Annotated in this window: 47 protein-coding genes, 2 pseudogenes and 2 riboswitches (1 of these 51 running past the window's edge); of the genes and pseudogenes, 27 read left to right on the forward strand and 22 right to left on the reverse strand. The window is 58.5% G+C overall.

What is annotated here, in order from left to right; genetic code table 11:
• Window positions 1-72: the beginning of an MMPL family transporter gene (locus tag GJT30_15650; protein ID MSM41051.1), read on the reverse strand. The gene continues 2625 nt to the left of window position 1, outside the view; only the first 72 of its 2697 coding nucleotides appear in the window; its start codon is at window positions 70-72; its stop codon lies off the left edge, out of view.
• A gap of 278 nt (window positions 73-350) precedes the next feature.
• On the opposite strand from GJT30_15650, the gene shc reads away from it, so the two are divergent.
• From shc to GJT30_15680, 6 genes are all read left to right on the forward strand, one after another.
• On the forward strand, window positions 351-2393 hold the full coding sequence (gene shc, locus GJT30_15655) for a squalene--hopene cyclase (protein ID MSM41052.1): 2043 nt from the start codon (window positions 351-353) through the stop codon (window positions 2391-2393).
• Window positions 2394-2488: 95 nt separating this feature from the next.
• Window positions 2489-3475, forward strand: coding sequence for an NAD-dependent epimerase/dehydratase family protein (locus GJT30_15660; protein MSM41053.1), 987 nt, complete (start codon window positions 2489-2491; stop codon window positions 3473-3475).
• A 38-nt stretch (window positions 3476-3513) separates the two neighbouring features.
• Entirely contained in the window at window positions 3514-5424 is a 1911-nt protein-coding gene (gene dxs / locus GJT30_15665) for a 1-deoxy-D-xylulose-5-phosphate synthase (protein ID MSM41054.1), read from the forward strand.
• Window positions 5425-5534: 110 nt separating this feature from the next.
• Complete coding sequence (hpnH, locus tag GJT30_15670; protein MSM41055.1) at window positions 5535-6533, forward strand: adenosyl-hopene transferase HpnH; 999 nt, start codon at window positions 5535-5537, stop codon at window positions 6531-6533.
• Between the two features lie 150 nt (window positions 6534-6683).
• Entirely contained in the window at window positions 6684-10253 is a 3570-nt protein-coding gene (locus tag GJT30_15675) for a DUF748 domain-containing protein (protein ID MSM41056.1), read from the forward strand.
• A gap of 73 nt (window positions 10254-10326) precedes the next feature.
• Window positions 10327-10992: a DUF1318 domain-containing protein gene (locus tag GJT30_15680; GenBank protein ID MSM41057.1), complete on the forward strand. Its 666-nt coding sequence runs from the start codon at window positions 10327-10329 to the stop codon at window positions 10990-10992.
• Window positions 10993-11103: 111 nt separating this feature from the next.
• Here the strand turns inward: GJT30_15680 and GJT30_15685 are convergent, their stop codons facing one another.
• From GJT30_15685 to GJT30_15715, 7 genes are all read right to left on the reverse strand, one after another.
• The gene (locus tag GJT30_15685; protein ID MSM41058.1) at window positions 11104-13698 is read right to left on the reverse strand and encodes an EAL domain-containing protein; all 2595 of its coding nucleotides are present in this window, start codon (window positions 13696-13698) and stop codon (window positions 11104-11106) included.
• Window positions 13699-13808: 110 nt separating this feature from the next.
• Window positions 13809-14381: a methyltransferase domain-containing protein gene (locus GJT30_15690; protein MSM41059.1), complete on the reverse strand. Its 573-nt coding sequence runs from the start codon at window positions 14379-14381 to the stop codon at window positions 13809-13811.
• A complete protein-coding gene (locus GJT30_15695; protein ID MSM41060.1) occupies window positions 14381-15046 on the reverse strand; it encodes a hypothetical protein in 666 nt (221 codons plus the stop codon). Before GJT30_15695 ends, GJT30_15690 begins: the two co-directional genes overlap by 1 nt.
• Entirely contained in the window at window positions 15036-16454 is a 1419-nt protein-coding gene (locus GJT30_15700; GenBank protein MSM41061.1) for an MATE family efflux transporter, read from the reverse strand. Before GJT30_15700 ends, GJT30_15695 begins: the two co-directional genes overlap by 11 nt.
• Window positions 16455-16532: 78 nt before the next feature.
• The gene (locus tag GJT30_15705) at window positions 16533-17264 is read right to left on the reverse strand and encodes an ATP-binding cassette domain-containing protein (GenBank protein MSM41062.1); all 732 of its coding nucleotides are present in this window, start codon (window positions 17262-17264) and stop codon (window positions 16533-16535) included.
• On the reverse strand, window positions 17254-18039 hold the full coding sequence (locus GJT30_15710; protein ID MSM41063.1) for an ABC transporter permease subunit: 786 nt from the start codon (window positions 18037-18039) through the stop codon (window positions 17254-17256). Before GJT30_15710 ends, GJT30_15705 begins: the two co-directional genes overlap by 11 nt.
• A gap of 20 nt (window positions 18040-18059) precedes the next feature.
• A complete protein-coding gene (locus GJT30_15715; GenBank protein MSM41064.1) occupies window positions 18060-18851 on the reverse strand; it encodes a transporter substrate-binding domain-containing protein in 792 nt (263 codons plus the stop codon).
• Between the two features lie 263 nt (window positions 18852-19114).
• Here GJT30_15715 and hcp point away from each other — a divergent pair, with 263 nt between their 5' ends.
• Complete coding sequence (gene hcp, locus GJT30_15720) at window positions 19115-20761, forward strand: hydroxylamine reductase (protein MSM41065.1); 1647 nt, start codon at window positions 19115-19117, stop codon at window positions 20759-20761.
• Between the two features lie 164 nt (window positions 20762-20925).
• Window positions 20926-22170 carry an MFS transporter gene (locus GJT30_15725; protein ID MSM41066.1) on the forward strand — a complete coding sequence of 415 codons (1245 nt, stop codon included), beginning with the start codon at window positions 20926-20928 and terminating at the stop codon, window positions 22168-22170.
• 150 nt (window positions 22171-22320) lie between these two features.
• Here GJT30_15725 and GJT30_15730 read toward each other — a convergent pair whose 3' ends face one another.
• Window positions 22321-22638, reverse strand: coding sequence for a tetratricopeptide repeat protein (locus GJT30_15730; GenBank protein MSM41067.1), 318 nt, complete (start codon window positions 22636-22638; stop codon window positions 22321-22323).
• 129 nt (window positions 22639-22767) lie between these two features.
• Here GJT30_15730 and GJT30_15735 point away from each other — a divergent pair, with 129 nt between their 5' ends.
• Window positions 22768-24051 carry a bifunctional O-acetylhomoserine aminocarboxypropyltransferase/cysteine synthase gene (locus GJT30_15735; GenBank protein MSM41068.1) on the forward strand — a complete coding sequence of 428 codons (1284 nt, stop codon included), beginning with the start codon at window positions 22768-22770 and terminating at the stop codon, window positions 24049-24051.
• Between the two features lie 69 nt (window positions 24052-24120).
• On the opposite strand, the gene GJT30_15740 is transcribed toward GJT30_15735, so the two are convergent.
• Entirely contained in the window at window positions 24121-24603 is a 483-nt protein-coding gene (locus tag GJT30_15740) for a hypothetical protein (GenBank protein ID MSM41069.1), read from the reverse strand.
• A 227-nt stretch (window positions 24604-24830) separates the two neighbouring features.
• On the opposite strand from GJT30_15740, the gene GJT30_15745 reads away from it, so the two are divergent.
• From GJT30_15745 to GJT30_15755, 3 genes are all read left to right on the forward strand, one after another.
• On the forward strand, window positions 24831-26456 hold the full coding sequence (locus tag GJT30_15745) for a fumarate hydratase (protein MSM41070.1): 1626 nt from the start codon (window positions 24831-24833) through the stop codon (window positions 26454-26456).
• Between the two features lie 103 nt (window positions 26457-26559).
• Window positions 26560-27306 carry an RNA pseudouridine synthase gene (locus GJT30_15750; GenBank protein ID MSM41071.1) on the forward strand — a complete coding sequence of 249 codons (747 nt, stop codon included), beginning with the start codon at window positions 26560-26562 and terminating at the stop codon, window positions 27304-27306.
• Window positions 27307-27380: 74 nt separating this feature from the next.
• Complete coding sequence (locus GJT30_15755; GenBank protein MSM41072.1) at window positions 27381-28196, forward strand: methyltransferase domain-containing protein; 816 nt, start codon at window positions 27381-27383, stop codon at window positions 28194-28196.
• Between the two features lie 112 nt (window positions 28197-28308).
• Here the strand turns inward: GJT30_15755 and GJT30_15760 are convergent, their stop codons facing one another.
• A complete protein-coding gene (locus GJT30_15760) occupies window positions 28309-29310 on the reverse strand; it encodes a hypothetical protein (protein MSM41073.1) in 1002 nt (333 codons plus the stop codon).
• A 595-nt stretch (window positions 29311-29905) separates the two neighbouring features.
• Between GJT30_15760 and GJT30_15765 the strand changes: the two genes are divergently transcribed.
• Window positions 29906-32563 carry a hypothetical protein gene (locus GJT30_15765; GenBank protein MSM41074.1) on the forward strand — a complete coding sequence of 886 codons (2658 nt, stop codon included), beginning with the start codon at window positions 29906-29908 and terminating at the stop codon, window positions 32561-32563.
• Window positions 32564-32636: 73 nt separating this feature from the next.
• Window positions 32637-34403: pseudogene (locus GJT30_15770) on the forward strand (AAA family ATPase).
• A 192-nt stretch (window positions 34404-34595) separates the two neighbouring features.
• Here GJT30_15770 and GJT30_15775 read toward each other — a convergent pair.
• The gene (locus GJT30_15775; GenBank protein MSM41075.1) at window positions 34596-35525 is read right to left on the reverse strand and encodes a DUF4382 domain-containing protein; all 930 of its coding nucleotides are present in this window, start codon (window positions 35523-35525) and stop codon (window positions 34596-34598) included.
• Window positions 35526-35582: 57 nt separating this feature from the next.
• Window positions 35583-35658, reverse strand: a riboswitch (cyclic di-GMP riboswitch).
• A gap of 741 nt (window positions 35659-36399) precedes the next feature.
• Here GJT30_15775 and GJT30_15780 point away from each other — a divergent pair.
• From GJT30_15780 to GJT30_15790, 3 genes are all read left to right on the forward strand, one after another.
• Window positions 36400-37461: a hypothetical protein gene (locus GJT30_15780; GenBank protein MSM41076.1), complete on the forward strand. Its 1062-nt coding sequence runs from the start codon at window positions 36400-36402 to the stop codon at window positions 37459-37461.
• A 341-nt stretch (window positions 37462-37802) separates the two neighbouring features.
• Window positions 37803-38573 (forward strand): hypothetical protein, encoded by a 771-nt coding sequence (locus tag GJT30_15785; protein MSM41077.1) that lies wholly within the window; start codon window positions 37803-37805, stop codon window positions 38571-38573.
• A gap of 261 nt (window positions 38574-38834) precedes the next feature.
• The gene (locus GJT30_15790) at window positions 38835-39296 is read left to right on the forward strand and encodes a bacteriohemerythrin (GenBank protein ID MSM41078.1); all 462 of its coding nucleotides are present in this window, start codon (window positions 38835-38837) and stop codon (window positions 39294-39296) included.
• Here GJT30_15790 and GJT30_15795 read toward each other — a convergent pair.
• Window positions 39230-39571 (reverse strand): hypothetical protein, encoded by a 342-nt coding sequence (locus GJT30_15795; protein MSM41079.1) that lies wholly within the window; start codon window positions 39569-39571, stop codon window positions 39230-39232. The genes GJT30_15790 and GJT30_15795 overlap by 67 nt on opposite strands.
• A gap of 249 nt (window positions 39572-39820) precedes the next feature.
• Here GJT30_15795 and nhaA point away from each other — a divergent pair.
• The 4 genes and pseudogenes from nhaA to GJT30_15815 all read left to right on the forward strand — a co-directional run bounded on the left by nhaA (window position 39821) and on the right by GJT30_15815 (window position 45222).
• A pseudogene (gene nhaA / locus GJT30_15800) lies at window positions 39821-40063 on the forward strand (Na(+)/H(+) antiporter NhaA).
• 173 nt (window positions 40064-40236) lie between these two features.
• Window positions 40237-43020 (forward strand): phosphoenolpyruvate carboxylase, encoded by a 2784-nt coding sequence (locus GJT30_15805; protein MSM41080.1) that lies wholly within the window; start codon window positions 40237-40239, stop codon window positions 43018-43020.
• A gap of 162 nt (window positions 43021-43182) precedes the next feature.
• The gene (locus tag GJT30_15810; protein ID MSM41081.1) at window positions 43183-44049 is read left to right on the forward strand and encodes an EamA family transporter; all 867 of its coding nucleotides are present in this window, start codon (window positions 43183-43185) and stop codon (window positions 44047-44049) included.
• Window positions 44050-44289: 240 nt separating this feature from the next.
• Complete coding sequence (locus tag GJT30_15815; protein ID MSM41082.1) at window positions 44290-45222, forward strand: EamA family transporter; 933 nt, start codon at window positions 44290-44292, stop codon at window positions 45220-45222.
• Between the two features lie 81 nt (window positions 45223-45303).
• Here GJT30_15815 and GJT30_15820 read toward each other — a convergent pair whose 3' ends face one another.
• The gene (locus GJT30_15820; protein MSM41083.1) at window positions 45304-45726 is read right to left on the reverse strand and encodes a DUF4124 domain-containing protein; all 423 of its coding nucleotides are present in this window, start codon (window positions 45724-45726) and stop codon (window positions 45304-45306) included.
• A 106-nt stretch (window positions 45727-45832) separates the two neighbouring features.
• Between GJT30_15820 and GJT30_15825 the strand changes: the two genes are divergently transcribed.
• The 3 genes from GJT30_15825 (at window position 45833) to GJT30_15835 (ending at window position 47337) form a co-directional block, all read left to right on the forward strand.
• On the forward strand, window positions 45833-46213 hold the full coding sequence (locus GJT30_15825) for a hypothetical protein (GenBank protein MSM41084.1): 381 nt from the start codon (window positions 45833-45835) through the stop codon (window positions 46211-46213).
• A 174-nt stretch (window positions 46214-46387) separates the two neighbouring features.
• Window positions 46388-46801 (forward strand): hypothetical protein, encoded by a 414-nt coding sequence (locus GJT30_15830; protein MSM41085.1) that lies wholly within the window; start codon window positions 46388-46390, stop codon window positions 46799-46801.
• Between the two features lie 251 nt (window positions 46802-47052).
• The gene (locus GJT30_15835) at window positions 47053-47337 is read left to right on the forward strand and encodes a hypothetical protein (GenBank protein ID MSM41086.1); all 285 of its coding nucleotides are present in this window, start codon (window positions 47053-47055) and stop codon (window positions 47335-47337) included.
• Window positions 47338-47445: 108 nt separating this feature from the next.
• Here GJT30_15835 and GJT30_15840 read toward each other — a convergent pair whose 3' ends face one another.
• The 3 genes from GJT30_15840 to GJT30_15850 all read right to left on the reverse strand — a co-directional run bounded on the left by GJT30_15840 (window position 47446) and on the right by GJT30_15850 (window position 48904).
• On the reverse strand, window positions 47446-47628 hold the full coding sequence (locus tag GJT30_15840) for a MerR family transcriptional regulator (protein ID MSM41087.1): 183 nt from the start codon (window positions 47626-47628) through the stop codon (window positions 47446-47448).
• Between the two features lie 186 nt (window positions 47629-47814).
• On the reverse strand, window positions 47815-48162 hold the full coding sequence (locus GJT30_15845; GenBank protein ID MSM41088.1) for a hypothetical protein: 348 nt from the start codon (window positions 48160-48162) through the stop codon (window positions 47815-47817).
• A gap of 88 nt (window positions 48163-48250) precedes the next feature.
• Window positions 48251-48326, reverse strand: a riboswitch (cyclic di-GMP riboswitch).
• 377 nt (window positions 48327-48703) lie between these two features.
• Window positions 48704-48904 carry a hypothetical protein gene (locus GJT30_15850; GenBank protein MSM41089.1) on the reverse strand — a complete coding sequence of 67 codons (201 nt, stop codon included), beginning with the start codon at window positions 48902-48904 and terminating at the stop codon, window positions 48704-48706.
• 227 nt (window positions 48905-49131) lie between these two features.
• Here GJT30_15850 and GJT30_15855 point away from each other — a divergent pair, with 227 nt between their 5' ends.
• From GJT30_15855 to GJT30_15865, 3 genes are all read left to right on the forward strand, one after another.
• Window positions 49132-49875 (forward strand): hypothetical protein, encoded by a 744-nt coding sequence (locus GJT30_15855; protein ID MSM41090.1) that lies wholly within the window; start codon window positions 49132-49134, stop codon window positions 49873-49875.
• Between the two features lie 43 nt (window positions 49876-49918).
• Complete coding sequence (locus GJT30_15860) at window positions 49919-50377, forward strand: DUF454 family protein (GenBank protein MSM41091.1); 459 nt, start codon at window positions 49919-49921, stop codon at window positions 50375-50377.
• 161 nt (window positions 50378-50538) lie between these two features.
• A complete protein-coding gene (locus GJT30_15865) occupies window positions 50539-51042 on the forward strand; it encodes a ferritin (protein MSM41092.1) in 504 nt (167 codons plus the stop codon).
• Between the two features lie 125 nt (window positions 51043-51167).
• Here GJT30_15865 and GJT30_15870 read toward each other — a convergent pair whose 3' ends face one another.
• The 5 genes from GJT30_15870 to wrbA form a co-directional block, all read right to left on the reverse strand.
• Window positions 51168-52514, reverse strand: coding sequence for a DEAD/DEAH box helicase (locus GJT30_15870; GenBank protein ID MSM41093.1), 1347 nt, complete (start codon window positions 52512-52514; stop codon window positions 51168-51170).
• Between the two features lie 371 nt (window positions 52515-52885).
• A complete protein-coding gene (locus GJT30_15875; protein ID MSM41094.1) occupies window positions 52886-53731 on the reverse strand; it encodes a rhomboid family intramembrane serine protease in 846 nt (281 codons plus the stop codon).
• Between the two features lie 137 nt (window positions 53732-53868).
• Window positions 53869-54960 carry a hypothetical protein gene (locus GJT30_15880; protein MSM41095.1) on the reverse strand — a complete coding sequence of 364 codons (1092 nt, stop codon included), beginning with the start codon at window positions 54958-54960 and terminating at the stop codon, window positions 53869-53871.
• A gap of 63 nt (window positions 54961-55023) precedes the next feature.
• Window positions 55024-56670, reverse strand: a complete 1647-nt coding sequence (locus GJT30_15885; GenBank protein MSM41096.1) for a putative manganese-dependent inorganic diphosphatase — start codon at window positions 56668-56670, stop codon at window positions 55024-55026.
• Window positions 56671-56822: 152 nt separating this feature from the next.
• The gene (wrbA, locus tag GJT30_15890; GenBank protein ID MSM41097.1) at window positions 56823-57434 is read right to left on the reverse strand and encodes an NAD(P)H:quinone oxidoreductase; all 612 of its coding nucleotides are present in this window, start codon (window positions 57432-57434) and stop codon (window positions 56823-56825) included.
• Between the last annotated feature and the right edge of the window lie 237 nt (window positions 57435-57671).

Here is a 57671-nt window from a genome sequence, read left to right on the forward strand (position 1 = left end):
AACCAGGATCAGCCGCGGCCGGCGAACGATGAAACCGAACAGGCCGCGGTACGGGGTGGTATCGTTCTTCATGGTTCCTTCTTTCGCGCCTGCGGGCTCGCAAGCGTCAATGCAGTATCGGTTGCTCGCGCCGGAGCATGAGCCGTCTGTTAGTAGCACAGCTCTTTCGGCAAATCAACCAAAGCGCTGCCTATCTCCTGTATCTACAGGGCATTACAGCCGGTTAAGCGGAAAAAGGGTGTATCTTTTCACCAAAATATGATAAGACTAGCTGATTTCCGGGACCGATCTTATCCCACACACCTATTAATCATGATATTACGCATTGTTATCAAGGAGTACCCATGGCGATGACCCCCTGCAAGCACCCCATATCCCATGCACTCACCTCATTCAACGGCGTGACTGCCGAACCTGAGATCAAACCGACAGCCAAGCCGGGAGCCAAGATCCACCACCTCCCCGCCTCGATCTGGAAGAAAAAGGAGAACGAGACGACCAGCCCGCTGGATCTGGCCATCGAGCGGACCTGCGAGTTCTTCTTCCGCGAGCAGCTCCCCCAGGGGTACTGGTGGGCGGAGCTGGAATCAAACGTCACCATCACCGCCGAATACGTCATGCTCTTCCATTTCATGGGGATCGTCGACAAGGCGAAAGAGCGGAAGATGGCCAACTACCTGCTCCGCCAGCAGACTGAAGAAGGGCACTGGTCCCTCTGGTACGGCGGCCCCGGCGACCTCTCCACCACTATCGAGGCCTATTTCGCCCTCAAGCTGGCCGGCTACCCGGCAGACCATCCCTCTATGGTCAAGGCGCGGGATTTCATCCTCTCCCAGGGGGGCATCCTCAAAGCGCGGGTCTTCACCAAGATCTTCCTCGCCCTGTTCGGCGAGTTCTCCTGGCTCGGCGTGCCGTCCATGCCGATCGAGCTGATGCTGCTCCCCAACTGGGCCTACTTCAACATGTACGAACTCTCCAGCTGGTCGCGGGCAACGATCATCCCGCTCTCCATCACCATGACCATGCGCCCGGTCCGCAAGCTCCCCCCCTGGGCCAGGGTCCAGGAGCTCTATGTCCGGCCGCCACGCCCCATGGATTACACCTTTACCAAGGAAAACGGCATCTTCACCTGGAAGAACTTCTTCATCGGCCTGGATCACCTGCTGAAGGTCTACGAGGGGAACCCGATCCGGCCCCTGAAGAACAAGGGGATGGCGGCTGCGGAAAAATGGGTGCTGGAGCACCAGGAACCGACCGGCGACTGGGGCGGCATCCAGCCGGCCATGCTCAACTCGGTCCTCTCCCTGCACTGCCTCGGCTATGCCAACGACCACCCTGCCGTTGCCAAGGGGCTGCAGGCCCTGGCCAACTTCTGTATCGAGGACGATGAGTCGCTGGTGCTCCAGTCGTGCGTCTCGCCGCTCTGGGACACCGCCCTGGCCCTGAAGGCGCTGGTAGAAGCAGGAGTTCCCACCGACCATCCCGCGCTGGTCAAGGCCGCGCAATGGCTGCTCGACCGCGAGGTCCGCAAGGACGGGGACTGGAAAATCAAGAGCCCCAACCTGAAGCCGGGCGGCTGGGCCTTCGAGTTCCTCAACGACTGGTACCCCGATGTGGACGATTCGGGCTTTGTCATGATGGCCATCAAGGACGTGCAGGTCAAGAACGAAAAGACCAAGCAGGAGGCGATCCAGCGGGGCATCGACTGGTGCCTCGGCATGCAGAGCAAGAACGGGGGCTGGGGCGCCTTTGACAAGGACAACACCAAGCACCTCCTGAACAAGATCCCCTTTGCCGACCTGGAGGCGCTCATCGACCCGCCGACCGCAGATCTGACCGGCAGGATGATGGAGCTGATGGGGACCTTCGGCTACTCCAAGGAGGACCCGGTTGCGGTCCGAGCCCTGGACTTTCTCCGCCGCGAGCAGGAACCGGACGGCTCCTGGTGGGGACGTTGGGGGGTCAACTATATCTACGGCACCTGGTCGGTCCTGTCGGGCCTGAGCGCCATGGGGGAAAACCCCAACCAGGCCTACATCCGCAGGGCCATCGACTGGATGAAATCGAAGCAGAACGCCGACGGCGGCTGGGGAGAAACCTGCGAGTCCTACCTGGACCCCTCCCTGGCGGGGATCGGCCCCAGCACCGCCTCCCAGACCGGCTGGGCGCTTCTGGCCCTCATGACGGTCGGCGAAGTCGATGCACCGGAGGTGAGTCGGGGGATTCAGTACCTCCTGGACACCCAGAAGGCCGACGGCACCTGGGACGAAGACCAGTACACCGGTACCGGTTTCCCCAAGTTCTTCATGATCAAGTACCATATCTACCGCAACTGCTTCCCTCTGACCGCGCTGGGGACCTACCGTTCCCTCAGCAGAAAGAGAAAGGGATAAGGCGGCCACCGGGCGAAATCCGGCGGATGAGCACAAAGTGAAGGGTGGGGGGTGAGAAGCGGAATCTGTCACCTTCCACCTTTTATTCGTTTTTTATGAAAGCATTCGTCACCGGCGCAACCGGTTTCATAGGCGCAAGCCTCGTCAGGGAACTCCTGAAGGATGGCTGTTCGGTCAGGGTGCTGGTGCGGCCCGGTTCGGACCGCCGCAACCTTGAAGGGCTCACGATCGAGCTCTGGGAAGGGGACCTGCGGGACGGAGCGAATCTCCGTGCCGGTCTGGAGGGGTGCGACGTCCTCTTCCATGCCGCGGCCGATTATCGCCTCTGGACGCGGAACCCGGTAGAGATGTACGAGAGCAACGTCGCCGGCACCCGCAACATCCTGGAAGCCGCCCTGGTGAACCGGCTGGTCCGCGTCGTCTACACCAGCAGCGTCGGCACCCTGGGGAATCCGGGCGACGGCACCCCCGGCACCGAGACGACCCCGGTCGCCTTTGCCGACATGGTGGGGGACTACAAGAAGAGCAAGTTCCTGGCCGAGCGGGAGGCCCAGTCCTTCCTGGCGCAAGGGCTGCCACTGGTCATCGTCAATCCCTCCACTCCGGTGGGAGGAGGCGACGTAAAACCGACCCCGACCGGCAAGATCATCGTCGACTTCCTCAACCGGAAGATGCCGGCCTACCTGGATACGGGGCTGAACATCATCGACGTGACCGACTGTGCGCGCGGCCACATCCTGGCAGCCCGCAAAGGGCGGATCGGCGAGAAATACATCCTCGGCAACGAGAACCTGACCCTGCAGCGGATTTTCGACCTCCTGGCCCAGATCACGGGAATCCCCGCGCCAAAGGTGCGGCTTCCCTACGCTCCCATCCTCGCCGCAGCATATTGCAACGAGGCCATTTCCCGGCTTACCGGCCGCGAGCCGCTGATACCGCTGGCAGGTGTCCAGATGGCCCGCAAGTTCATGTACTTTGACTCGTCCAAGGCGGTCCGTGAACTGGGTCTGCCACAACGACCGGCCCAAGAGGCCCTGGGCACGGCAGTGGAGTGGTTTCGCAGCAACGGCTACGTCCGGTAGCTCACGATTCACGTTACACGGCCCATACTGGAGGACTTATGTACCCATTACTCAATACCATAGACAGCCCGGCCGACCTGAAGCGTCTCCCTGCCGAAGAGCTGGTCAAACTCGCCGACGAGGTGCGCCGGTTCCTGCTGGACAACGTCTCCAAAACCGGCGGCCACCTCGCATCCAATCTCGGCTGCGTGGAATTGACCCTGGCGCTGCACCACTGCTTCGATTCCCCCAACGACCAGTTTGTCTGGGACGTGGGGCACCAGGCCTATACCCACAAGATCATTACCGGCAGACGTGACCAGTTCCATACCCAGCGCCAGTACAAGGGGATATCGGGCTTCCCCAAGAGGTCCGAGTCGCCCCATGACGCCTTCGGCGCCGGTCACTCCTCCACCTCCATCTCCGCCGGACTGGGAATGACCGTGGCCAACGACCTGCGCGGCTCCCGGAACAAGGTCGTAGCCGTCATCGGCGACGGCTCCCTCACCGGCGGCATGGCCTTCGAGGCGCTCAACCAGGCCGGCCACCTGCGGAAAAACCTGATCGTGGTCCTGAACGACAACGAGATGTCCATCTCCAAGAACGTGGGGGCATTTTCCACCTTTGTCTCCCGCAAGCTGAGCGGCAACGATTTCCGCGACCTGAAAAAGGTGATGCAGGGGCTCTTGGAGAATATCCCGGCCGTGGGGCACAACATCCTCAAGTTCGCCCGCCGGGCCGAGCACTCCCTGAAAGGGTTCCTGACGCCGGGGATGCTGTTCGAGGCGCTCGGCTTCGAATATATCGGCCCGATCAACGGCCACGACCTGCCGCAGCTGCTGGAGATCTTCCAGAATGTCCGCACCCTGGAGGGACCGGTACTGGTCCACCTGATGACCACCAAGGGGAAGGGGTACGAGCCTGCCGAACGGACCCCGGACCAGTTCCACGGTGTCGGTCCCTTTGACCTGGCCACCGGCAAGGTCAAGGCCGCCAAGGCCGGTGCCCCTTCCTATACGGGCGTCTTCGGGCAAGCGATGCAGAAGCTGGCCCGCGAGGACGACAAGGTCGTCGCCATCACCGCGGCCATGCCCGACGGCACCGGGCTGACCCCCTTTGCCAGGGAGTTCCCTGCCCGATTCTTCGATGTGGGGATCGCCGAGCAGCACGCCCTGACCTTTGCCGCAGGTCTTGCCGCCGAAGGGTTCAGGCCGGTGGCGGCGATCTACTCCACCTTCCTGCAGCGGGCCTATGACCAGGTCTTCCACGACATCTGCCTGCAGAAGCTGCCGGTCACCATGTGCCTCGACCGTGGCGGGCTGGTTGGCGACGACGGCCCGACGCACCACGGGACCTTCGACCTCTCCTATCTGCGCCATCTCCCCGAGATGACGGTCATGGCCCCCAAGGACGAGAACGAGCTGCAGCACATGCTCAAGACGGCTCTCTACTCCGGCCGTCCCATCTCGCTCCGCTACCCCCGCGGCAACGGCTACGGCGTCCCGCTCGACCAGGAACTGCGCGAGCTTCCCATCGGCAAGGGCGAGCAGCTCGCCGACGGCAACGACCTGGCCATCGTGGCCATCGGCTCCACGGTCTACCCGGCGCTGGAGGCTGCAGGCCTCCTGGGGCAGCGAGGAATCCGCGCCTCGGTCATCAATGCCCGCTTCGTCAAGCCGCTGGACCGTGAACTGATCCTCAACGCGGCATCCCGTACCGGCCTGCTGGTAACGGTAGAGGAAAACGCGCTCCAGGGCGGATTCGGCACCGCGGTCCTGGAGCTTCTGGCCGACGAAGGGCGCACCGACATCCGCGTCAAGCGGATCGGCATCCCGGACCGCTTCATCGAACAGGGGAGCCAGTCCCAGCTCCGGGAGGATCTGGGGCTCGATGCCACAGGCATCGCCGCCACCTGCGAGGCGTTTCTCGCATCCACCGTTGTCACCCAGCACCTGGCTCGGGTCAAGTAAATCAGGACGAATCAACCGCAGATATACGCGGATGACATCTGATTGCTTCTGTCCGTAGGCATCTGCGGATCTGTTTTTCTTCTTACTTTTGAAAGGAACATGAAAAAATTATGCGTTTCCCCTGGCGACTCAACTATGACCTGACCAGATACATCATCTCCAACAATATGAAGAAAATCGACAAGTACCCGTTGGTCCTGATGCTGGAACCGACCCACCTCTGCAACCTGGCCTGCTCCGGCTGCGGCAGGATCCGGGAATACGCGGACACCATCCAGGACATGATGTCTCTGGAGGAATGCCTCCGCTCGGTGGACGAATGCCCGGCCCCGGTGGTGACCATCACCGGCGGCGAACCGTTCCTCTACCCCCACATCATCCCGCTGGTCGAAGGGGTCCTGCAGCGGGGAAAGCATATCTATTTCTGCACCAACGGCCTGCTGCTGGAAAATGCCCTCGATGCCATGAAGCCCCACCCCAATTTCACCCTCAACGTGCACATGGACGGGCTGGAAGAGACCCACGACCGGATCCTGGAGCGGAAAGGGACCTTCAAGATCGCCGTGGAGGGGATCAAGAAGGCGAAGAAACTCGGTTTCAGGGTCTGCACCAACACCACCATCTTCAAGGACACCGACCTGGTGGAGATCGAGATGCTCTTCTCACAGCTGACCGATCTCGGCGTCGACGGCCTGCTGGTGGCCCCCGGCTTCGACTACGAGGCAGTGGGGGAAGACATGTTCCTGGTGCGCCGGGAGATCGAACGGAAATTCGCCCAGGTCTTCGAGATGAGCAAGCGGTTCCGCTTCTGGTCCACCCCCATGTACCTCCGCTTCCTCAAGGGGGAAAAGCAGCTCCAGTGCACCCCCTGGGGCAACCCGACCCGCAACCCCCAGGGATGGAAGGCCCCCTGTTACCTGATCACCGACACCCACTATCCCACCTTCCGGGAGATGATGGAAAAGACCGACTGGAACCGCTACGGTGTCGGCAAGGACGATCGCTGCGCCCAGTGCATGATGCACTGCGGCTTCGAACCGACCGTGGTCACCGAGATCGCTAAGAGCTGGAAAGATATCTGGGAAATGATCGTCTGGAACCTTACGTAACGACCCGAACACCCCGGTGACCTGTCAGGCCCCGCCCTTCTTGCGCCACAAGGAGAGCGGGGCCTGACCTTTTCCGACAGGTACATTCTCCCGCTGCGGCTTGCCAACAAGGCGATTCCCGGCTACAGTCACTTTACGGAGAAGAGGCCGATGGCAAACAGTACGGGAACGGATAACGGCGGCAAGGTTGCCCGCAGGATTCCATGGCGCATTCCGCTTGCGCTGGCGGTGCTTCTCGCCCTCGTTGCCATCTCCCTCAAGGTCTACCTCTCCACCCCCCTGGCAGCATCCCATCTCTCGCGGCTTATCACCTCGGTCCTGCACCAGCCGGCACGGGTGACCGGCCTGCACCTCTCCGGCACCACCCTCACCTTCACAGGGGTCACCCTGGCCAACCCGCCCGGCTTCGCCGCCGGTAACCTGGCTTCCGTGGAGAAGCTCACCGTTTCACCCCGCTTAAGCTCCCTGGCAACGGCAAAACGGAGCTTTCGCCTCATCTCCCTGGAAGGGGTCCGGCTCCATCTCCTGAAAAACAGCGCCGGCGACTGGAATTTCTCCGACCTCCTCCGTCGGTTCGGCAAAAAAAAATCCACCGGCAAAACCCTGGCCAAGAAGAAACCCGGCGCGGAGATCATCATCAGCCAGCTGACCCTCAGGGACGGCTCGATCCGGGTGAACGACCGGGAGGTGAAAGGGATCGGGCTCAAGCTCCATAACCTTGCCACGAAAGGGTCGAGCGATTCCGACCTTGAGCTTACCTTCGAGGACGATGCCGGAGATCCTTTCCGACTGACCGGCTCGGCCCGCTTGGGCACCAAACCGACATTCGACCTGACCCTCTCTGCCCCCGCCTTCTCCGTAGGGGGCATGGCCTCCATGCTGCATGCCCGGATGCCGGCCCGTCTCCAGGGGGGGAAGGGAAGCCTCCGGGCGACCGCCTCGCTGCAAGGGGGCAAACTGCAGATGACAGGCGAACTCGGGATCAGGGAACTCTCCCTTGCCATGGGCACCGCACCACTCCCCCTTGCGGCCGACCTCAGCTTCAGCGCTCGCTACAACCCGGCCAAGGACAGGGGGGAGCTGGAGAGACTGACCCTGGCACTGAACAACCTGGTCCGGTTGCATGCCTTTGGCAGCGTGGAAGACTTGAGGCATCAGCGCAGGTTCTCCTGCACCTGCAGCTTCGAGCCGCTCGCTCTTGGCCGGATGGCAACGCTCGTGCCGGCAGGAGCGCCCGGCCGGCTGGAAATCGGCGGCACGCTGGGGGGGGATGGGATCCGGATCTCCGGCGACGCCGTTCGCGGAATCACCAACCTCTCCGGAAAGGTGACCCTCCGCAACGGCAGGCTGGCACGGGAGAAGCTGCTGCTGGTCGAGGGGCTCGCCGGCACGCTCTCCCTCTCCCGGCAGAGGGACCTCTTTCTCGTCTCCGGCAGGTTCGCCACGGCGCCGCACCATGGCCCGGCGCTGCTGCAACGGCTGGATGCGCCGTTTCGCGTGGCCCTCTCCTCGCGGCTGAAACCGGTCCGAGTGGAGATCCCCTCTTTTGCCGCCGCGATCAACGGGATTCCGGTTACGGGAAGCCTCGGCTACCGGCCGACCGCACCGCTTCCCCTTTCCGCCTCGCTCCGGATACCCGAAACATCGCTCGCCAATCTCCCCCCGCTTCCCGAATCTCTCAAAATCAGGCTCTCGGCGGGCACGGTCTCATGCGCCCTCGACGCCAGGGGAGTCGGGCCGCGCGACTTTAGCGCAACCCTTGCGGCAGGGCTGTCAGGCGTCAGGGGTTCCAGAGGGGAGAAATCCTTTGCCCTGGCAAACGGCCGCATCGACACCCGGCTGACCAGAAAAAGCGGCGTCATCGGCGCCACCGGGGACATCCGTGCTAAGGCGATCTCCGTCGGCGCGGATCAGGGAAAGGCAAAGCTCGGCTTCCGATACGACGGAAAAACCGTCACCCTGGAAAACGCTGCTTTCGCCCTCGGAAAGACGAGCGGTTCCATTGCCCGCCTGACCGCCCTCCTCTCGCAAAAGGAGCGCCTCGGCACGGCAACGAGATACCCCCTGACCCTGGAGATCGGCACGACGGATATCCGCGCCGGGAAGGTCGAAGCAAAAGGGGTGACCGGGACCCTGCGCGGCGCCTACCTGGCCGACGGCACCGGTAAATGGCTCGAAGGGGCTGTTGAAGCCGCCTGCGGTGCGCTCGCCTGGAAGGGGAGCCCCATCGGCTCACCCAGGCTTCGGATGGACCTTTCCCGCACAGCAGCCAACGGCACGGTTGCGGGAAACGCACTGGGGGGAGAGTTGCGCGGCACCTTTGCCTTTGCCCCCGTTAAGCCGGCCGACGGGACGACCTTCACCCTGGCGCTCACCAGGGCCAGGCTTGTCGAGCTGGCAAAGCTCGGCGGGAAAACGGGAAAAGTGACCGTCGCCAATGGGCTTTTGGACGCAACCTGCAGCGGCAGCTACTCCCGGAGCAAGGGGCTTGTCTGCCGCCTTACCGCAGCCGCAGACGGGATAGCCCTTGCCGGTGCGGGGAACAAGAGCATGTTCAGCGGTGCCGGGGCAAGGCTCGCAGCCACCCTGGCAGGAGACAGGCTCTCTCTGGACGAGGCGCTCTTCAGCGCCGGAGAAGGGGTCAGCCTGAGTGCACGGGGCGAGCTGGAGCACGCCACCTCGCCGGAGCGGGCAGGGCGATTCACGGTTTCGCTGGCCAGGATCCCGCTCAACAGCCTGATCGACCCGTTCGTCAACGCCCTCCCCCGCGTTCTGCAGGAGGCGACCGTGGCCGGCGACGTTGCCGCCAACGGAACCGTGACGCTGCGGGGCGCTGCAAAACTCCTGGAGGCGAGCATCCTCCTGGATGGCGTGCAGCTCGACCTTGCGGCGCAGAAGTTTAACGCAAGCGGGATCAGCGGCAGCATCCCCCTCTCCTTCGAGCTTTCCGGCGCTGTTGCCTCCCCCCCCCTATCCAGCCTCAGCTTCAGCCGGGCCAACTATCCCCGCCTGCTCGACCTGATGCGGCAGCAGAAGAAAGGGACTGCCAGCGTCACCATCGACAAGGTCGCCTTCGGCCCGCTGGAACTCGGGCAGACGCTCGTGCAGATGCAGGCGAAACAGGGCATCACCGAGATCGTTTCCCTGCAGACCTCACTCTACGAAGGAACGATCCTGGGCAAGGGGTATCTGGCCATGAACCGGGGCCTGCAGTACAAGGGGGACCTGCTCGTCAACAGCCTGAGCCTGAAACAGCTCTGCAACGTCGTCCCGAAGATCCGGGGCTACCTTTCCGGCAGGGTGGACGGCATTGTCAGCATCTATGGCGAGGGGAAGGAAACCAGGGGAATGACCGGATTCACCACGCTCTGGGCGCGGGAGGGGAACGGTGAAAAGATGCTCGTCAGCCGTGAGTTCCTGCAGCGGCTGGCCAACAAGAAGCTGAGCGGGTTCTTCTTTCGCGACGACCGCACCTATGACCGGGCCGAGATCAGCGCCACCCTGGAACAGGGGTACCTGACCTTCCAGAACCTGGACATCTCCCACACCAACCTGTTCGGAATCCGCGACCTGAGCGTCTCCGTGGCACAAGCCCAGAACCGCATCGCCATGGACAACCTCTTCAACGCCATCAAGGAGGCGGCAACAAGGGGCAAGGCCTCCACGGGAGATACCGGCCCGGCCGCACCCGCGGTGCAGGAGTTCAAATGGGAGGAATAGCCGGCAGTTGTCAGGGGTGCCAACCCCTCTGGCATGTGGTATAGTGCTTATCACTACCCTTTAGGAGGTCACTATGAAAACCAGGATCCTCAAGCTGCTGCTGAGCTGCGGTTGCGCCCTGCTCGCTTCCTGCGCCATCATAACCGTCAATGTCTATTTCCCCGAAAAGGCGGTGAAGGACGCCTACAAATCGGTGGACGAGATGCTCCTGAAAGGGAGCGCCGATAAGCCGGGTGCCGATGTACCCCCCCCAGCCACGGAGCAGACGCCGCCCGAGACCAAGCCCCAGAGCAGGCTATTGGACCGGCTGCCGCGCCTTGCCCTGGTCGGCGAGGCCCAGGCAGCCGAAAACTACGCGGACGACCTGGCCGTGGAGCTTGCCAGCATGCCCGAAGTCGACAAGGCATACGATGAGATGAGTAAAATCCTGCCGAAGATCACCGCCCTGCTGGAGAGCGGCGCCATCGGACTGACCAACCAGGGGCTGGTCACGGTGCGGGATAAGACCAAGATGACCCCGCAGGACGAGACGTTGATCAAGGCGGAAAACGAAAGCCGCAAGACCGTGGTGAACGGCATGGCAAAGGCCATCCTGAAACTCAACAAGCAGAAGGAGAGTGCGGAAGCGCTGAACCAGATCAGGGGGAAGGCGGCGGCCACCTATGCAGAGATCAAGCGGGAGGCGGCCAAACCGGGATGGTGGACCCAACTTCCCAACGGCCGCTGGGTCCAGAAATAGAGGCGCTCAAAATGCATATGCCGCCCGGACAGCGGCGGCATATGCATTTCAACAAGGAATGAAGCAGCTCGTAGCTGCAGCTTAACAGAACTATTAGCATTGTCAAATTAATTATCGATTTTTTTCTGCCTGGCGCCGCTGGCGGACCAGGGCGGCGAAGTCCTCCGGCGGCAGCGGCCTGCTGAAGAAAAAGCCCTGGACCTCCTGGCAGCCGTAAGCACGCATGAACTCCAGCTGCTCGATGGTCTCCACCCCCTCTGCCACCACCTCCAGCTTCAGGTTATGCGCCATGGAGATAATGGTCTTTGCGATCACCGCATCGCCCGGCTCGGTAATGACGCCGGCCACAAAGGAGCGGTCGATCTTGAGGGTATCGATGGGAAAGCGCCGCAGATAGGCAAGGGACGAATAGCCAGTGCCGAAATCGTCCACGGCGATCCGCACTCCCATCTCCTTGATGCCTGCCAGCTTGCCCACCGCCTGCTGCACATCCCCCATCAGCATGCTCTCGGTGATCTCCACCTCCAGGAAATCGGGCAACAGGAAGCTCTCCCGCAATGCCCGCGCTATCATCTCCTCAAGCCCCTGCTGACTGAACTGCCTCCCCGACAGGTTGACCGACACCCGCAGTCCGCGCAGGCCATCCTCCTGCCAGGCACGGGTCTGGCGACACGCCTCCCGCACTACCCATTCCCCGACCTGGACGATCAGGCCGGTATCCTCCAGGAGCCCGATGAAGCGGTCCGGACCCACCAGCGGGCCATCAGAAGGCTGCCAGCGGATAAGCGCCTCCATCCCTACCACTGCGCCGTCGTGAGCCCGCACCCTGGGCTGGTAATGGAGGACGAATTCGCCCCGCTCCAGGGCATGGCGCATCTGCAACTCCAGTTCCAGCCGGTCGTGGACCTTCCGGTTCATCTCGTCGGCAAAGAACTTGAAACTGTTACGGCCATGTTCCTTGACCAGATACATGGCAATATCGGCATTCTTCAACAGCTTGTCCCCGGTCGTACCGTCGGTGGGAGACATGCTGATGCCGATGCTGACCGTCACGAACACCTCCTGCCCCTCGACGTCGAACGGCTTCTCGAACTGGCGTTCCAGCCGCTCGGCAACCAGCGCCACCTCTTCGGTCGTTATGTTGGAAAGAAGGATGACGAATTCGTCCCCCCCGAGCCGGGCAACGGTATTGTATCTCCTGGTCATGGTGGTAAGCCGCCCGGCAACCTGCTTGAGAAGCGCATCCCCAGCGGCATGACCGAGGGAGTCGTTGACGTACTTGAAGTTGTCGAGATCGAGGAGCAGCACCGCCTGGGGCAGCCCGGTCCGGTCGCCGAGGGCCAGCAACTGTTCGAGGCGGTCGCGGAGCAGGTTGCGGTTGGGCAGGCCGGTGAGCGAATCGTGGCTGGCCTGGTGCATCAGTTCGGCCTCGTACCGTTTCCGTTCGGTGATGTCGTGCAGCAGCAGGCAGGCCACCTGCTCCCCCCTGACCGAGGTGCGGCTGGCACAGGCGTCCATGACGGCAATCGACCCATCCTGGCACCTGATGCTGATCTCCATCCAGGGAACCTGCTGTTCCTGGGCCAGCCGCTGCATCTGCAGCTCCAGCAGGGTGCAGTCGTCGACCAGGAAATCGCAGAAAGGCCTGCCGACGAGATCCTTCTTGGGATAGCCCAACAGCTCGGACACGGCGTGGTTCGCATCCAGGACCTTCCGGTCGGTGACGGAAACCAGGACAACCCCCTCGGCAGCGTGCTCAACCACCGAGCTGTAGAGATGTTCCGTCTCTTTCCGCCGCAACCGGGATGCCTGCAGCTTGCCCATGAATCGGAGGCTGACAAAGAGGATAGTCAGGGCCAAAATGATAAACCAGACGATGAAGTAGCCGATGGTCTGCTTCCCCTGCTGCGTGATCTGCCGGGGCAGGTCCACGCGAACCACGGCCGCGGGCTGGCCATAAACATCGTTCAGCAGGATATGGCCGACGAGAAGGTCCTCCCCGCGATCGAGATGGATCGAGGCCATAGAGGTGATCTTCGTCGTACAGGCCAGCAGTTGGTCTTTCCGGGCAGGATCGTCCGTGGGGAGTATCCGCAGGGGGAGGAGGGTCAGTCCGCCGAGCCGGGCAACCTCTTCCTGGCCCAGATAACGCCCCATAATGAGAGTGCCGCGGATGGGTCCCTGGTACTGGCTGGTGATGATCGGTCGGGAGGCCACGAGCATCGGCCTGCCTGAAAGCGTTATCAGCCCGGTTCTGCCGTTTTTCAGGTTATCGTGTCGCAGCAGGCAGCCGCCCGGTGCCAGATGCCGCATCAGGTCTGCCGGTACCGGAACGGCCCGCCCTTCCTTCAGATCGATGGATCTGGCATAAACGAGTTCGGCCGAGGGGCGTACGAAGGCGATGAGATTGACGCGGAGCCGGATCAGGGTCTGATCGTCGAGATTGCTGGTGATATAGGACCGGTCGCCGTCGGCAATGAACCGGCAGGTATCGTCCCAACCGGCATAGTCGGCTGTCGAGGCGTCCAGGTAGCCGAGGTCGTTGTCAATGGCGCTCGTGACCCGCTGCAGGTCCTGCAGGGCCCGCTCTTCCTCCACCCTGACATAGCTGTCCAGGAAGATGAACTTGCTGCTCACCAGCAGGAACAGCAACACCGCGCAGAGGACCGATGCGACGGTTGCTATGCTCTTGTTCCGCCTCTCCATGAACTGCTCGTACCCCTCGCCTTGCCCGGATCCAGCCTGCTGTACCACGTATCCATATCGACGTGGTGCGGTGGAACTTCACCGTTTCAAACTATTTTGTAATGAATTCCTCATCCTTCTTTCTGAAAGATCAGGCGGGCAGAGGGAGATGACGCCTGGGGAGACTCGGAAGCGTGCAGGATGGAACCTGGCAGGGAGCAAAAGAGCTGTTCCAGCTCTCCCTGTTGGAGGAGAAAGCTCCGGTTGGTGGTTGGCGGGGCAAGGGGGCCATCCAGCAGGGTCTCGACCAGGACGATGCCGCCGGGGGAAAGGGCCTCGACCATGACGGGAAACAGGCCGCGCAAGAGGAAGTTGATGTTGACGATCAGGTCGAAGGGGCCGGCAAACGTCCTCTTTTCCAGGTCTGTCCGGCGGAACCGGATGGTGAGCCCTTCGCTGCGAGCGCGCCGGCGGGCCTTTGCCAGCCCCTGCTCGGAGATGTCCAGCCCGGTGACCAGGAAACCGCTTTGGGCCAGGAAGATGCTGTTGCGTCCCTCGCCGCAGGCGATATCCAGTGCACGCCGGCCGGGGCAGCGGCTTTTCAGCAGGTCGATGCTCTCCGCCAGGAAGGTGGACGGCCCAGTCCCGAGCAGGAAGCCTGCGCCGGCATAGCGTTCATTCCATTTCCTCCGGTCGGCTTCCATCATTTGAACCTGATGATGAAACGGGTGCCGATCACCTCTTCCTGCTGGGTCGCACCGGACTTCCACTGTTCTTTCAACAGGTTCTGGTCGTAGAAGAGGTTGAAGTCCACGCGGCGGCCAAGCTTTACCCCCATCTCACCCGACCAGGTGAGGGTTGAAGTTGGCAGGCGGAAGAGTTCGTAGTCGTGTTTGCCGCTCCCAGAGAGAAAGGTTCCCCCACCGGTTGTCCGGAGATCGGTGAATTCATAGTTGTAAAGGGGGATCTTGGTTGCCGCGGAGAGGTAGACGGAGTCGGAGAGATGGAGCGTACCGCCAGCCCGGGCGTGCAGCCGGTGCAGGACATCCTCGTAACCCCGGCCCAGCTCCCGCTGCTGGGTGACGTGGCCGAAGCCGAACTGCGGGGAAAAGAGCACGCTGCCGCCGCTTTTCAGGCCGAGCCCTGCAGTGGTAAGCACCACGTCCGGCTCGAACACCTGCCTGATGCCATAGGTATCACCCACCCGCAGGCGATCGGCCAGGTTCGGCATGACACCTCCCCATGCAGGCAGCGCCAGAGGCTCGGTGCTGGCAGGCGGATCGACCTTGTTGGCCGCATGCACCCGCAACGGCGTGCAGAGAATCGCCGCCAACAGAGACATCAGCATGATGAGCGCACTAACTGCCACTATCCGACCTCGCTTCCGCGGGCTGCGCTGCCTCCAGGAGCAGTTTGTCAGCTGCGTCCCGCGCCATGACCCTGAGCATGTGACGGGTATAGATCACCGACATCGCTGCGGCGATCCAGGTAACCAGCAGGATTCCCCACCAGACCCCACTCAGGCCCCAGCCCAGATACCCCGCCAGCAGGGGGAATGCAACCAGGGGGGCTGCCAGCTGGCGGAAAAGGCCGATCCAGAGGGCGAAGGCGGGTTTCTGCAACCCCTGCAGGGCCGCATTGTTGATGTAGAGGATCACGTAAGCGCCGAGCACGAAGGCGTTCACGCGGAAATAGCCGATGCCGGCAGCAATCACCTCAGGATCCCTGGTAAAGAGCTTGAGCAGCACTCCTCCCCCCAGAAAGACCGCCACTGAACCGAACGCCATGAGCAGCAAGCCCCCCCGCAGCGCCGTGCCCGGCGTTTCCGAGACCCTCGCGAACTGCCCTGCCCCGTAATTCTGGGCCACCAGCGTCAGCGTTGCAATGTTGAGCCCCATGACCGGCAGCAGGACGATCTGTTCGACCCGGGTGCAGATACCGTAGGCTGCCACTGCAGACGTGCCGTAGCGGCCGATGAACCAGGTGATGACGAAAATCCCCAGGGAGACCGTGAGCATGTTGAGGCTGGCCGGCACCCCCTGGCTGAACAGGCGGATAAACGAATCCTTCCGCGGGATGAAGTGCCACGCGGAAAAGGGCGTTAAAAGCCCCGTGCCGATCACCCGGCGCAGCAGGTAGAACCCGCCCATCCCCTGGATCGCCACCGTGGCCCAGGCGATGCCGGGGAGCCCCAGCGGCGGGAGGCCGAACCCGCCGTACATGAACCAGGGGTCCAGCAGCAGGTTGAGCAGAAAGCCCGCCACCAAGAAGTTGCGGAAGCTCCGCGTATCGCCGGTGGCGCTCAGGATGGCGTTGCAGACGTAGTTCCCCAGAAAGAAGACCGACCCGCTGAACAGGGCGCGCATGCAGCCAACCGCCAGCGCCAGGTACTCTCCCGAAGCACCCATGCGGGTGAATATCCAAGGGGTCGCCACAATCCCGGCTACCGTCACCAGCAGGGCATGGACCAGGGCAAAGGAAAATGCCTGAGCGGCATACCGCTTGGCATCTTCGAGCCTCCCGGCGCCGAGTCCGTGGCCGATGAGCGACGTGGTGGCCATGAGGATGCCGACCCCCACGGCAATGATAACGAAGAACAGCGGAAAGCAGAGCGCCAGCGAAGCAATGGCGCTGGTGGAGATCCGGCCGGCATAGAAGGTATCCACCACGTTGAACATGGTGTTGAAAAAGAACCCGACCCCCACCGGCACGGCCAGTTGGCGGAGGAGCCGGGGAATCGGCTGATGCAGCAGGTCCGTGTTGTTGGTCGTCATCATTCTAGAGTATCGCAGAAATGCCGAACGGCGCAAGGATTGACCGTGCTCCCCTCCAGATCGGCAGGGAACAGGGTGTCATCAGTATTTGAGGATCTTTGCCAGAAAGCTGCGGAGCTGCTCACTGCGGGGAGCGGCGAAAAAGTCCGGCGCCGGCCCCTCTTCCAGGATCTCCCCCTCGCCGACAAACAGGCAGTGGTCCGCCACGCTCCGTGCAAACCCCATGTGGTGGGTCACCATGATCAGGTCCCGCCCTTCTGTGCGCAGTTCGCCGATCACGTCCAGCACCTCGGCGGTCATCTCCGGGTCGAGTGCCGAGGTCGGCTCGTCGAAGAGAAGAAATCGCGGTTTGATGGCAATCGCCCGGACAATGGCCACCCGCTGCTGTTGCCCCCCTGAAAGCTCTGCCGGCCGTTTCCCGGCATGGGGAGCGAGCTGAAAACGCTCCAAGAGAGCCATGGCATGGTCGCGGGCAGCCGGCCGCGCATAGCCGTGGACCTTTTCCAGGGGGAGGATGATGTTCTCCAGCGCCGACAGGTGGGGAAAGAGATTGAAAGACTGGAAGACCGTGCCGATGCTCCGCCGGTGCCTGAGCAGCGCCGCCTGCCCCGATTCCAGACGTTCGCCGTCGATGAACAGCTCCCCCTGGTCCGGGATCTCCAGTCCGGCGATGAGCCGGAGCAGCGTGGTCTTCCCCCCTCCCGACGGGCCGATGACCGCCACGGCATGGGCTTCGGGCAGCGCGAGCGTGGTCTCCTTGAGGGCCTGGTGTTCGCCGAACCGCTTGGCTATGCCGACCAGCTCAATGCGCATAGCGGTATTTCCGTTCCAGCGCTCTGCTGGCCAGCGAGATGGGAAGGGTGAGCAGGAGATAGCCGACGGCAAGGGGGATGTAGCTCTCCAGGGTGCTGTAGGTGTAGGCGTTCACCTCCTGGGCATTGAGGGTGAACTCGCTCACGGCGATGATGGAGAGGAGCGACGAATCCTTGATGATGGAGGCGAACTGCCCTGCCAGCGGCGGGATCAACTGGCGGGCCACCTGGGGGAAGATAACGAAACGGTAGATCTGGCCGCGGGTCAAGCCGATGGAACTGGCCGATTCCAGCTGGGATTCGCCGACGCTCTCGATCCCTGCACGGATGATCTCGGAGATATACGCACCGGCAAACAGCGACAGGGTGATCACCCCGACCAGGTAGCGGTTGTCGATCCCGAAGGCATCGGCAACCACGTAGAAAAAGACCAGGATCTGCACCAAGAGGGGAGTCCCGCGGATCAGCTCCACGTAGAGGGTGCCGGTGTACCGGACCGGCAGGAAGGGGCAGCGACGGGCCAGGGCAGCGACCAGGCCGACCACCAGGCTGGTGAAAAGGGCCACGCACGAGATGGCAATGGTGGTCAGCCAGCCGTTGAAGAGCTTCTGCCGGTAGTCGGCAATGGCGCCCCAGTTCCAGCCGTACTGGAGCTGGCCGAATGCGAAGGTAAAGACCCCTCCCACTGCCAGGAAGACCAGCAGCCAGGAGATGAGGCGCGCCAGAGCGGCGAGCGGGCCGGCCTCTCCCCGGCGCTGTGTCAGCAGTGAGAATATCCCGGACACTCCTTTACCGCCTAGAGGAAGAACGGATAGCCGAGACGTTTGAATTCCTGCTTCATCTCTTTCATGTAGCGGTCCCCCAGCCGGTCAAAGCCGCCGGACGAGCGGTAGCTCCGGATGAAGTCGTTGATCTGCCGGCGCAGCGGCTCGTTCCCCTTGCGAATCCCGATCGCCCACGACTCCTTCTGGAACGGGGCAAGGATGGCGCGGGTGGTTGCCCGGTTGCGCTGCCAGTTCTGGTAGACGGACATCTGGTCGTATATGAAGGCGTCGGCCTTCCCCTGCACCACCTCCAGCACCGCTGCCGATTCCTTGTCCAGCACGAGGAGACGGGCCTTTTTCAGGTTCTTCGCGGCATAGAGATGGCCGGTGGTCCCCTTCTTCACCGCCACAGTGCGGCCGGGCCGGTCCAGGTCCCTGATCGTCGCGGCGGGAGAATCCTTTTTCAGCAGCAGACAGAGGCCGGTCTGCAGGTAGGGGTCGGAAAAATCGATGGACCTGGCCCGCTCCTCGGTGGCGGTCATGGAGGAGATGATCAGGTCGATCTTGCCGGTCTTCAGGGCCGGTATCAGGCCGTCGAATGCCATATTCTCGATCTTCACCGGTCTCCCCAGGGCCTTCCCCAGATCGTGGGCCAGATCGACGCTGACCCCGCTCGGCGAACCGCTCTTGTCGGTCATCTCGAAGGGGGGATAGGCCAGCTCCATTCCCACCCGGAGCGGTTCCTGCCCGGCAGCGGCAATGGCCGCGGTCAGACAGCAGACGAACAGCCCGATCACCCCGATACGTGTCATCAATCGTTTCATCCAGACCCCCCTTTCCCCGGCAGCCCATCCGCTGCCGATGTCAGCCACAGTCTATCCCGCAGCCACCGGATGTCAACAGCACAGAGCCTCCCCATCCGGCCGTTGCCTAATTTTCGGCTTTCCGCACTCTCTTGACCCACGTCAAGGAATGGAAGGGACAAATCGGATAGGGTTGGTCTCAAAGAGGCGGTTGCTTCATCGGCAGATAGAGATATAGTGGTGGTATTCACCCGACAATCAACTCTCAAAGAGGAGGAATGAGTATGGGAATGTTTTGCAATCAGTGTGAACAGGCAGCCAATGGCGTGGGATGCAATATCTCCGGGGTCTGCGGCAAGAAACCCGACGTAGCGGCACTGCAGGATCTGCTGCTGTACGGACTGAAGGGGATCGCCCTCTATGCGGCCAAGGCGCGCGAGCTGGGGGCCAAGAACGACGCCATCGACCGTTTCGTGGTCGAGGGGCTCTTCACCACCGTCACCAACGTGGATTTCGACCCTAACCAGATCGAGAAGGCGGTGCGCGCGAGCATCGACGTGCGTAACCAGGCCAAGGCCCTCTATGAGCAGGCCTGCCAGGCCAAGGGCGCCACACCCGCCGCCATCGCCGCACCCCAGGCCACCTGGACCCCGGCTGCCGACCAGGCAGGACTGATTCGCCAGGGAGAGGAGCACGGCCTCAACACACTCCATGTCAACGAAGACATCCGCTCGGTCATCGAGATCCTTACCTACGGCCTGAAGGGGATGGCAGCCTACATGGACCACGCCCTCATCCTGGGCAAGAACGACGAAGAGGTCATGGCCTTTTTCCACAAGGCGCTGGCAGCCACCACCGACGCCAACCTGGGTCTCATGGACTTCGTGGGGCTCTGCATGGAGTGCGGCAAGCAGAACATCACCGCCATGGGGATCCTCAATGCCGGGCACGTGGAGAACTACGGCCATCCGGTGCCGACCCCGGTGGAGCTCGGCACCCGCGCCGGCAAGGCGATCCTGGTCTCAGGCCATGACCTGAAGATGCTGGAAGAGCTGCTCAAGCAGACCGAAGGGAAAGGGATCAACATCTACACCCACGGCGAGATGCTGCCTGCCCACGGCTACCCCGGCCTCAAGAAGTATTCCCACCTGGTGGGTAACTTCGGCGGCGCCTGGCAGGACCAGGCCAAGGAGTTCGCCAACTTCCCCGGCGCCATCATCTTCAACACCAACTGCATCCAGCGCCCGGCCGATTCCTACAAGGACCGGCTCTACACCTGGGGGCTGGTGCAGTGGCCCGACGTAACCCACATCGAGGGGTGGGATTTCTCCGCAGTCATTGCCAAGGCCCAGGAATGTGCCGGCTTCCCGGACAATCCGGGGCAGCAGATCCTGACCGGCTTCGGCCACAACGCCGTGCTCGGCGTGGCCGACAAGGTGATCGAGGCGGTGAAGAGCGGTGCCATCAAGCACTTCTTCCTGGTCGGCGGCTGCGACGGCGCCAAATCCGGCCGCAACTACTACACCGAATTCGCTGAGAAGGCGCCGGCCGACACGGTCATCCTGACGCTCGCCTGCGGCAAGTTCCGCTTCAACAAGCTCGAATTCGGCGACATCGGCGGCATCCCCCGGCTTCTCGACGTGGGGCAGTGCAACGACGCCTATTCGGCGGTCCAGATCGCCGTGGCCCTGGCAGGCGCCTTCAAGTGCGGCGTCAACGACTTGCCGCTCTCCTTCATCCTTTCCTGGTACGAGCAGAAGGCCGTGGTCATCCTGTTGTCGCTCCTCCACCTCGGGATCAAGAACATCAAGCTCGGGCCGTCACTTCCGGCCTTTGTCACCCCCAACGTCCTCAACTTCCTGGTGGAGAACTTCAACATCGGCCCCATCACCACCGTGGACGCAGACCTGAAGGCGGCCATGGGCGCATAGGCCCGCACCGCCATGCCGCAACGCCAGTGGCGCGGGGTCATCGACCCCGCGCCACTTGTCGTTCATCCTCTTGCCGGCTCATCAATCCTTGACAAACCCCGGCCGGCTGACTTATGAAAGGGACTGAACCGCTCACGCACCCCACCCCCCTTGCGAGGTCCGCCATGTCCAGCCAACCCTCTTCAGCCGCCGGCATCCGCGCCGCCCTCACCCTACCGGTCATCGTTGCCGCCCTTGGTTATTTTGTCGATATCTACGACCTGGTGCTGTTCAGTATCGTCCGGGTGCCGAGCCTCAAGGCGCTCGGGCTGTCGGGCCAGGGCCTGATCGACCAGGGGGTCTTCCTGCTCAACATGCAGATGGCCGGGATGCTCATCGGCGGGATCATCTGGGGGGTGCTGGGGGACCGGCAGGGGCGGTTGAAGATCATGTTCGGCTCGATCTTTCTCTATTCCCTGGCCAATATCATGAACGGCATGGTTTCGACGCTGCCGGCCTATGCCGCGCTCCGCTTTCTCGCCGGGGTCGGCCTGGCCGGTGAGCTGGGGGCCGGCATCACCCTGGTGGCCGAGGTCCTGCACAAGAGCGTGCGGGGCTACGGCACCATGATCGTCGCCTCCATCGGTGTCTCCGGGGCGATCCTGGCCAACATCGTGGCAAAATCCTTCGACTGGCGGACCGCCTTCTACATCGGAGGGGTATTGGGGCTCCTGCTGCTGATCACCCGGATCAGCGTGGCCGAATCGGGCATGTTCAAGGGCATGGAGGGGAAAAACGTCGCCAAGGGGAACTTCCTCGCCCTGTTCACCGACAGGCACCGCTTCGGGCGCTACATCCACTCCATCCTGATCGGCGTCCCCACCTGGTTCGTGGTCGGGGTGCTCATTACCTTTTCCCCGGAATTCGCCAAGTCCCTGCAGGTAACGGGGCCGGTATCGGCCGGGAACGCGGTCATGTTCTGCTACCTTGGCCTGGTCTTCGGCGACCTGGCCAGCGGCATGCTCTCTCAGTGCCTGCAGAGCCGCAAAAAGGTCGTCCTCATCTTCCTGGGGTTCACAATCCTGGGGATCGCCTGGTACTTCGTCGCCTTCGAGGTACAGCCATTCTACTTCTACACCATCTGCGCCTTCCTCGGCTTCGGCAGCGGCTACTGGGCCATCTTCGTCACCGTTGCCGCCGAGCAGTTCGGCACCAACCTGCGCGCCACCGTCGCCACCACGGTCCCCAACTTCGTCCGCGGCATGGTGGTGCCGATCACCCTGATGTTCCAGTTCTGCCGCCAGCAGTTCGGCCTGGAACGGGGTGCGCTGGTGGTGGGGGGGGTCTGCATGGCCGTTGCCCTTTTCTCCCTCTGGCGGCTGGAAGAGACCTTTCATAAGGACCTGGACTACTTCGAGGAGTTCTTGTAGCAGGTTGTTGAAAACCAGCCATCTCGCCGCCGTCCTCGAAAGCCGCCTTGTGCGGCGTGGCGCTGCCACGCCTCCGCGGGGCTTTCTGCGGGTGCGACGATCTGACTGGTTTTGAACAACCTGATAGATGCCGGCTCCCCCTGCCGCGGGCTAGGAAAAGAGCGACCTGATCCGCCCCAGCAGGCGATTGAGCCAGTGCTCCCGCCCGAGCGACGGAAAGACCGGCAGGTCGCGCCAGCCGAGAGCGGTCAGCTCGTCGACTATGCGCTGGTTGTTCTCAAAGAGCAGACCGTCGCGAAAGGTGCGGATCGCCTCCCTTTTCCGGCCGGTGCGGACATAGATCCGCCCCAGGTTGAGATAATGAACCGACTTCCCCGGTTCCTGTTCGATAGCAGCAAGGCAGAGTTCCCGCGCCTTGTCCAGTTCACCCTTTTCCAGCAATACCTGCAGTTCGTTCTGCTCAACCATGCCACAGCCTCCAACCTGTTTCCCTGCATGAGCGCATGCAGGTTTCCTGTTCCGCTCTTCGCGCTAATCTGCTATGATGCTGATCCGTTTTCTCAGAAATCTGCTGTCACTATCCCGTGGAGGAAAGATATGAGCACCCAGTGGAAAATCGAGACCCAGGCAGTCCAGGGGGCGTATGCCCCCAAGCCGGGTGAACCGCGCGTCGTCACCATCTGCCAGAGCACGACCTTCAAATACGACAGCGCCGAATACATGGCCAAGCTGTTCGACCTGGAAGTGCCGGGGCATTTCTATACCCGGCTCGGCAACCCCACCAGCGAGGCCTTCGAGCAGAAACTGGCCATGATGGAGGGGGGCGTCGGCGCCCTGGCCACCTCGGCGGGCCAGGCAGCCACCACCCTTTCCATCTTCAACATCTGCCAGGCCGGCCAGCACTTCGTCACCGCCAGCACCCTCTACGGAGGCACCTACAACCTCTTTGCCTCCACCCTCCCCAAGATGGGGATCGAGGTGACCTTTGTCGACCCGGAGGCATCGATCGATGAGATCCTCAAGGCGTTCCGGCCCAATACCAGGGCGCTCTTCGCCGAGACCATCGGCAACCCCGGCCTTAATGTGCTGGACTTCGCCAAGTTCAGCGCCATTGCCAAAGAGAAGAACGTGCCGCTCATCATCGACAGCACCTTTGCCACCCCTTACCTCTGCCGCCCCTTTGAGCACGGCGCCAACATCGTGGTCCACTCCGCCACCAAGTATATCGACGGCCATGCCACCAGCGTGGGCGGGGTGATCGTGGACGGCGGCAACTTCGACTGGGAAGGGGGCAACTATCCGGAGCTGACCGAGCCCGATACCAGCTACCATGGCCTGCAGTACGTGAAGACCTTCGGACCGGCCGCCTACATCGTCAAGGCCAGGGTCCAGCTCATGCGCGACCTGGGGATGACGCCGGCCCCGATGAATTCGTTCCTCTTCAACCAGGGGCTGCATACCCTGCCGCTCCGGATGCAGCGCCACAGCGACAACGCCCTGGCCGTGGCCAGGTTCCTGGAGAGCCACCCGTCCGTCAGCTGGGTCAAGTACCCCGGTCTGGAAAGCCACCCGAGCCATGACCGTGCCCTGAAATATCTCCCCCTGGGGTCCAGCGGCGTCCTCACCTTCGGCATCAAGGGAGGGGCAACGGCCGGGAAGATTTTCATGGAGAGCTGCAAGCTGGTCGCCCTGGTGGTCCATGTGGGGGATGCGCGCAGCTGCGTGCTCCATCCCGCCTCCACCACCCACCGCCAGCTCACCGAGGAGCAGCAGAACGCCTCCGGCGTCACCCCGGACCTGATCCGGCTCTCGGTCGGGATCGAACACCAGGACGACATCATCGCCGACATCGACCAGGCCCTGGCGCTGAGCCAGAAATAGGAGCTCCCACAGCAAAGCCCGCCTCCCGGCGGGCTTTTTTCATGCATGCATGGAGCTCCACAACCGCCATTATTTGGCAGCAGGAGGTTCTGGAGCCCTTGGCGCCGGTAGTTCGGCAGGCGTCGGGCATGCCTGCCCCTGCACCAGGTCGAGCCGCGAACCGGGCGGGATCTCCTCCCATGCAGTCTTGCCGGCCAGATTGAACTCGGTGATCTTCCCCCCCTTGCTGTCGAAGTGAGCCACCCCACGCAGCCGCGAGGTACCGGCCTCGCAGTTGAGATCATAGGTATAGAGGGTAAAGGCCAGTTCGGCATAGCGCTTGTCGTTCTCCAGGATTTTCTGGGCATCCTGCTTCCCCTCCGGCGTGTAGACCGCCTTCAAGGTTACGATGACCAACCCTTCCGGAGTTGTGACGTTTGCCGCCATATCGTGGAAAAAATCGAACTGATCGGACGAGTCGATCAGGTCCCAGTCGGGGGCCGCTCCCCAGGCGACGGGTGAACTCAGGAGCAGTGCGGCAACAAGGGTCAGCAGCAGTACGTGCAGTTTCATGGATGCCTCCTCGGACAGATCGAACAGTGATTGGACTACAGGTAGATGATACCCTGCCGGGAGCAATCCGCAACCTGCTGTACCCCTTATCCACCCTTCTCCGGAGCCGGATAAACTTCCCTCTCGACAAAATCAGATTTTTCCAATATTATTCCGACGAAAGTGTATACAGCATACACAGGCATCGCTTGTTGAAGCGGATATTCCCAGGAAAGGAGTAAGATGCTATGGCTACAAAACCCTTTGTTTACCAGGAGCCGTTCCCCCTCGCCAAAGACGAAACCAAGTACCGCAAGATCGAAGGATCGGAAAAGTACGTGACCGTGGAGCAGTTTGCAGGTCAGGATGTGGTACGGGTCTGCCCCGAGGCGCTGACCATCCTCGCCAACGAGGCCATGCGCGACGTCTCCTTCCTGCTGCGCCCCGAGCACAACGAGTCGGTTGCCAAGATCCTGCGCGATCCCGAAGCATCCATGAACGACAAGGGTGTTGCCATGGCGTTCCTCCGCAATGCCGAAATCGCCGCCAACTTCGAGCTGCCGGTCTGCCAGGATACCGGCACCGCCACCATCGTCGCCAAGAAAGGTCAGCAGATCTGGACCGGCGGCAAGGACGAGGAATTCCTTTCCAAGGGGGTTTACAAAACCTATACCGAGGAAAACCTCCGCTACTCCCAGACCGTGGCGCTGGACATGTACAAGGAAATCAATACCGGCACCAACCTGCCGGCCCAGATAGACATCCAGGCCGTTGACGGCGATTACTACAAGTTCCTCTTCATGGCAAAAGGGGGCGGTTCTGCCAACAAGACCATGCTCTTCCAGGAAACCAAGGCGCTGCTCACCCCCGATAGCCTGGTCAAGTTCCTGGTCTCCAAGATGAAGTACCTCGGCACCGCCGCATGCCCCCCCTACCACATCGCCGTGGTCGTCGGCGGCACCTCTGCCGATGCCTGCATGAAGGCCGTCAAGCTCGCCTCCGCCAAATACCTCGACGAACTGCCGACCGAAGGGAACGAGCACGGACAGGCATTCCGCGACCTCGAACTGGAGAAGATCCTGCTGGAAGAGGCCTACAAACTCGGTATCGGCGCCCAGTTCGGCGGCAAGTACTTCGCCCACGACATCCGCGTCATCCGCCTGCCGCGTCACGGCGCCTCCTGCCCGCTGGGCATGGCGGTATCCTGTTCCGCCGACCGCAACATCAAGGCGAAGATCAGCCGTGACGGTCTCTTTGTCGAAGAGATGGACCGCAACCCCGGCCGCCTCATCCCCGACCAGTATCGCGGCAAGCATGGCCACGGCGTCAAGATCGACCTGAACAGGCCAATAAAGGAAGTGCTGGCCGAGCTCTCCAAGCACCCGGTCTCCACACCGCTCCTGCTGAACGGCACCATCGTGGTCGGCCGCGACATCGCCCACGCCAAGTTCAAGGAGATCCTGGACTCCGGCAAGCCGCTCCCCGACTATCTCAAGAACCACCCGATCTACTACGCCGGGCCGGCCAAAACCCCGCCGGGCAAGGCATCAGGCTCCTTCGGCCCCACCACTGCCGGCCGGATGGACTCCTACGTCGATCTGCTCCAGGCAAACGGTGGCTCCCTGATCATGATCGCCAAGGGGAACCGGAGCCAGCAGGTAACCGATGCCTGCAAGAAGCACGGCGGGTTCTACCTCGGCTCCATCGGCGGACCGGCAGCGGTTCTGGCCGAAGAGAACATCAAGAAGGTCGAGTGCATCGACTTCCCCGAACTCGGCATGGAAGCAGTCTGGAAGATCGAAGTCGAGGACTTCCCCGCATTCATCCTGGTGGACGACAAAGGGAACGACTTCTTCAAGCAGCTCGGACTGTAACCAGCAGCCCGCAGTCACACAGGAACGCCCCCGGTTGCCCCTGCAGCCGGGGGCGTTCCTTTTTCCCCCGTGCCCGCGCCGCCAGACCGGGAGAAAGGCTCCCATGCCTGTTGCCAAACGCCCGCCAGCCAGATATCAGCCCAAGGGGCTTACCATCCTTTACGAGGACAGGGATATCATCGTGGCGGAAAAGCCGTCCGGCCTTCTGACCATAGGGACGGACCGGGACAAGACGAGAACGGCCCATGCCATCCTCAACGAGTACGTGCGCAGGGGCGATCCCCGCTCCCGCAACCGGGTCTACATCGTCCATCGCCTGGACCGGGAGACCTCCGGAATCCTGATCTTTGCCAGGAGCGAAACAGCCAAGATCTATCTGCAGGAACACTGGCAGGAGACCGACAAGCGCTACCTCACGGTCGTCTCCGGAAGACTGGCGGAAAAGGCCGGGACGATCAGCAGCTACCTGGCCGAGAACAGCGCCCTTACGGTCTATTCGACCCCTGACCCGGCCCTGGGAAAGCTGTCCCACACCGAGTATACGGTACTGAAGGAGGCCAAGGGGTACAGCCTGCTGGAGATCCGGCTGCTCACCGGGCGCAAACACCAGATTCGGGTCCACCTGTCGGAAAAGGGGAACCCCGTGGTCGGGGACAGGAAATACGGCAGGGGTAACGAGGTGCACGGGACCCTGGCGCTCCATGCCGGTTCGATCTCGTTCACCCATCCTGTCAGCGGAAAACGGTTGACCTTTACCACCCGCATCCCTGATTATTTCATCCGCCTGGTCGGCAGCATCGAATGGCCGGCAGGCAGCGGGGAAGGTCGCGAGACTCCGCTTCCCCCTTGATTCCGGGCAACATGGATCTCATCGTCATCGCAACGACGCATCTCTGCCGATGCAGAGGGGAGTGACAACGGAACATGTACGATTTCAGCCGATGCAAGCTGTGCGCGAAAAACGGCGCCAAGCCCAAATACACCCTGAAAAAGGCGACGGTTTACGCCTGCCCGGCGTGCGGCTTTCACTATATCGACCATCTGGACGACATGCCGTCCGGGCCCCGGGGCGGTTCCGCGCAGACCCTCGACCAGAAGGCCTGGAACTACATAGAAAGCCGGCTTCCCGGCAACGAGAAGCAGCTCAGGAAGAACCTGCAGCTGGTCAAGCGCCATCTTTCCCTGTCCGGGGCCCGCTGCCTCGATATCGGCGCCGGCGCCGGGGTGTTTCCCCATCTTTTGACCGAAGAAGGCGCCACGGTGCACGGCATCGAACCGCAGGCGGTCTTCCGGGAGTTCACCCAGCGAAAATTCGGCATCGAGCTGCTGGGGGAGACCATCGATGCCAGCCACTGGCAGGAGGGTTTCAAAGGCTTTTTCGATGCGGTCACGCTGTGGGATGTGCTTGAGCATGTCAACTTCCCCGCCGAAACCCTGCGGGACGCCCATACCGTCATCAGGCCCGGTGGCTGGCTCTTTCTCGACACCCCTCGCCGGGACGCGCTCTTTTACCGGATCAGCGAATTGTCGTATCGCCTGAGCGGCGGCAGGAACTCCCTTTTCCTCGAATCCCTCTATTCTCCCATGCCGTTTCGCCACAAGCAGATATTCACCCTCCGGCAGTTGGTACAGCTGGTGGAATCGATCGGCTTTTCGGTGATCCAGCTGCAGAACAAGCCCCTTCAGCCGCAAAACAAGATGGTACTGGTCTGCCAGAAGCAGGCGGGCAATGGTGCTTAGTAGCAGCAATACGTTTCGTTAGAAACAGAGACCAGATTGTGGGTTGAAGATTGGTGCTCAACCAGCGGCCAGCGGCGACAGCGGTCGTTGCTGGCGCTAGCGCCTTGAAACGTTATGGCTGGAGGTGGGGGAGGTATTCGGCGATCAGTTCTTCGACCATATTGGCTTGAAGGACATCTCTTTGGCGCTTCATAGTGTCTCGTTCAGGCTGCTCTGCCAACCATCTCTTGAATCTGACAAAGGTCACCGGAGAAATGGTGTTCATCCTTGCCATGTGGCCGGTCGAGGAGACGATCATCGCCGAAAATCGAGGCCCATCGAGTAGCAGACCTGCATTACGTGCCGGTACCGCATAGAGCTCATCATCCTCGTCGGTCAGCCGCAACGGGTGGGGATCACCGTCCTTCGGTTCCCTTCTGATGATATCGACTTCGAAGCCCTTGCTGTTGACGGCGGTCTGTTTCTGGTCGTCACGGATTTCGAAGGTGGGATCCACCTTCTGGATCAGCTTCAGCATTGATGTACCCACATAGCTCATCTGTGTGATAAAGCTCAGGCGCTTCCGAATGTCCAGAAGAAGATCGACGTCCTGGGTTGCCAATGCGGCCGCGTCTCCAAAACCAACGCCTGCAGCAGCTTCATAAGCATAGAGGGCGTGAGTGCCGATGACAGTGAAATACTCCGATAGCCCCTCTTTGGCGAGTTTGTTGAGGATGTCGATGAGGATGCGGGGCGCCCGGCCGACAAAAAGCGCCCGGTTCATCCGCTGTTGTCGCTCAAGCGCGCCGGTAAGGTCTGAGAGCCTTTGCTCTGCCTCGGCTTTTCTGGCAGTAAAATGTTGGTAGATTTGTTCCGTCTTCTCGGAGCGAGGACCGATACTTTTTTGAGCGTTGCTGGGGGAAGTCCGAATCAAGTATTCCGTTTCCCCGTGTCGCTTCCAATACATGCCTCCACGTACTTCGGAAGCAGCTTTTCGGGCATCCTCCCAGGCCGTGAACGTCGCCTGCGCATCGATATATTGCCGCCTGGCATCTTCTCCGATATCGATCCACTGGAATTTTTTCCGTACCTTTTTCATATTTATATTTTTATACGGAAAACAATCTGAATACAACTAGATAATTCAATTGAGACCCCTCCGGCCGCAAAACAAGATGGTACTGGTCTGCCAAAGGCAGACGGGCAATGGTGTTTGGTAGCAGCAACATGTTTCGTTACATTGCCCGCTGTTATGTTGGCATAACCTGACAAAAGCACTGTCACTCCCCTGATATGTCATGCTTTTTAGCAGTTTGCAAAATATGCTCTCAGGCATTTTGAGGTTGCCTATTTGCGGAAGGTGGTGTAGTAGTCCTTATTGATTCAGCAGTTATCCGGCGAGGTGAGTGTATGGAGGCAGGTACACATTCTCCGTTGATTCAAGGCCGCATCGGTCAGCAATGAGCTGACTGGTGCGGCTTTTCTGTTTGCAGGAAGGGCATAAGAGGCAGGTCACAATATTCTACAAGCAGAAAAGGAACCGATTGGGAAGCAAACGGGAGACTGTTGATTGTTGCGATCTGACTCTTTTTAGACTTTTCCTTTTAGACTTTTTGACCCATTTAGACTTTTACTTTTAGAATTTTAGAATTCGTGACCCTTTTAGAATTCGCATGGTTGAGCACGCGGCTTTGTAAAACCTTCTTATTATTTATCGGAGGCAATTTGCTATGAGTAATCGAGTTGAGACAAAACTTATTCAGTTTTTCAACAAAAAAGACTCTTGTCTTTTTGCTGGTGCGGGCGTGGGTGTAAAGTCTGGACTACCTACTTGGCATGGATATCTGGATATGCTCATTGAGCTGGCAATAAAATATGAAGAAGCCACGGCCGATTTGATGAAATCTAGAGTGAAAGATAACATGTTATTGGAAGCAGCAACATTATTCATAGATTGCCCGTTTATACCAGAAGGAGAAAAGTATAAGGCTCTTTCTGACCCATTTATAAAAAATATAAACCCGCGGGAGTTGCTGCCACTTGTTGCATTACCATTTTCATCAATTGTGACAACCAACTATGATCGTTCGTTATATGATGCTTATTATACTTTGTATAACAATCAAATCGCATCAGGGCTTTCTTTAAAATCGCCTCTCCCTGTTGAACTTGGAGATCCGAGCATGAAGCAGGCCATCTATTGGACTGAATATTTTATAGCCAGAATCCATGGTCGAGCTGAAATTCCAAAGTCAATAGTTATCGACAAAGACGGATACAGAAGACTTGACGAGGATCCAAGTTATCAAGACTTTCTGCTTCATATTTTAAAAAACTATCATTGCCTTTTCATAGGGTTTTCATTTATTGACCCAGCAATAAATAAGATTTTCTCGATAATGACAAACTGCCTTCCTCTGCCTTATCCGAAGCTTCATTTAGCTCTTTTACCTAACGATGCAAACAAAGATTTGATAGCACAACTTGCAAAATTCAATATAGAAACCTTTTTCTATGACACTTCTGGGTATCACGCCGAGTTGTGGGAAGGAGTCAAACTCGCTCAAAAAACACTTCGTGGGAAACCAAGGTCTAGCACAATTAAGACTGCTCCAATTAAAGGAATAGAACGCTACTTAGCAACTTGTTATTCAAGGCTGAAAATTGGCAATCGAGCTGAGCCGTTATATGAGGTTGTCGCTGAGGGGATAGTAGCCCAAGCAATAGCTGATGCAGGGACTGGCGGAGTTACAAAAGATAATCTCGTAAATGCAATTAAGAAATACTTTAACCTTCCAAATGAAAGTGTCATCAATATTATTATACGTGCCTTTGACGGACTGTCTGAAAAAGGTATTTGCTCTTTAGTCGCAGATAAGTATGTCTGTAATATAACAGATACAAACATGTACGACGATAGCATGTCTGTCGTCATAACCGGTGTTTTAAATAGATTGCTTGTCAGAGAAGGTGTTACGCTGGATAGTTCAACAGCCGCAAAGATTCCAAAACTTATACAAAAAATACTCATTGCCAGGGGCTGGGATTTAGGAGCTCACTTTGCAGGTAAACAGGACGGTGATTTATACGATAGCTGGGATCAAATCCACGCTCTGATCAAAGAAGAATGTAAAGGTATTAAAGATAAACTGTTATTATCAATTGCTAACTCGATTTTTGATACTTTAAGGCATCCAGATGACGCAGAATCAGAGGTACTATGCGACTTAGGCAGAATTGCTTTCGCTGTAGAACTGGTTATGAATCAATCTGCCTCAGTTATTAAGACTTCATTGGTACCAGAAACAATATACTTAGACTCAAATGTTCTTCTCCCAGCCATAGTAGAAGGTCACCCATACAGTCCGGTTTACGCAGATGTAATATCTAGAATCAGGTCTGCTGTCACCGAAAACGGCAAAACATTAAGAATATTCGTGGGGAGACAATTTCTGAATGAAGTAGTAAGTCATCGAGCTTTGGCAATAGACGAAGTAAAGGCTCACAACCTCAACAATATAGACAATCTAAGACGATATATTGCTGGGAGAGGGCCTGAAAATGTCAATGTGTACACTGGTGCATTTTCATCATATGTGGCTAAAAATGGCAATATTTCATTTGATGAATTTCTTCGAAAAGTAGCTCCCTACAAGAATGAAGATGAGCTGTCATTATTTTTAAAGAATCACAATATAATTGCCATTAACTTCAGCTTTGCTGATAGCAATCATATTCAATTATATGAAAATATAAAATGCAGCTTAATAGACGCTTACAATGATTTAGAACTTATTAAACCAAAACCTAAAATATTGATAGAACATGAAGCTGCACAGCTAGCAACGTTATTGATTGACATAAAGCTTGGCATGAAACCAATCTTTGTATCAGCAGACAAGAAACTAATGGCTGTATGTAAAGGTCCTACATTGAGCAGCTGTGCAGGGGCAATAGTCACACATCTCGGACTGATCCAACTTGTAGATTTGTTGCTAGGTGTTACCACCGACAAGAGATCTTTAGCCAGACTGATGTGGAATTTGCAAATAGTTGATAAAAAAACATATATACGAGAGTTTCTTATCAGCCAAGCACTACGGCACTATGATGATGCTATGGCGATGGCTATGTGGGATGTTGTCGATGGTATTGCTGAATTAGCTGTTGATTCTGCCAACAAAGAGGGCATAGATTTTTGGTCAAAATCGGATATAGGAAAGACTTCAGCTTTCCTCGATCGTTTTGAAAATGACTTCTTTGGTAAAATGGCTGCTGTCATTGAGAAGCGGAAACAAGAAGCCGTTTCTTCTGCGCCACCAAATGATGACCGCCCCTTGAAGATAGCCAGTCGTTCGAAGCCACGGACAGGTGATGGGTTCCGGTGACAGTATACAAATCTATTAAATATACTGCCCCCGAAACTCCTCCAGATTTATAATACAGGAGGGAAACTTGCCATCGTCTGTGTCTATCACATCCGTTGAATTTCGTAATTTCAAGGCATTAAACCAGTACTCCTTGAGCTTACATCATATGAATATTCTTGTAGGCCCTAATAATTGTGGTAAGTCCACGATTCTAAGCGCTTTTAGGACATTAGGTGTAGCTGTCCGCAGGGCAAGAGCAAAAAGTGCAGAATGGGTAAAAGGCCCACAAGGGAATGTTTACGGCTATAAACTTTCGGAGGAAGTATTACCGATTTCAATCGAAAATGTTCATACTGATTATGATGAGACAGATTCATCAATTACGTTCCGCCTTTCAAATAACAATAAGTTACAGCTTTTTTTCCCAGAAGAGGGTGGTTGTTTTTTGATACCGTTAACTGACCCTCCTGCAATTCGCACTCCTTCTCAATTTAAGCATGCCTTTCCTATAACAATAGGAGTCGTACCAATACTTGGGCCGGTTGAACATGAAGAAGACGTGCTAAACGAAGAAACTGTCCGAAAGAATCTTGCGACACACCGTGCTTCACGGCATTTCAGAAATTCATGGCATTTTTTCCCGGACAAGTTTGAAGAGTTTGCGCAACTAGTGAAGAAAACATGGTCTGGTATGGAAATTGAGAGAGCGCAAAGAGCTGATCAATTTTCATCTAAATTAGTCATGTTTTGCGCAGAAAATAGAATTACTCGTGAACTATTTTGGGCAGGTTCTGGTTTCCAAATTTGGTGTCAATTACTTACTCATATTACGAGGGCCAGTGGTGATACGATATTAATTGTTGATGAGCCAGAAATATATCTGCATCCAGATGTACAGAGACAACTACTTAATATATTAAGACAAGCTGGACCAGATATTTTACTTGCAACACATTCGACTGAAATTATGAGTGAAGCTGACCACTCCGAAATACTTCTAGTCGACAAGAGTAGAAAATCCGCACAGAGATTAAAAGATATTGAAGGTGTTCAGCAAGCGCTGAATATTATTGGATCAATTCAGAACATTACGTTGACTCAATTGGCCAGAAACAGGCGATTAATATTTGTTGAAGGGTTGGATGACTTTAGAACCATCAGAAGATTTGCTCAGAAATTTGGTCACATGGAGCTTGCTTCTGGCATAGATCTTACTCCTGTACAATCTGGTGGATTCTCTTCATGGGAAAGCATCTTATCTTTTGCTCAAGTATTTGAAAAAGCCGTTGGGAATACAGTAAATATTGGCGTCATTTATGACAGAGATTATACTCCACAGGAACAATTAACTGATATTATCCAAGACCTTGAAAAACACCTCAATTTTGCTCACATACACTATCGTAAAGAAATAGAAAATTATCTATTGATCCCGGCTGCTCTAGAACGTGCAGTTAAAAAAGGAATCACCGAGCGTGAAAAACGTTTCGGAGAGAAAATCACCTCGTTTCCAAATGTCAGAGAAATATTGGACGAAATAACAAATACTCTGCGTAGTGATATTCAAGGGCAGTATTTGGCCAAACGGTCAAAGTACTTTGAACATTCAAAACTCGATAAAGCTACTATTAACTCTCAGACTATAAAAATATTCGATGAAAAATGGGCTAATTTAGAAACTAGAATGGAAATTGTGCCTGGAAAGGAGGTTCTTAAGAAACTAAGAGATGTCATACAGAGCTCGTATTCTATCAATTTAACTGACAATAAATTGATTGATGAAATCAATATATCCGAAGTGCCTGAAGACTTAAAAAACTTGTTAACCAAATTGGAAGCTTATAGGAGTGCAAGGTAGACCCCTCACAGTCACGGCGGGTCAGGCCTGCAAACATGCATAATAGTCACATAACCTACGGATATCACTAGATGACATACTACAAGGTATGCTAGGGTCGATTAAAACGAGTGAGGAAGACGTCAGTTGGGGTTGACAGACAGGGTGGCATAGAAGCCACCCTGTCCGTTCTCAGCAATCAGTTTTTCCGAATCAGGGGACCTTGATCAACCCTATATTCCCGAGGTCGGTGGTAACTCCCTGGGTAACGGTAACGGCCGGTGAGGAATAGACCTGGAATCCGTTGGAGGAGATGAAGGTCTTGTAGGATACCGTCGCGGAACCGGGTACGAACGCGGCAAACGGAGCCTGCCAGGCGCCGCTGGTGTAGTTGCTGAAGATTCTCCCTGCCGCGATGGGATCTACATCGTTGATCGAGCCGCGCCGTTTGACAGATACGGTGGCACTGGACCACCGGTCGAATGCGGTAACAGTGCCTGAAATGGAGCCATACTGGGCGAGCACTCCGGACATCTGGACCATGCGGATGCCGGTCGGCTTCAGGTTATAGTCGCCGTTGCCACGATCTACAATGGCCGTATTCGGGTCAAAATCGATCATTACCGCATTGATGACCCCTGGTTTGATCTCGATCGGGCCGAGGATTTTGAGTCCGGACTGCTGGGCACTGGGGGTCGTCAACGGAATCATGGTGGTGAGATCGGAGTTCAGCACAAGATAGTTTGACGGCAACTGTCCCTGTCCATTGGGGTTTGGCTCAAGAATCAGGCGAATCTGGCTGTAGGTGCCGGCGGGCAGGACAACCTCCCCCAAGGCCTGCTGCACAAACTGCAACTGCATGACGTCAATGACCCGCGGCGTACTGAATCGTGCCACTACGGGGAGGCCGGGGTCGTTGTCCTGGGCGCCTTCTCTGCCGGCAGGGACAACGCGTATTTCCTTGATGCTGATGACGACATGGGCAAAGTTGTCGCTCATCTTGTCAGTGATGGAGAGGTTCAGGGTTCCCGTAGCGGCACTTCCGCCGCTGCCACCACCGCACCCCTGAAACTGCAGCAATGCTAATGTTACGATCCCCAGGACCAGCGATACTTTCAGGAGTGGTAAAATTTTGCTCGACATAAGGCCTCCCTTTCCGGCTGGGATGAAAAAAGCCGGGTTGCAGAAATAGAGTGATATTTCGGCAACCCGGCTGTCTCGGGGAGACCCGTGGGCTTTCCGTCCCACCCTCGCGGGAGGTTTAGTATTATCGTGTATCACATAATTGGATACATAACGGATATATGTAGCCAAATATATCACTGCGTGCCGAAAGTCAAGCACGCATCATCTGCAAAAAACGGCGTCTCGTTTCCGAATGACAGAATCCATCGATATAAGGAGATTATATGAAAATCATCACCCCTGTGCGGAGTTTCGAGGACAGTATACAAATCTATTGAATATACTCCCCTCGAAACTCCCCCGGGGGCTTTTTTTCACACCGTAATGGCCCCGGTTGCTCCGCAGCTGGGGCCTTTTTTTGTTTTACGACATAGGGAAGGTTACTTGATTTTCGCTCGCCAAAATATGAAAGAAATACATGTTTTGCTGTGCATAACATGTAATAATTACGATTAATATTTTCATTACTGACATAACTTATGAACTACATTCATTATTTATGAGAGTTGATGTGGTTATGGCAGTAACGTATGGCCATTGTTAGCATTTTCTGGTTGCCCTGCGCTGAAAGGTGGTGTAGAAGTTCTTCTAGCTTCTACAGTTACCCTCCCAGGGGAGTGCAGTGGGACTGACAGACACGATGCACAGGGATTACAGGCCGCATTGCCCCGCAGAGAGCCGGGTGATGCGGCCTTTTGCGTCTATAAACCCAAGGACATGAAGGTCAGCCTTCGCGAAACCGCCCGCGAATCGGAAAAGAGGACGCCCACTTTGAGCGCCTGATAAAAAAGGTAGCCTGTCCTCTTTTGGCTATCCAAACGAAAGGGAGAGCATGATTAGAAACACCATGACATCTTTTCTTGTATTGTTTTCTCTCGTAGCTTGTGGAAGTGGAAGTAACTCAACGAGTCTTTCATCTAATGCATCAACGCCACCATCAAACACACCTCCTGAAGTCGTATCGGCAGAGAGTTGGCAACTAACCAGTGGCCCCACTGATAACCGTATAACCAGATTAGTAATTAACAGCAACAGTCAGACCATATTTGCGGGGACATCTGATGGGATATATAAATCTGTAATAGGTAGCAACACCTGGACCGCTATAAATGCTAGTTCGCCATTCGGTTACGTCTCAACACTATGTATTGATCCTAGTAATGTTCAAACTATGTACGCTGGTACTTACGCTGGATTCTATAAATCTATAGACGGTGGTAATAGTTGGAGCAATACCTCTAATAATCTGGTGGGATCTGTGACTACTGTGGTTATAGACCCAAATGACTCCAATACACTCTATGTCTCAAAAGAGGGCACTGGTGGCTTTGGGCTGTATAAGTCTGTAAATGGTGGCTTATCCTGGTCCTCTATTGGTGATACATTTCCTCCTTTAACATTTATTAGGTCACTAGCTATCGATCCTACAAATACCCAAGTGATCTACGCAGGTAGACACAGCGGCGGTATATTGAAGTCGATAGATGGGGGTACATCTTGGACTGATGTCAACAATGGCCTACCAACTGATGTGTACATGAATTACCTGGCGATTGACCCGTCGAACAGTCAGACCATCTATGTGGCCACGAATGGGAGCGGAGTTTACAAATCAATGAATGGTGGGAGCTCATGGTCGGCAACAGGAAGTACATTGGCATATTCATTCCCTTTCGCACTTGCCATTGATCCTGCCCACCCACAGACAGTCTATGCAGGAATGTATTACTCAGGCGCCTTCAAATCAACTGACGGTGGTGACACCTGGGTTCAAGTAAACACCGGTACCGGCCCCACGTCCATTTGGACACTTGCGATTGATACTACCGTGCCCCGCGCTATATATGGAGGAACAGAAGACGGTAAAGTATTTATAGGATCTTTATCGAACTGATTATTATGACCACATTTAGAGAATCAGCCCTCGACAGAGGACATGAAACAAGAACAACACAAAGCGGGGTCAAGTTTCAACAATCAACAGAACTATGTCAAATGTCGAGACCTGACCCTTGTATGTGCGTGCAGTGACACCATAAGAGTGCAATAATGGGACAGGCTACCAATTTGTGCTCTTAAAGAAAATAGATACAAATATCAGCCAGAGCTTAGTAGTTTTATATACTGTTTCTGAAATGCCTTAGCATTTATTGCATTGCTCTGACCGTTAGCTTATTGAGTTCTATACATAACATATGAAATTGACTGACTAAATTGAAGAGGAGATAAAGAAGTATGTCATTTAGGATTATCAAGTCGTTATTTGTTTCATTGATAATGTTATTGCTCGCATCGTGCGGAGGTGGGAGCGGCACCAGCGGAAGCAGTACCGATGCGGTATATGCTGTTACCTCCCAAGGGAGTATTGCTGTGCCAGTGGGAAATCCCGTTGGGTTTACCTTCGACAACAACGATAACATATGGATCATGTCAGGCGTTCATAATGGCTCATCCCACAGCCTTACCTGCTTCAATCCTAATACTGGAGCCATCCTTGCTTACTATGTTTATCAAAACCTGATCGAGGTCTCAGGAACGGGGGTTTATGGCATTACCTGGGATGGAGCGTCGATATGGATTTCGGTTGCAGGAAATACCAATAAACTTGTTCAAGTTGATCCCTCGACAGGTCAAATTATTAGAAATATGTCTTCTACATCCATACTTGGGCCAACAGATCTGTCTTGGGATGGCACCAATCTTTGGATTTCGTCAGGGACTGGAGAAATAGATACAATCAACCCTAGCAACGGCCAAAGAATTCACTTCTTAAGCAGAGGAGACAGAGATACCGGCATTGCGTATCATAATGGAGAGGTTTGGATCAGCAATATGTTCGACAAGAAGATAGTTGTTTACGACGCTGTAACCAAAGCGATAATTGATGTAATTACCGCCATCGATCTTCCGACCACCTCATGGGACAGAAGGCTTGAGTTCCATAATAACCAGTTGGTAGTTCTCACCAGTGCTGGGATTGATTATTATTCAGTAACAAGAAAATAGGACAGACCTGGGAGAAAGAGCACGCGCATAGGGGATGAAGGGCAACAGCCCAACAAGAAAGATGCACCTTACCCAAAAGCTGTCAGGTGATCTCCCGGGCCGTTATAAAAACTCAACAAGGAAACAACACCCCACCATTTTTCACTGAAACCTCCCGCAGACATGCTATCATCTGAGGGAAACGCCTGAAGCGAGCAGCCCCGCAATACCATACCGGAGTAAATGCCTCCTATCATCACATGAACAAGGACTCTACCCTCTATGCCGCTCACCGAATGGGACCCAGCGTATAACATTGGAATCAAGGAGATCGACGAACACCACCAGAAGCTCGTCGAACTGCTGAACAAAACCTACGACATCATCCTCTATTCAACGAAAAAGCGGGATATCGAACAGATCCTCAAGGAGTTGATAGACTATACGAACTATCATTTCGCCGCCGAAGAGCACGTCATGAAAGAAAACAAGTGCTCCGGCTACCGGGCCCATGTCAACAGGCACAACGAGTTCAAGCAGCAGTTGAATGCCCTCTATGCAGGCTACCATAGCGGTGAAGCGTTCGTTTCGACCGATGTAGTGCTGTTTCTCAGGGAATGGTTGTTAAATCACATCCTGAAGGCAGATATCAAGATTGTGTCACAGGTGCTTCCCCCTCACACCTCGATATCCGGCAACAGCGCCTCTTTCTCCGGCAGCGGCACGAGGAGCGATTCTCCGTAGCCGAGGGCGAAGAGCGTCCCCTCTTCATACACCAGGGCAAGAACCCCTTCCGGCGTGCTGCCACAGGCATCGGCATACTCGGTCGGAGTGACGAGCCGATACCCCTCGTTGCCCAGTTCACTGGCAACCGTTGACCAGGCAACGCGCGACTCCGGGATGAAGATGTTCCGCTGCGGGCCTTGCAGTTCGTAGTTTCCCAGCCCGAGCCGGATGAGAATGCGCAGGGCATCACGCCGGATCCGCTCCAGTTCCACCGCCTCGACGTCATGCTGCATGGTGGCCTCCTTGCCGTTGTCTCCCCTGCTTCACTGTACCAGATCCCGGCTCGCTTGCGAGCGGCCTCAAATACAGCGCTCCGGCGTCACGGGCTGTCGCGCCATGCCTGCCGTGCTCTTGCCAGGGTTGCAGGGCCGGTGAAAAAGAGGCTTTGTTGCGCCGACTTCTTGTGTACAATTGATGACACGAACTGCCGGGGTGATGCCCTGATCCGGAGCTATCATGAATATGCTGCGCGAATTTTACGAATCCTGCCGCTCTTCGCCTTCGTCAACTCCGGCATCGACCTGCGCGGCATCTCCCTTGATCAGCTCGCGACACCGGTTCCCCTGGGGATCATGCTGGGGCTGTTCCTGGGCAAGCAGGCCGGGGTCTTCCTCTTCAGCTCGGCAGCCATCCGTCTCAAGCTGGCGATCCTGCTCGGCTCGTTGCTCTCCGGCATCGCCGGTTACCTGGTGCTGCGTGCAGCAGGTGACCCTGCCCGGTCCTGAGCCCCGGACAGGGCGCACATGCCGTTCGACTGCCCCGCGTTCCGGTCGCCGGCGGGCAGTGCCTGATGTGTACGAACAACAACTCCGGAACCGTGCAACTGCGGCGTGGCCACTGACACTGACAGGAGGCCGGTCTTCGCACGGGAGCCGGCCGTTTTCTCGAGGCGGATATCATGGAACATCCCGACTATTTCTGGCTGGCAGCCAGCCAGCAGGAACGACTGGACGAGATTACGACCGCAGATGATGCGGTCAAGGAGGAGCCGCTGCGCCGTGATGTGCGGTCGCTGGGTCGACTGCTCGGCACCGTGATCCGGGAACAAGCCGGAGACAGGATCTTTCAGACCGAGGAAGAGCTGAGGACCCTTGCCATCAGCCATCGCAGGCTCAATCAGGGCCAGGGGGAGGCCTGCCTCGATTTCCCCGGCGAGCAGGAGCTCTCAGACCGCGCCAGGGAGATCGTCGGCCAGCTTTCCATTGCCGATGCCGGGAATATTGTCAAGGCATTCGCCACCTACTTCGAACTGGTCAACCTTGCCGAAACCAACCATCGCAAGCGGCGACAGAGAGCACACTGGATTTCCCAGGCGCCGGACAAGCCGGGCTCCATCCACGGCACCTTCAGCCGCCTGCAGGAGGCCGGCATCCCAGCCGACCGGGTGCTGGAGCTTCTTGGCCGGATCGAGGTGATCCCGGTCTTCACGGCGCACCCCACAGACGTCGCCCGTCGGGTCGTCCACTTCAAGCAGCGGCGCATCGCGCGCGAGCTTGAGAAACTTGATCTCCTCCCGCTGACCGACAGCGAGGCAATGCGGGCTCAGGACGCCATCCTCACCGAAATCACCGCACTCTGGCAGACCGATGAGGTGCGTCGCCGGAAACCGACGGTGCTCGACGAGATCAAGATGGGGCTCGACCACTACCCCGACTCCCTCATGGAGCCGCTGCCGGCACTCTACAGCGATATCGCCGCCGCCTTTAAAGCGGTCTACGGCCATGAGACCGGGCCGACCGCGCTGCCGACCATGGTCCGTTTCGGCTCCTGGATCGGCGGTGACCGGGACGGCAACCCGTTCGTCACCCCGGCGACTACCCACGATGCACTGCTGCATGCCCGGCAGACGATCCTCGCCAGCTATGTTGCCTCCCTGGAAGAGCTGCGCCGCCTGCTCACCCCTTCGGACTGCAGAGCAGTCATCCCCACCTGCATCTATGAAGCGGTGCATCGCTATGAACAGATCTTCGGACCCCATGACCAGGAGAGCGAGACCCTGCCCGAATGCGAGCAGTACCGCCGCCTTGCCGGCTTCATGCTGCACCGGATGCGGACGACTCTGCGCGGAGGTGGCGACATCGGCACCGTCTATGCCACCGCCGGGGAATTTCGCGCCGATCTGCAGCTGATCCGCGAATGCCTGACCGAGAGCGGCGCCGAGCGGCTCGCGCGCCAGCTGATCGACCCGCTCATCCGCAGGGTCGATACCTTTGGCTTCCATCTCCATGCCCTCGACATCCGCCAGCACGCCCAGGTCCACGAACAGGCGGCTCAAGAACTCGCCGCTGCCGGCAGGGATGACGCCCCATCAGGAAGCCCTTCTGCCGGTACCATCGCCCTGCTGGACACCCTGACCCACCTCGCCTCCTACAAAAAACAATTCCCTGCCGAAGCGATCCGGAGCTACATCATCAGCGGCACGACATCTGTCCGGGACATCTACCAGCTCGTCCGCATCATGGAGCTGTCGGGCATCGCGGTCAAGGCCGCCGGCGACGGCAGTGATCCGGGGATCATGCCGGTGCCGCTGTTCGAGTTCATCGAAGACCTGCGCAACGCCCCGGCCATCTGCCGCGAGCTCTGGCAATCTCCGTCTTACGCCCCCTATCTCGATTCCTGGGGGAGGTGCCAGGAGGTGATGCTCGGCTATTCCGATTCGAACAAGGACGGCGGCATGCTGACCAGCTCCTGGGAGATCTACAAGTCGCACCGGGAGCTGCACAAGGTGGCGGAAGCATGCGGCGTGCGCCTGCGCATTTTCCACGGCCGGGGCGGCACCGTCGGCCGGGGAGGCGGGCCGACCCACCGCGCCATCATCTCCCGCCCTCCCGGCGCCTTTTCCGGTTCCATCAAGATGACCGAACAGGGAGAGGTCATCACCTGGAAGTATTCCGACCCTGCCCTGGCCAAGCGGACCCTGGAGCTGATGGTCGCGGCCTCCCTCGATGCCCTCGCCCGTCCGCAGCTGACTGCGACCGCACCGCACGCCGACTGGGAGGAGACCGTCGAGCATCTGTCGCAGGCCGCCTTCGCCTACTACCGGGAAAAGATCGTCGACAATCCCGATATCATCCCCTATTTCGAGCAGGCAACACCGGTCCTGGAATTTGATCTGGCAAAGATCGGTTCACGCCCGGCGCGGCGCACCTCCGGCAAGGGTCTGGCCGATCTGCGGGCAATCCCGTGGGGGTTCGGCTGGATGCAGAGCCGGCACGTCATTCCCGGATGGTTCGGCATCGGCCATGCGTTTGAGCGCTTTATCGCTGAAGGGCCGGAAAACCTCGAAAGACTGCGGGACATGATGAAGAACTTCCCCTTTTTCTTCGACATGGTCCGGAACGTCGAACTGGCGCTGTCCAAGGTAGACCTGCCGCTCGCCCGCCTCTATGCGGGGCTGGTCGCCGACGGGGCACTCCGGGAGCGGGTCTTCTCGCTGGTGGTCGACGAATATCAACGGACGCGGCGCATGATCCTCCTGGTCACCGGCCAGGAACGGCTGCTTGCGAATCACCCCGACATCGAGCGTTCGCTGCACCTGCGAAACCCCTACGTGGACGTGCTGAGCCTGATCCAGATCGAACTGCTGCAACGCAAGAGAAGCGCCGGCAACGACGAGGATATCGATTACGTGCTGGCAGCGACCATCAGCGGCATCGCCTCCGGGCTGCGCAACACCGGCTAAAAGCGAGAGGCCGTCTCATCCATTGCACCTGGCGTTGGGCGATCCGGGGCTCTCCCCGTAAGCCTTGCCTTACGCAACTGTTCGTGTCATAACAGGTTTTGACGTTTTGCCGACAGCCCAGATGCCGGTAACTCACGACGTTTCCCCCTGAAAGGAACCACCATGAACCGGCGCACCGCCGTCATCTTCCTCTTCCTGGCGGCGCTCTGCTGGAGCCTGGGAGGAGTGCTCATCAAGGGAGTCGCCTGGCACCCCATGGCGATCTCCGGGGTGCGCAGCTTCATTGCCGCCGGCATGATCCTGCTGGCCTTCGGCCTCCCCCGCTTCACCTGGTCCGGGCCGCAGATCGGCGGCGCCTTGGCCTATGCCGCCACTGCCATCCTCTTCGTCATCTCCACCAAGCTGACCACGGCTGCGAACGCCATCCTCCTCCAATACACCGCCCCGGCCTTTGCCGCGGTCTTCGGTATCCGCTACCTGGGAGAGCACCCGCGCCGAAGCGACTGGATCGCCTTGGCAGTGGTCATGGCCGGCATGGTCCTCTTTTTCCTCGACAAGTTGAGTCTCGCCGGCCTCTGGGGCAATCTGGCCGCTCTCACCAGCGGCATCACCTTTGCCTGGATGGCGCTCTTCCTGCGCAAGCAGAAGGATGGCTCGCCCATGGAATCGGTACTGCTCGGCAACCTGCTCGCCGGCCTGGCCGGCATACCCTTCATGACCGGCGATCTGCCCGATGCCGGCGGCTGGCTGCGCCTGGCGGCGCTGGGGGTGGTCCAGCTCGGCATGGCCTATATCTTCTTTACCAAGGCGATCCGCCACGTCACCGCGGTCGAGTCGCTCCTGATCCCGACGGTGGAACCGGTGCTCAACCCGGTCTGGACCATGCTTTTCATCGGCGAGGTACCGGGTCCCCTTTCCCTGTGCGGCGGTGCGATCATCATCGCTGCCGTCCTCGCCCGCGGCCTGGTCCCACTGTTTCGCTACCGGCCGCCGGGCCCCGGCGTAGCGGCCAACGGCCCATCCCCGTAACCGGTCCGGCCGGGGAACCGCAACTTTTGTTTGCCTCCACGCCCCCCGAAATGCTATAGATACCCCATGTACTTCCCGCACCTGAGCATACTCCCCCCACCATCAGTCATTCCGGCCCGATAGGGCAGGCTGGCTGATTCCTTTCGTCCCGTCGCTCACCTTCCCGGAGCGTCCACACCAGAATTGCGCCCGCCTGCCGAATGCTGACGTCGTATTACGTTTTGCCATTCGGAGGTTTCCATGCGTTCACTGTTCGAGTCCCGCTGCCGGTCACGGCACGGGCTACTCCTGGTAGTAACTGCCGCTGTCCTGTGGGGGACGGTCGGCATTTCATCGAAGATTCTCTACGCCATGACGGCAACAACGCCGCTCTCGGTCGGCTTCTTCCGCCTGGCATTTGCCGTCCCTGCCCTGCTCGGCCTGAGCTGGCTCACCCAGGGGTCCGGGATGCTCCGCATCGAAAGGCGCGACCTGCTCCTGATGTCGCTCATGGGCCTCATGACGGCGCTCTACCAGGTCTGCTACTTTTCCGCGGTCGAGCGGGTCGGCGTTGCCGTGGCCACCCTGCTCACCCTTTGCAGCGCGCCGGTCATCGTTGCCCTGTTGTCGTTGATCTGGTGCGGCGAGAAGCCCGCACGCAACGTGCTGATCGCCTTGGCCCTGGCCGTGGCGGGTACGAGCCTGCTCGCCTGGCCGGCAGGAGAAGCCGGCCGGGGAGCGATCCGGATGGGTGGCTACCTGCTGGCGCTCGGCTCGGCCTTTGGCTATGCGGTGGTCGCCATGGTCTCCCGGTCGCTGTCCGGTCGCAACCAGCCGCTCCAGACCATTGCCATAAGCTTTACGGTCGGGGCGCTGGTGCTTGCCGCTTTTGTGTCGGGCTATGGCCTGTCAGCCAGCTTCACCCTGCCGGGCTGGGGCCTGCTCGTCTACCTCGGCCTGATTCCCACGGCGCTGGCCTATGTCCTGTTCATCACCGGCATCCGTCACACCACCGCCACCGCGGCCAGCGTCTGCACCCTGGTCGAACCGCTCGCCTCGACGGTGCTGGCCTGGCTGATCTTCGGCGAACGGCTCGGGGCAACAGGCGGCATCGGCGCACTGCTCATGTGCGGCGCCATGGGCTTTTTGTTCGCACCGCGCCGGAAACAGCCGAGGATCACCCTGTCATCGTGACCGGTGTTCTGCTCGCAATAAGCATGTCGTGTTTGGGGGAATGCCGATGGAGAGGGGCTGCCAGCGGGCAGCGCTTTTGTGTCAATTGTCGCGTTCTCCGGGAGTCTGCCCTCTCCTCCGCCGGTCGACACGGACCGGCGGGGGGGTCGCATTCCGGGTTTCGGGCATGACGGTAATCGGCGCGGCTGCAGGCGGCGGCTGCTGTGGCGTGGCCGCAACCGGTGGCGGCGGCCCCAGGTCGAGGATCTTGACCTTGGCGCGATACCGCTCGGGGACTTCATACATGCTGTTGGTATAGTGCCGGGTCCCACGGGCATCGGTCCAGGTATAGATCTCCCCGAAGGCGGGAACGGCAATGAACAGCAACAGGACCAGCATCCATTTCATGATTCCCTCCCCAGATCTGCGCACGACCATGCTCTCTCCCTGTTTCGTACCAGAGAAAACCGTCCCTGGCAACGGGGAAAACGCACGATGGGTCACGCCCCACCACCAGACCCTCATTCCGGCCCGGAAACGGTACAAAGTCGTTACAATGCCGCTGTTTGCCCTTGCGCATCCGTTGACACTCTGCTACATAATCCCTGAAAACAAGATCTGGAGGTGCCCCATGGATGAGGCCCGGGAATTTATCGCCGTATTCCGCGAACTGAACGCCACCAGCGACCGGTGCGTTATCCGCTTCACCCCGTCGCTGATCGGGCTGTTCGGCACGCCGAGGTTGTTCGAGTTTTTTCTCGACGAGCTCGACGCTGCCCTGTGCAACAAAACCATAGCGCCGCCCTTGCATGAGCGGGCCAGGAACCTGGCCCAGATCTTCATCCCCCAGGTAGCCGGGTACAACAGCGTCTCCGAACCGGCAGCCGTCAAGGTCACTCCCGAGCAGCTCCGCAACATTCGCATCGACACGCCGGAACATCGCAAGCTGGGGGTACAGATCATTCTGGCCGCCCTCATGCAGATCCTCGTCGAGATCAACACCCTCGACTGAGACGCGGACCCTGGGCGCCGGTTCTTTGTGACCCGGTGCAGAAACGCTCCCGCAGATTTTCTCATGAAGGCCAAAACCGCGCCAGCAGTGCCCGCAGGGCCTACTTGAGGTTTTACATCCCTGTCGATGCATGGTATACAGTCGAAGCAGAGTCATTCCTGCCGGAGGTATGCCATGCATCCTGCCAAACTGATCCCTCCCGTTCTTGCCACCACGGTTCTTGCCAGCTGCACCTTTATCCACGGCAACAGTGAAAACCACCTGGACAAGGTGGATTACGGCCAATATCCCTCCAGCTATGCCAGGATCGTCACCGACTATATGACCGATTACCTGCTCGATCCCCAGAGCGCCGTCTATACCAACTGGAAAGGCCCGGCAAAGGGCTTTCTGACAAACGGCACGGGGGTCTTCTACGGTTACCGGGTCTGCGTGGACATCAATACGAAAAACAAATACGGCATGTACACCGGCGAGAAACAGCACCTCTTCATGATCGTCAACAACAGGGTCGTCATGATCGAAGGGGGGCACCGGAACGGGACAGCAGAACACGACCAGGTGTTCAACATGTGCAGCACGCTCTGAGGGGGCAACTCCCCGAGATGCTGCCCGGATACCCGGCGAAACCAGAGCACCATTGCATTCAAGGACGAGGGGCAGAAAGCCACCCAGACACGGATTTCCTCAACCGGAAGGGCGAATTGGAGAGATTCAACGCGGAAGAGAGAGAGGCCGGCGACGACGACATTGACTTATGGGAGCAGCGCTGTAATCTGTACGGATGATCTTCTGGTCGTGACTGTCATTCCCTATCTACCCGTACCGGTGCCCACGACATGGAACTGCTCAGGTTATTCGTACTGCTCCCGCTATTCGCCTTTTTCTATCAACTCTACCGGTTTGCCGTAACTCAACACGGAATTGCCAGGGAAAAGGCATGTTTCTCCCTGGGGATAACCTATTTCTGTATCGGGACCTTATGCCTCGTACTCCGGGTGCAGATCCTGGCACTTCCTGGCGTGCTGTTCCTGATGATGGCGCTACTCCTGATTGCCAAGGGGCTTGATCGTAAGGACAAAAAGATATTCATCGACCGCTATGACGACGACAACACGCCATGACAGCTCCGTCCAGCCACGGCAAAGTGCCACCAGCGCAGACTCCCCGCACGAATCGTAAGCAGACCGGGGAACCGGTCCCCCTCCTCCATGCAGTACCGGAGCAGTGCCTCAGATTCCGGTCATCTCCTGCACCTTGAGTTCCAGATCGTCGGCATTGACCCGAATCACCTTCTTCTCCAGATCCTCGGAACGAACAATCCCCTCATCCACCCACTTGAGGATCATGCTCAGTTCCACGCCGAATTTCTCCACTGCCTCGTCCAGGGTGTACCAGGTTTTGTCGAATGACATGGCAATTCCTTTCCCGAATCAGACTTGTTTGGTATCAGTATACCACCCGCGTCGCACCACGCAGAAAAACTCTCATGCGGGCTCGCACGGAGTCAGGGGAAAACACTCGAGGAGATTTTTTCAGAAACGAGAGAAGGTTTTACAATCGCTGCGGAAATCTGCAAGGCCAGATCAATACCCGCGATGCTAGAAGGAGACGCCGAGTTTGATGCCAATACCGCTAACTGCAGGGGATTCAGGTTGGGCCAGTGCAACGCGCTCACGAGGCTGGGGCATGAGGTCATCCGGGTTATAGGTAACTGTCAGGGACATCCGGTTATAGGTGAGGGTCACGTCTCCGTTATCGTCCAGACCGATCCCCATGGATTTCTTTGCAATCTTCTTTGCGACAATCGAGTTGAGGTTTCCCAGTTCAGTCGTTCGAACCAGATCGATACTCCCCGCACAGACTGCCTGAGGGATTAAAACGGCAGCGACAACGATGAATGACCGCCTGAAAAGAGAACCTGTCGACACTCGTTGCGCACATTTCATCTTTTCCCCCTCTTGCCGGACGTCCTATGGTCCGGATGTGCCTACGCCGGAAAAACAAAAAACCGGGTCGCCAATATCGTTGAGATATTTCGGCGACCCGGCTGTCTCAGTAAGACCCTTGGGCTTTCCGTCCCACCCTCACGGATGGTTTAGTATTGTCGATATGCTCGAACTATTCAGTTGTAAGTCGATACTACCGATCTATAAGGAAAAATGAGGTGATCTTTATCACCACAATCAGCAAAGTAAATACATGCTTCCCCATCCCCTTGAAGACATGCTTCAGATCACTGGGTTCGGTTGCCGGCAGACGGCAGTTCATCTCCGCAGGACATTCGCGGTGTCTTCCCCATTTTGCCTCGCGGCAAAGTTTGCCAAAAATAAACACCTGAACACAATGGCTAATCTTACACTTTCCCCATCTATAAAATCAAGTACATTCTCACTCCACTCCCTCGACCCGGGATATGAAAAGAAACCACACCCCAGTCCTTCACCTGAGGATTTCCAGGCACTGCCACTTCCTGAATATGCCTCTCACTCAGTGACTCGTGACTTCAGTGCACTCCTCTTTGCTCCAGGAGTCCAGTCCACCGTTTTCCAGCTTTACCTGTACCGTCTCGCCGGCAGACGTACACCCGAATGAATACCCGATCTCACCGGTTCTCAGGTTTTTGAGCGGTACCCGTTCCTCACGTTGTTCAGTCCGGTAACAGACCGTATTGTATTGCGATTCCCTCATGACTGTTCGCCTCCCCTCTTTCTGCTTCCATATAAACTATAACAGGAACGGGTTATTTTGAAAACAGTTTTCATTTTCACGCCTTTCAGGCGCATGGAAGCGGCTCCGTGGCGTCTGTGAACCTTCTCAAAAAGCGGGTGAGGATATCAAGATTTGCATTTGCCGCAGATAACCGATACCCTTTGCAGCATCACCCTTTGCCACAAGCCTGTCAGGAGAGTTCGATCATGAATAACAAATCAGTTCGAATCATCGTAGGTACCATATCGGTCGCGGTCTCCCTGTTCCTAGCATGGCGGATCGGTCTCTGGCTGGAGCCTGCCCCGGCGCAGCAGGGTCCGAAATCCGTGGTGGCCACTGGGAACATGGCGAAAAGACCGCCATTTGCCAGCGGCAAGGTCAGTGAGCAGCTAGCCTATGAACTTCACCGTGTCAAACAATCCGAAGATGGAAAGATATTTGAAGGAGTCGGGCTGGTCAGGTTCGATATTCGCCAGGAGGAGTTGAAGCCGGTTGTCCAGTCGATGCTCAAGGAGTTGCAAAAAAAGATTCCGCATCTGCAGCGGATACATCTCTTCATTCGGCCCTCCCTTGACTGCCCGGCTTGCACCATTGCCGAGGTTTCCTCGCAGCAAGGGAATACCGTGCTCAAATTCGGCATCCCCTCCCTGGCGCAGATATATGCCAACAACGCCCAGATCGGCAATCTGTCTCCTTCCGGAGAGAAGATCGACCGGCCTCGTCTCTCCCTTCCCGATCGTGAGAGCTTTTCCGGGGGTCTTGCCGTTGTGATGGCCATGGACGCTGCACGGAAGAAATCCCCTGCCCTGACCGACGATCAGCTCCTTGAGCAGGCCGCCACTGCCACCGGCGTCTCGTATGTCGTTGCCAAGAAATATCTCGATTTCATGCGCTCCTATTTCACGGGCGACACATTCGGCAGTGAAACCTTCCCGTTCGACCAGCGCTGACGCCCATCTGCGGAATACTCGGCTGAAAGGATCCGGGAAGCACATGTCACATCCGCGGGAAGGTCATGACACCAAGAAGCTGCCACCGGCACCGCAGAGCCGGCATGTGCGCCATCCCGTCTTACGCTGGGCACTGCTGATCATCGGCCTGGCAGCAACCATCTTCGGCATCATCGGCATCTTTCTCCCGCTCGTACCGACCGTCCCGCTGCTGCTCCTGGCAGCGGCCTGCTTTGCCCGCAGTTCGGAGCGTTTCCATACCTGGCTCATCGAGCACAGGCATTTCGGACCGCTGATTCGCGATTACCTGAAAGGTTCCGGCATACCCAGGCGGGCAAAGGTGTCGGCCATAACCCTTGTCTGGCTGACCATCCCCCCATCGGCCCTGTTCATCGTACCCGTGCTCTGGGTAAAGATCCTGCTCTTTGCAGTTGCCGCCGGGATATCCCTCTACCTGCTCCGCCTGCCGACACGCACGGACTCCCATAACAGCAATCCCTGAAACCGGCAGGTCATGCATCCCATCCGACGCCCGGCCGATCCCTGTCGGGAATCGTTTCTCTCACCCCAATGGGACCGGCCCGTTGACAATGACATCCCTCCCACTAAACTTGTCAGTGAAACCCGTTGACAAACGACATCCGACATCAGGAGGGAGATATCATGGGATCAAAGGCGCGTGAAATTATCGGCATGGATGTAGATGAACTTCTGAACCTGCTGCGGCGGGCCTACGCCGATGAGTGGCTGGCCTACTACCAGTACTGGCTCGGCGCCAAGCTGGTCAAAGGCCCGATGAAAGACGCCGTCGGCGCGGAACTGCTCCAGCATGCAACGGAAGAGCTCATGCACGCCGACATGGTGGCCATGCGGATCATCCAGCTCGGAGGAACTCCGGTAACCAAGCCGGAGGACTGGTACAAACTGACCAACTGCGGCTACGAGGCACCTGACGACCCCTTCGTGAAGACGCTGCTGATGCAGAATATCAAGGGAGAGCAGTGTGCCATCGGCGTCTACAAGAAACTCATGGACATCACCAGGGAGAAGGACCCGGTAACCTACAACATGGTCCTGCAGATCCTCCAGCAGGAGGTTGAGCATGAAGAGGACCTCCAGGCGCTTTTGGAAGATTTCGAGCTGATGATGCAGGCGGTGCGGGGCTAAGGGGGCCGCTAGCCTGTCTGCATGACCCCTCCCCGCCGTTTTCCTGCCTGAAACGAAAAAAGCCTGCATTGATGCAGGCTTTTTTCGTATTCTCACCATGAAGTTACGCAGAAATTCTCGTGCGATTATCCCTGGCGGTTGCTTTTGTTCTGCCGGTAGACCACCACCGGGTCGCGGTCCTGACGCTTGGGTGCGCCCCACGGCCGCTTGGCCGCATGTGCGGAACCGTTGCCTGCCGCACCGGCGGCACTCCGTTGCCCTCTCCCCTGGTTTGCACCAGTGCCGCGTCGCTGTCCACCGCCCCCCCCTTTGCCGGCAGCAAGCCTGCGCAAGGGATGCAACGGCTCAAGGCCGGGAATGACATGCAGCGGCAGCTGGGCACCGGTATAGCGTTCGATCCTGTCCAGGTAGCTGATCTCGCTGTGGGACACGAACGATATCGCAATCCCCGAAGCCCCGGCACGACCGGTCCGGCCGATCCGGTGGACGTAATCCTCGGCATATTTGGGCAGATCGTAATTGATGACATGGCTGATGCCGGTAACGTCCAGGCCACGGGCAGCCACGTCGGTGGCAACCAGGAAGCGGAGCTGACCCCGGTGCATGTTGCTGATGGTGCGGTTGCGGGCACCCTGGGGCATGTCGCCGTGCAAAGCTGCCGCCTTGTGACCCTGGGCGGACAGTTCCTTGGCAAGCGAATCGGCATCCCGCTTGGTGGCGGAGAAGATGATCGCCTTCGACACTTCCGTGTCGGCCAGGAGATGCTGCAACAGGCGGTTCTTGTGGGGAAGGCTGTCGGCAACCAGGAGCCGCTGTTCGATATTGGCATGGGTAACCTGGCTGGGGGTTATCTGCACGACTTCAGGCTCTTTCAGCAGGCCACCGGCCAGCTTCTTGATCCGGTGGTCCATGGTGGCGGAAAAGAGCAGGGTCTGACGACTGGCCGGCGTTGCCGCGGCGATCTTCTCCACATCCTCGACAAATCCCATATCGAGCATCCGGTCGGCCTCATCCAGCACCAGCATCTCCAGGCGGGACAGGTCAAGCCGCCCCCGCTCCAGATGGTCGATGAGACGACCGGGAGTGGCGACGATCAGGTCAACCGGGACCGAAAGGAGGCGCAGCTGCTCGCGATAGGGCATGCCGCCGAGAATGGCGCCGCTTCTGACCCGCATGAACTTCCCATAGGTACGCACCGCATCGGTGACCTGGTTGGCCAGCTCGCGGGTCGGGGTCAGCACCAGTACGCGCGGTCCCCTCCCGGTGGCGGTTGCGGGCTGGGATATCCTCTGCAGCGACGGCAACACAAAGGCCGCTGTCTTGCCGGTGCCGGTCTGGGCAGAGGCGATCAGGTCGCGGCCGGCCAGAGCCTTGGGAATTGCCTCGGCCTGGATCTGGGTCGGCTCGGTATAGCCGCAGTTTTCGATAGCCTTGAGGATGACGGGGGAGAGATTCAGTTCAGCAAAAGACATGTATATTCCTTCTTTCTGTAATGGCCCGACAGGCAGCCGGGCAGAAGTATGCATCACCGGACAACGGCGGACGAAGACGGTATGCAACAGGACTTCATCCGGATCTGCGGAAAGGCGCCTACCGGGTGAGGAAATGTTGTGCGTGATGACTTGGATTGAGCGATGGCGGATCGAGAAAGGCGGCCTACGGAAAACGCTGAGGACTGCTGCGAAGAACTGCAACCAGCTTGAAAAGGACGACATACTGCCCGCCAGGGCAACGCGTAATATCTACTTATAGCAGCAATATGATGGACAAGCAATCTTTTTCATTAATTATTTTATGAAACTTCTGAAGAGAGTGCCCCGGCAGCTCGAAGCGGCGCGGCAGGTCACGAGCCCATCGTGCCACCAAACCTGATCAGGAGGGCACTTACGGTGGCCCAGCCCAATATGGCCACGGTAACCGCGGCACAGGCCAATGCCAGGACCCGGTGGAAAAGGGTCTCCCGGCCGCGCTCCTCATACCCCAGCAGCATCCCCAGGAGAATTCCGCTGATGATCCCGCCACCGTGCCCCCAGTTGTTGATCCCCGGCAGCATCAGGCCGAAAAGGACCAGACCGATCACCCAGCCGCTCACCTCGCGAAAGACCGCCGCGCCATAGGTCCCGCCCCGGCTCTTACCGTAATAGAGCAGGGCACCGATGAGCCCGCAGATTGCGGCCGAAGCGCCGATGGTGAAAGGAACCCCGGCCAGGAAGGAGACTACGAACCCCCCCACCCCTCCCAGGGTGTAGATGATGAACATCCGGCTCGGCCCGAATTCCTGGTTGACCCAGGGGGCAATCTGGCGGATGGCCATCAGGTTGAAGATGAGATGGAGAATCCCGCCATGGAGATAGGTGGCCGATACCAGGGTCCAGATCCTGCCGAGCCGCGCAATGGGGATCGTCCCGGTGCTCCCCAGGACCAGCATGCTGGTCTGGTCCGGGGCAAGGAAACTGAAGGGATTGAGAGACGAACCGCGCCGGACGCTCAGGAGCAGGGAAAGGATGTAAAAGGCTATGGTGACCGTTATGATGGCCTTGACCAGCCAATCGCCATCGAGACCCCCCTGGGCCCAGGCGCTGGCGCTCCATCTCCCCTTGGAGCGGTCAAAGCCGCACCAGGAACAGGTTGTTTCGGAACTGCCGATCAGGCGCCGGCAACGGGGGCAGAGCATGGCCCTCTGCGTCATGGTTATCACTCCATTGGTCTGGATTTCGCCCCACTATAGCATGGGCATGCGGGAAAGCCAATGTCCGGACAAGCCGCCGGGCAGAGAATCGCGCAAACGGCATGGCCATGTGCCCGAATGCCCGGGGATTCCCCCGGTTACCCTTTCAGGTTGTGCCAGAGGTTGACCATGAAATCCTGGACATTGGTCAGGATGGCCACGGATTGGGCAGAGCCGCGGTTCGCCAGTTTATCGGCGCTGAACTCCGACATGTCGACGATATAGAAGAAGACCGGACGGACCGTGCCGTCTGCCAGGACATGATAGCTGGGAAGCATGTTGCCGAAGGCGATGGCATGGAGCTGGGTAGCCAGGGCAATGACCGTGGTCGCCCGCCGCGCGTGAACCCGCATGGCATCCTGTGCCCGGCAGGAATCGGCGATCACCTCGGGCAGCGGGCCGTCGTCCCGGATGGAACCTGCCAGCACCAGCGGTATCTCCTTGCGCCGGCAGGCATGGACGATGCCGTTGTCGACCCCTTTATCGGCGATCATGGCGGCCATGGACCCGCACCGGCGCACCTCGTTGATGACATCCAGGTGATGATAGTGCCCCTGGGGCCGCAGAGCCTGGGAGTAGATGTCCTGTCCCAGCCCGGTCCCGAACAGCGCTGCTTCCAGGTCGTGGGTGGCAAGGGCGTTCCCCGCCAGGAGGGCATGGCAGTAACCCTGCTCTATCAGCCCCTGCATGGCCTCCCGACTGTCCCGGTCAAAGGCAACCGCCGGCCCCAGCACCCAGACGATGGAGCCATGTTCGCGGTCATGACGCAGGACCTCGTACAGCTCCTCGTAGGAACGGGAAAAAGGGGATTCCCTGGTTCCCCTGGTACGGAAGGCAAACTTGTCCGCCTCTTGTGCCGGGGAGACGGTGAAGCCCGAGGTATGGACCAGTATCCCCTCCTCGCCATCCTCTGTGCGGCCGACCACCACCGGATCGCCCCGCAGCAGCCGGCGGGGCTCGACCACGTCAAGGTCATCGCCGCGCAACACCAGCACGCCGTCCATCCGGCTTTCGCGGGCGAGGAGCCACCTGCCGTTGCCGAGACGGACATATTCCGGATGGTTTGACGTGGCATGGAAGCCCTTGGGGGCCACGCCGTCGGCAGGGGCCGGCTCGACCCGCGCAGCCGGGGCCGCCACCAGGTCGGGTCGGTCGAAATCAGGCGGTGAATAGGAAGGGATAACTGCCATGCCGTCTCCTCGTCGATGCAGGTGCTACGCCGTTCCCGGTGACCGCAGGGTTCATGCAGAAGGTTACAGGGCGCCCAGCACCTTCATCAGGTGTGGCACCATCTGCTTCTTGCGCGACATGACTCCCTTCAGCTCGTAGAGGTGCGGTTCCAGCTGGGGATAGCCCATGACATGGGCCAGCTCGTTCTTCCCTTCTGCCAGGAAGAGAGTGGTCTCGGTGTAGATGTCGGTGACCATCAGGCCGGCGAGATTGAGCCGCTCCTGCTCCTTGATCCGCGCCAGGGCCTGCCGGAGCGTCTCCTTGAGCTCGAAGAATTCGTCGAAGCCGACCACCTCCACCTGGCCGATGCCGAACAGGGTATCTGCCGCGGAGAAATGCTTGAAATCGGCCCGGATGGCCTGTTCAGGGGTGTCATAGGCGCTGAAACCGCTGCAGGAGGAGAATATCTCCTTGCCGAACGTCTCGTGACAGAGACCCGAGCGCCCCTCCAGCCAGGCAACCATCTCCCTGTCCCGCTCGGTGGTCGTGGGGGATTTGAGGATCACCGTGTCCGAAAGGAGACCGGCCAGAAGCAGCGAGGCGATCCGCGGCTCGGGCTCCACACCCTGTTCCCGGAAGAGGGAGGCGACCACGGTGCAGGTGCTCCCCACCGGGGCGGCCAGGAAGGTAATCGGCTGGTTGGTGGGCGCATTGCCGAGCTTGTGGTGGTCGATCACCTCCAGGATCTCCACCGCCTCGGCCCCCGGCACCGCCTGGGTCAGCTCGTTGTGGTCCACGAGGATCAGGGCGTAGGGGATCGGCGCCAGGAGCGACGACTTGGTGGCGATCCCGGCCAGGGTGCCATCCTCCTCCACGGCGATCACGGCCGGCTCCCCGGAATGGATCAGCTTGAGCCGCAGGTGCTCCAGGGATTCGGCAACGCCGATCCGCTCGAATTTCGTCTCCATGAAGCAGGAAAGGGGGGTGGAAAGCCGGGCCAGCCAGGCAGCCGTGGCGGTATCATGGGGGGTGGAGAGGACTGCGACCCCGGACTGGCGGGCGCGGGCAAGGAGGTCCTCCCGCACCGGGAAACCGCCGGTCACCACCAGGAGCCGTACCCCCTTGTCGATGGCGGCCTGCTGGATGGAGGGGCGATCGCCGGTCATGATCAGGAGCGACGCAGGGTCATAGCCGCTGATCCGGCTGGAAAAGGATTCCTCGACCATGGCGCCGATGAAGAGGTGCAGATGCTCCACCGCGTCGGCAGAGGTCCCGGAGAGGAAAGTGGCGTCCAGGCAGGCGGCCAGCGAGCCGAGCGAGCTGTCGACCCCCCGCTTCCGGTCCGTTCCCGCAACCAGGTACTTTTCCGAGAGCTTGAGGAGTGAGACGATGCCAATCGGGGCATTCTGGCCGTCGACCACCGGTAGCACCCGGATGGTGTGGCGGTGGAAGAGTTCCAGGGCCTCCTTCAAGGTGAGGGCCATGTCGGCGGTGATCGGCCGGGGGTTGAGGACATCCCTGACCTTGGGATGGACGTCCGCCAGGTAGAGCGGCGGCTCCAGCCCGAGCCGCTCCAGGATGAAGCGGGTCTGTGGGTTGGGCGCGCCGGCCATGGCAGCGGTCACGGCGGTATGTCCCTGCATCCGCTTCAGTGTCGCATAGGCCATGGCCGCCGCAACGGAATCGGTATCCGGATTGCGGTGCCCGATGACATAGATCTGCTTGCCCATCTCTCCTCCCCTGAATGCCAAACCAACTGCAATTCCAGGCAGTATAGGGAGCCGGGCACCGCTTGTCAAACGGCATCGCCCGAGGAAACCTCTCCCTGAAGCGCCCGGCGTGATTGCCCGGCCCGGCGCCGTTTCATCGGGGCGCTCCCGGATCAGCCTGCCAGTTTGGCCGCTATTTCCGCAACATGCCGCCCCTGGAAGCGGGCTGCAGCCAGTTCATTGTCGCTGGGGAGCCGCTCCCCCTTGCCGCCGGCGATGGTGGAGGCGCCATAGGGGCTCCCGCCGGTGATTTCGTCGATCCGCATCTGGCCGGCAAAGGTATAGGGGAGCCCGACGATCACCATACCCTGGTGCAGGAGGAAGGTATGGAAGGTGAGGATGGTCGACTCCTGGCCGCCATGCTGGGTGGCGGAGCTGGTGAAGACGCTCCCGACCTTGCCGACCAGCCCTCCGGTGAACCAGATCTGCCCAGTTGCATCGAGAAACTGGCGCATCTGGCCACACATGTTGCCGAACCTGGTCGGTGTGCCGAAGATGATCGCATCGTAACCGGTCAGCTCTTCGATGGTGCAGACCGGCACATGGGCGAGCCCCTTCTGCGCCTCCAGGGCACCCATCTTCTGTAGCACCTCCGGAGGCAGCGTCTCCGGAACCCTGCGCAGGACGGCACGGGCGCCCGCCACCTCCCTGACCCCTTCGGCAACAGCCTCGGCCATCCGGTGGATATGGCCATACATGGAGTAATAGAGCACGAGAACGTTCATGATTCTCTCCTTTCCTGGAGCCTCAATCCGTGACAGATGCCGGGTCGACGAAGCGACTGTGCCCGAGAACCAGCCGCTGTAGGCGAAATGGAGCGTCAACCGGCCTGCCTGTCTGAGCCCGTCTGGGTGAGTTGCGGGCCGGTAGCGGAATGAGCCGTACAGCGGCGGTTCGAGCGGCACGCGGAGCGTAGCGGCCCGGCAGTCGTCACGGATTCACATGGAGGACAATCGTAACCT

Origin of the sequence: Geobacter sp., assembly GCA_009684525.1 — a bacterium.
GTDB lineage: Bacteria > Desulfobacterota > Desulfuromonadia > Geobacterales > DSM-12255 > Geoanaerobacter.

Excerpts from the sequence above, each read along its gene's own strand:
- GJT30_15825 (MSM41084.1), top strand. The coding sequence starts at position 45,833 with ATGGATGAGGCCCGGGAATTTATCGCCGTATTCCGCGAACTGAACGCC.
- GJT30_15885 (MSM41096.1), bottom strand. The coding sequence starts at position 56,670 with ATGGGCAAGCAGATCTATGTCATCGGGCACCGCAATCCGGATACCGAT.
- GJT30_15750 (MSM41071.1), top strand. The coding sequence starts at position 26,560 with ATGCCTGTTGCCAAACGCCCGCCAGCCAGATATCAGCCCAAGGGGCTT.
- GJT30_15735 (MSM41068.1), top strand. The coding sequence starts at position 22,768 with ATGAGCACCCAGTGGAAAATCGAGACCCAGGCAGTCCAGGGGGCGTAT.
- GJT30_15755 (MSM41072.1), top strand. The coding sequence starts at position 27,381 with ATGTACGATTTCAGCCGATGCAAGCTGTGCGCGAAAAACGGCGCCAAG.
- GJT30_15840 (MSM41087.1), bottom strand. The coding sequence starts at position 47,628 with ATGTCATTCGACAAAACCTGGTACACCCTGGACGAGGCAGTGGAGAAA.
- GJT30_15660 (MSM41053.1), top strand. The coding sequence starts at position 2,489 with ATGAAAGCATTCGTCACCGGCGCAACCGGTTTCATAGGCGCAAGCCTC.
- GJT30_15765 (MSM41074.1), top strand. The coding sequence starts at position 29,906 with ATGAGTAATCGAGTTGAGACAAAACTTATTCAGTTTTTCAACAAAAAA.
- GJT30_15835 (MSM41086.1), top strand. The coding sequence starts at position 47,053 with ATGGAACTGCTCAGGTTATTCGTACTGCTCCCGCTATTCGCCTTTTTC.
- dxs (MSM41054.1), top strand. The coding sequence starts at position 3,514 with ATGTACCCATTACTCAATACCATAGACAGCCCGGCCGACCTGAAGCGT.
- GJT30_15775 (MSM41075.1), bottom strand. The coding sequence starts at position 35,525 with ATGTCGAGCAAAATTTTACCACTCCTGAAAGTATCGCTGGTCCTGGGG.
- GJT30_15745 (MSM41070.1), top strand. The coding sequence starts at position 24,831 with ATGGCTACAAAACCCTTTGTTTACCAGGAGCCGTTCCCCCTCGCCAAA.
- GJT30_15810 (MSM41081.1), top strand. The coding sequence starts at position 43,183 with ATGAACCGGCGCACCGCCGTCATCTTCCTCTTCCTGGCGGCGCTCTGC.
- GJT30_15795 (MSM41079.1), bottom strand. The coding sequence starts at position 39,571 with ATGCAGCATGACGTCGAGGCGGTGGAACTGGAGCGGATCCGGCGTGAT.
- GJT30_15850 (MSM41089.1), bottom strand. The coding sequence starts at position 48,904 with ATGAGGGAATCGCAATACAATACGGTCTGTTACCGGACTGAACAACGT.
- GJT30_15855 (MSM41090.1), top strand. The coding sequence starts at position 49,132 with ATGAATAACAAATCAGTTCGAATCATCGTAGGTACCATATCGGTCGCG.
- GJT30_15875 (MSM41094.1), bottom strand. The coding sequence starts at position 53,731 with ATGACGCAGAGGGCCATGCTCTGCCCCCGTTGCCGGCGCCTGATCGGC.
- GJT30_15785 (MSM41077.1), top strand. The coding sequence starts at position 37,803 with ATGTCATTTAGGATTATCAAGTCGTTATTTGTTTCATTGATAATGTTA.
- shc (MSM41052.1), top strand. The coding sequence starts at position 351 with ATGACCCCCTGCAAGCACCCCATATCCCATGCACTCACCTCATTCAAC.
- GJT30_15730 (MSM41067.1), bottom strand. The coding sequence starts at position 22,638 with ATGGTTGAGCAGAACGAACTGCAGGTATTGCTGGAAAAGGGTGAACTG.
- GJT30_15680 (MSM41057.1), top strand. The coding sequence starts at position 10,327 with ATGAAAACCAGGATCCTCAAGCTGCTGCTGAGCTGCGGTTGCGCCCTG.
- GJT30_15780 (MSM41076.1), top strand. The coding sequence starts at position 36,400 with ATGATTAGAAACACCATGACATCTTTTCTTGTATTGTTTTCTCTCGTA.
- GJT30_15725 (MSM41066.1), top strand. The coding sequence starts at position 20,926 with ATGTCCAGCCAACCCTCTTCAGCCGCCGGCATCCGCGCCGCCCTCACC.
- GJT30_15805 (MSM41080.1), top strand. The coding sequence starts at position 40,237 with ATGGAACATCCCGACTATTTCTGGCTGGCAGCCAGCCAGCAGGAACGA.
- wrbA (MSM41097.1), bottom strand. The coding sequence starts at position 57,434 with ATGAACGTTCTCGTGCTCTATTACTCCATGTATGGCCATATCCACCGG.
- GJT30_15880 (MSM41095.1), bottom strand. The coding sequence starts at position 54,960 with ATGGCAGTTATCCCTTCCTATTCACCGCCTGATTTCGACCGACCCGAC.
- GJT30_15815 (MSM41082.1), top strand. The coding sequence starts at position 44,290 with ATGCGTTCACTGTTCGAGTCCCGCTGCCGGTCACGGCACGGGCTACTC.
- GJT30_15685 (MSM41058.1), bottom strand. The coding sequence starts at position 13,698 with ATGGAGAGGCGGAACAAGAGCATAGCAACCGTCGCATCGGTCCTCTGC.
- GJT30_15865 (MSM41092.1), top strand. The coding sequence starts at position 50,539 with ATGGGATCAAAGGCGCGTGAAATTATCGGCATGGATGTAGATGAACTT.
- GJT30_15740 (MSM41069.1), bottom strand. The coding sequence starts at position 24,603 with ATGAAACTGCACGTACTGCTGCTGACCCTTGTTGCCGCACTGCTCCTG.
- GJT30_15675 (MSM41056.1), top strand. The coding sequence starts at position 6,684 with ATGGCAAACAGTACGGGAACGGATAACGGCGGCAAGGTTGCCCGCAGG.
- GJT30_15860 (MSM41091.1), top strand. The coding sequence starts at position 49,919 with ATGTCACATCCGCGGGAAGGTCATGACACCAAGAAGCTGCCACCGGCA.
- GJT30_15820 (MSM41083.1), bottom strand. The coding sequence starts at position 45,726 with ATGAGGGTCTGGTGGTGGGGCGTGACCCATCGTGCGTTTTCCCCGTTG.
- GJT30_15705 (MSM41062.1), bottom strand. The coding sequence starts at position 17,264 with ATGCGCATTGAGCTGGTCGGCATAGCCAAGCGGTTCGGCGAACACCAG.
- hcp (MSM41065.1), top strand. The coding sequence starts at position 19,115 with ATGGGAATGTTTTGCAATCAGTGTGAACAGGCAGCCAATGGCGTGGGA.
- GJT30_15790 (MSM41078.1), top strand. The coding sequence starts at position 38,835 with ATGCCGCTCACCGAATGGGACCCAGCGTATAACATTGGAATCAAGGAG.
- GJT30_15845 (MSM41088.1), bottom strand. The coding sequence starts at position 48,162 with ATGAAATGTGCGCAACGAGTGTCGACAGGTTCTCTTTTCAGGCGGTCA.
- GJT30_15715 (MSM41064.1), bottom strand. The coding sequence starts at position 18,851 with ATGAAACGATTGATGACACGTATCGGGGTGATCGGGCTGTTCGTCTGC.
- GJT30_15870 (MSM41093.1), bottom strand. The coding sequence starts at position 52,514 with ATGTCTTTTGCTGAACTGAATCTCTCCCCCGTCATCCTCAAGGCTATC.
- GJT30_15700 (MSM41061.1), bottom strand. The coding sequence starts at position 16,454 with ATGATGACGACCAACAACACGGACCTGCTGCATCAGCCGATTCCCCGG.
- GJT30_15830 (MSM41085.1), top strand. The coding sequence starts at position 46,388 with ATGCATCCTGCCAAACTGATCCCTCCCGTTCTTGCCACCACGGTTCTT.
- GJT30_15690 (MSM41059.1), bottom strand. The coding sequence starts at position 14,381 with ATGGAAGCCGACCGGAGGAAATGGAATGAACGCTATGCCGGCGCAGGC.
- hpnH (MSM41055.1), top strand. The coding sequence starts at position 5,535 with ATGCGTTTCCCCTGGCGACTCAACTATGACCTGACCAGATACATCATC.